This is a genomic window from Hoyosella levis (assembly GCF_026008515.1).
GTDB classification, from domain to species: Bacteria; Actinomycetota; Actinomycetes; order Mycobacteriales; family Mycobacteriaceae; genus Lolliginicoccus; species Lolliginicoccus levis.
Genome location: NZ_BQYM01000007.1, coordinates 115,343 through 172,259 on the forward strand (window position 1 = coordinate 115,343; position 56,917 = coordinate 172,259).

At 68.7% G+C, this 56,917-nt stretch carries 51 protein-coding genes, 1 tRNA gene and 1 riboswitch (1 of these 53 only partly in view); of the genes, 29 read left to right on the plus strand and 23 right to left on the minus strand.

The features are described from left to right. A protein-coding gene (locus tag QC765_RS09235) for a flavin-containing monooxygenase (protein ID WP_278314149.1) crosses the window boundary here: on the plus strand, positions 1-261 show its final stretch. The gene continues 1,215 nt to the left of window position 1, outside the view; the window shows 261 of its 1,476 coding nt (coding positions 1,216-1,476); its start codon lies off the left edge, out of view; it ends in the stop codon at positions 259-261. A gap of 337 nt (positions 262-598) precedes the next feature. Here the strand turns inward: QC765_RS09235 and QC765_RS09240 are convergent, their stop codons facing one another. Then, positions 599-1,000 carry an RNA-binding S4 domain-containing protein gene (locus QC765_RS09240; protein ID WP_278314150.1) on the minus strand — a complete coding sequence of 134 codons (402 nt, stop codon included), beginning with the start codon at positions 998-1,000 and terminating at the stop codon, positions 599-601. A gap of 159 nt (positions 1,001-1,159) precedes the next feature. Between QC765_RS09240 and nrdF the strand changes: the two genes are divergently transcribed. Together nrdF and QC765_RS09250 are read left to right on the plus strand one after the other, a co-directional pair. Next, positions 1,160-2,167 (plus strand): class 1b ribonucleoside-diphosphate reductase subunit beta, encoded by a 1,008-nt coding sequence (gene nrdF / locus QC765_RS09245; RefSeq protein ID WP_278314151.1) that lies wholly within the window; start codon positions 1,160-1,162, stop codon positions 2,165-2,167. Positions 2,168-2,204: 37 nt separating this feature from the next. Beyond that, positions 2,205-3,494, plus strand: a complete 1,290-nt coding sequence (locus tag QC765_RS09250; protein ID WP_278314152.1) for a cation:proton antiporter — start codon at positions 2,205-2,207, stop codon at positions 3,492-3,494. On the opposite strand, the gene QC765_RS09255 is transcribed toward QC765_RS09250, so the two are convergent. Beyond that, on the minus strand, positions 3,491-4,312 hold the full coding sequence (locus QC765_RS09255; RefSeq protein ID WP_278314153.1) for a class I SAM-dependent methyltransferase: 822 nt from the start codon (positions 4,310-4,312) through the stop codon (positions 3,491-3,493). The genes QC765_RS09250 and QC765_RS09255 overlap by 4 nt on opposite strands. A 171-nt stretch (positions 4,313-4,483) precedes the next feature. Beyond that, entirely contained in the window at positions 4,484-4,963 is a 480-nt protein-coding gene (locus tag QC765_RS09260) for an NUDIX hydrolase (protein ID WP_278314154.1), read from the minus strand. A 55-nt stretch (positions 4,964-5,018) separates the two neighbouring features. On the opposite strand from QC765_RS09260, the gene QC765_RS09265 reads away from it, so the two are divergent. Together QC765_RS09265 and QC765_RS09270 are read left to right on the plus strand one after the other, a co-directional pair. Further along, positions 5,019-5,834: a thymidylate synthase gene (locus QC765_RS09265; RefSeq protein WP_278314155.1), complete on the plus strand. Its 816-nt coding sequence runs from the start codon at positions 5,019-5,021 to the stop codon at positions 5,832-5,834. A gap of 10 nt (positions 5,835-5,844) precedes the next feature. Then, a complete protein-coding gene (locus QC765_RS09270; protein WP_278314156.1) occupies positions 5,845-6,342 on the plus strand; it encodes a dihydrofolate reductase in 498 nt (165 codons plus the stop codon). 55 nt (positions 6,343-6,397) lie between these two features. Here QC765_RS09270 and QC765_RS09275 read toward each other — a convergent pair whose 3' ends face one another. Next, positions 6,398-7,402: an ABC transporter substrate-binding protein gene (locus QC765_RS09275; RefSeq protein WP_278314157.1), complete on the minus strand. Its 1,005-nt coding sequence runs from the start codon at positions 7,400-7,402 to the stop codon at positions 6,398-6,400. Between the two features lie 333 nt (positions 7,403-7,735). On the opposite strand from QC765_RS09275, the gene ctaD reads away from it, so the two are divergent. The 4 genes from ctaD (at position 7,736) to QC765_RS09295 (ending at position 11,966) form a co-directional block, all read left to right on the plus strand. Continuing rightward, entirely contained in the window at positions 7,736-9,502 is a 1,767-nt protein-coding gene (ctaD, locus tag QC765_RS09280) for an aa3-type cytochrome oxidase subunit I (protein ID WP_278314158.1), read from the plus strand. A 112-nt stretch (positions 9,503-9,614) separates the two neighbouring features. Beyond that, positions 9,615-10,841 (plus strand): phosphoserine phosphatase SerB, encoded by a 1,227-nt coding sequence (serB, locus tag QC765_RS09285; protein WP_278314159.1) that lies wholly within the window; start codon positions 9,615-9,617, stop codon positions 10,839-10,841. Continuing rightward, on the plus strand, positions 10,838-11,608 hold the full coding sequence (locus tag QC765_RS09290) for a peptidyl-tRNA hydrolase (RefSeq protein ID WP_278314160.1): 771 nt from the start codon (positions 10,838-10,840) through the stop codon (positions 11,606-11,608). Before serB ends, QC765_RS09290 begins: the two co-directional genes overlap by 4 nt. Positions 11,609-11,714: 106 nt before the next feature. Further along, positions 11,715-11,966, plus strand: a complete 252-nt coding sequence (locus QC765_RS09295) for a PLDc N-terminal domain-containing protein (protein WP_149361158.1) — start codon at positions 11,715-11,717, stop codon at positions 11,964-11,966. A gap of 195 nt (positions 11,967-12,161) precedes the next feature. Here QC765_RS09295 and QC765_RS09300 read toward each other — a convergent pair whose 3' ends face one another. The 3 genes from QC765_RS09300 to QC765_RS09310 all read right to left on the minus strand — a co-directional run bounded on the left by QC765_RS09300 (position 12,162) and on the right by QC765_RS09310 (position 16,169). Beyond that, complete coding sequence (locus tag QC765_RS09300; protein ID WP_278314161.1) at positions 12,162-14,222, minus strand: ATP-dependent DNA helicase; 2,061 nt, start codon at positions 14,220-14,222, stop codon at positions 12,162-12,164. 67 nt (positions 14,223-14,289) lie between these two features. After that, positions 14,290-14,910 carry a nicotinamidase gene (locus QC765_RS09305; RefSeq protein WP_278314162.1) on the minus strand — a complete coding sequence of 207 codons (621 nt, stop codon included), beginning with the start codon at positions 14,908-14,910 and terminating at the stop codon, positions 14,290-14,292. Continuing rightward, complete coding sequence (locus QC765_RS09310; protein ID WP_373876723.1) at positions 14,907-16,169, minus strand: nicotinate phosphoribosyltransferase; 1,263 nt, start codon at positions 16,167-16,169, stop codon at positions 14,907-14,909. Before QC765_RS09310 ends, QC765_RS09305 begins: the two co-directional genes overlap by 4 nt. Positions 16,170-16,418: 249 nt before the next feature. Here QC765_RS09310 and clpS point away from each other — a divergent pair, with 249 nt between their 5' ends. The 8 genes from clpS to QC765_RS09350 all read left to right on the plus strand — a co-directional run bounded on the left by clpS (position 16,419) and on the right by QC765_RS09350 (position 22,656). Next, a complete protein-coding gene (gene clpS / locus QC765_RS09315) occupies positions 16,419-16,715 on the plus strand; it encodes an ATP-dependent Clp protease adapter ClpS (protein WP_278314252.1) in 297 nt (98 codons plus the stop codon). Between the two features lie 54 nt (positions 16,716-16,769). Then, positions 16,770-17,360 carry an oxidative stress transcriptional regulator AosR gene (gene aosR, locus QC765_RS09320; protein WP_278314163.1) on the plus strand — a complete coding sequence of 197 codons (591 nt, stop codon included), beginning with the start codon at positions 16,770-16,772 and terminating at the stop codon, positions 17,358-17,360. Then, entirely contained in the window at positions 17,361-18,467 is a 1,107-nt protein-coding gene (locus tag QC765_RS09325; RefSeq protein ID WP_278314164.1) for a P1 family peptidase, read from the plus strand. Then, positions 18,451-19,095 carry a rhomboid family intramembrane serine protease gene (locus tag QC765_RS09330; protein WP_278314165.1) on the plus strand — a complete coding sequence of 215 codons (645 nt, stop codon included), beginning with the start codon at positions 18,451-18,453 and terminating at the stop codon, positions 19,093-19,095. The genes QC765_RS09325 and QC765_RS09330 overlap by 17 nt, the downstream gene beginning before the upstream one ends. A 41-nt stretch (positions 19,096-19,136) precedes the next feature. Continuing rightward, a complete protein-coding gene (murI, locus tag QC765_RS09335) occupies positions 19,137-19,943 on the plus strand; it encodes a glutamate racemase (protein ID WP_278314253.1) in 807 nt (268 codons plus the stop codon). Between the two features lie 412 nt (positions 19,944-20,355). After that, positions 20,356-21,147, plus strand: a complete 792-nt coding sequence (locus QC765_RS09340; protein ID WP_278314166.1) for a cyclic nucleotide-degrading phosphodiesterase — start codon at positions 20,356-20,358, stop codon at positions 21,145-21,147. A 61-nt stretch (positions 21,148-21,208) separates the two neighbouring features. Further along, positions 21,209-22,000: a ribonuclease PH gene (gene rph / locus QC765_RS09345; protein ID WP_278314167.1), complete on the plus strand. Its 792-nt coding sequence runs from the start codon at positions 21,209-21,211 to the stop codon at positions 21,998-22,000. Continuing rightward, positions 21,997-22,656, plus strand: a complete 660-nt coding sequence (locus QC765_RS09350) for a non-canonical purine NTP pyrophosphatase (RefSeq protein ID WP_278314168.1) — start codon at positions 21,997-21,999, stop codon at positions 22,654-22,656. Before rph ends, QC765_RS09350 begins: the two co-directional genes overlap by 4 nt. A gap of 37 nt (positions 22,657-22,693) precedes the next feature. Here the strand turns inward: QC765_RS09350 and QC765_RS09355 are convergent, their stop codons facing one another. The 5 genes from QC765_RS09355 to QC765_RS09375 form a co-directional block, all read right to left on the minus strand. Next, complete coding sequence (locus QC765_RS09355; protein WP_278314169.1) at positions 22,694-23,494, minus strand: LpqN/LpqT family lipoprotein; 801 nt, start codon at positions 23,492-23,494, stop codon at positions 22,694-22,696. A 55-nt stretch (positions 23,495-23,549) separates the two neighbouring features. Continuing rightward, a complete protein-coding gene (locus QC765_RS09360; RefSeq protein ID WP_278314170.1) occupies positions 23,550-23,891 on the minus strand; it encodes a DUF3817 domain-containing protein in 342 nt (113 codons plus the stop codon). Further along, positions 23,888-24,280: a transcriptional regulator gene (locus tag QC765_RS09365; protein ID WP_278314171.1), complete on the minus strand. Its 393-nt coding sequence runs from the start codon at positions 24,278-24,280 to the stop codon at positions 23,888-23,890. Before QC765_RS09365 ends, QC765_RS09360 begins: the two co-directional genes overlap by 4 nt. Positions 24,281-24,457: 177 nt before the next feature. Continuing rightward, positions 24,458-25,351, minus strand: a complete 894-nt coding sequence (locus QC765_RS09370; RefSeq protein WP_278314172.1) for an arginase family protein — start codon at positions 25,349-25,351, stop codon at positions 24,458-24,460. A gap of 94 nt (positions 25,352-25,445) precedes the next feature. Continuing rightward, positions 25,446-25,865 carry a hypothetical protein gene (locus QC765_RS09375; RefSeq protein WP_278314173.1) on the minus strand — a complete coding sequence of 140 codons (420 nt, stop codon included), beginning with the start codon at positions 25,863-25,865 and terminating at the stop codon, positions 25,446-25,448. A gap of 29 nt (positions 25,866-25,894) precedes the next feature. After that, positions 25,895-26,008, minus strand: a riboswitch (SAM riboswitch). A 140-nt stretch (positions 26,009-26,148) separates the two neighbouring features. Here QC765_RS09375 and QC765_RS09380 point away from each other — a divergent pair. Further along, positions 26,149-26,757 (plus strand): SanA/YdcF family protein, encoded by a 609-nt coding sequence (locus QC765_RS09380; RefSeq protein ID WP_278314174.1) that lies wholly within the window; start codon positions 26,149-26,151, stop codon positions 26,755-26,757. Positions 26,758-26,983: 226 nt separating this feature from the next. Here QC765_RS09380 and QC765_RS09385 read toward each other — a convergent pair. Further along, positions 26,984-27,065 (minus strand) — tRNA-Leu (locus tag QC765_RS09385). Positions 27,066-27,426: 361 nt separating this feature from the next. Here QC765_RS09385 and QC765_RS09390 point away from each other — a divergent pair. Together QC765_RS09390 and QC765_RS09395 are read left to right on the plus strand one after the other, a co-directional pair. Further along, positions 27,427-36,633: a type I polyketide synthase gene (locus QC765_RS09390; protein WP_278314175.1), complete on the plus strand. Its 9,207-nt coding sequence runs from the start codon at positions 27,427-27,429 to the stop codon at positions 36,631-36,633. Beyond that, positions 36,630-37,103, plus strand: a complete 474-nt coding sequence (locus tag QC765_RS09395; RefSeq protein WP_278314176.1) for a holo-ACP synthase — start codon at positions 36,630-36,632, stop codon at positions 37,101-37,103. The genes QC765_RS09390 and QC765_RS09395 overlap by 4 nt, the downstream gene beginning before the upstream one ends. Before the next feature lie 207 nt (positions 37,104-37,310). Here QC765_RS09395 and QC765_RS09400 read toward each other — a convergent pair whose 3' ends face one another. Next, positions 37,311-38,060, minus strand: a complete 750-nt coding sequence (locus tag QC765_RS09400) for a TetR/AcrR family transcriptional regulator (RefSeq protein WP_278314177.1) — start codon at positions 38,058-38,060, stop codon at positions 37,311-37,313. 22 nt (positions 38,061-38,082) lie between these two features. Then, the gene (gene bcp, locus QC765_RS09405; RefSeq protein ID WP_278314178.1) at positions 38,083-38,556 is read right to left on the minus strand and encodes a thioredoxin-dependent thiol peroxidase; all 474 of its coding nucleotides are present in this window, start codon (positions 38,554-38,556) and stop codon (positions 38,083-38,085) included. A gap of 136 nt (positions 38,557-38,692) precedes the next feature. Here bcp and QC765_RS09410 point away from each other — a divergent pair, with 136 nt between their 5' ends. Further along, entirely contained in the window at positions 38,693-38,914 is a 222-nt protein-coding gene (locus QC765_RS09410; RefSeq protein ID WP_278314179.1) for a DUF3618 domain-containing protein, read from the plus strand. Positions 38,915-39,024: 110 nt separating this feature from the next. On the opposite strand, the gene QC765_RS09415 is transcribed toward QC765_RS09410, so the two are convergent. Continuing rightward, positions 39,025-39,645, minus strand: a complete 621-nt coding sequence (locus QC765_RS09415; RefSeq protein ID WP_278314180.1) for a TetR family transcriptional regulator — start codon at positions 39,643-39,645, stop codon at positions 39,025-39,027. Positions 39,646-39,946: 301 nt separating this feature from the next. Here QC765_RS09415 and QC765_RS09420 point away from each other — a divergent pair, with 301 nt between their 5' ends. Together QC765_RS09420 and QC765_RS09425 are read left to right on the plus strand one after the other, a co-directional pair. Further along, positions 39,947-40,993, plus strand: coding sequence for a ferredoxin reductase (locus QC765_RS09420; RefSeq protein ID WP_278314254.1), 1,047 nt, complete (start codon positions 39,947-39,949; stop codon positions 40,991-40,993). Positions 40,994-41,141: 148 nt separating this feature from the next. Continuing rightward, entirely contained in the window at positions 41,142-42,392 is a 1,251-nt protein-coding gene (locus QC765_RS09425; protein WP_278314181.1) for a fatty acid desaturase family protein, read from the plus strand. Positions 42,393-42,468: 76 nt separating this feature from the next. On the opposite strand, the gene QC765_RS09430 is transcribed toward QC765_RS09425, so the two are convergent. After that, positions 42,469-43,386, minus strand: coding sequence for an ABC transporter substrate-binding protein (locus QC765_RS09430; protein WP_278314182.1), 918 nt, complete (start codon positions 43,384-43,386; stop codon positions 42,469-42,471). A 447-nt stretch (positions 43,387-43,833) separates the two neighbouring features. Here QC765_RS09430 and QC765_RS09435 point away from each other — a divergent pair, with 447 nt between their 5' ends. Continuing rightward, the gene (locus QC765_RS09435) at positions 43,834-45,018 is read left to right on the plus strand and encodes a fatty acid desaturase family protein (protein ID WP_373876724.1); all 1,185 of its coding nucleotides are present in this window, start codon (positions 43,834-43,836) and stop codon (positions 45,016-45,018) included. A gap of 58 nt (positions 45,019-45,076) precedes the next feature. Further along, entirely contained in the window at positions 45,077-45,325 is a 249-nt protein-coding gene (locus QC765_RS09440) for a hypothetical protein (protein WP_278314184.1), read from the plus strand. 164 nt (positions 45,326-45,489) lie between these two features. Here QC765_RS09440 and QC765_RS09445 read toward each other — a convergent pair whose 3' ends face one another. Together QC765_RS09445 and QC765_RS09450 are read right to left on the minus strand one after the other, a co-directional pair. Further along, positions 45,490-46,326 (minus strand): type IV toxin-antitoxin system AbiEi family antitoxin, encoded by an 837-nt coding sequence (locus QC765_RS09445; RefSeq protein WP_278314185.1) that lies wholly within the window; start codon positions 46,324-46,326, stop codon positions 45,490-45,492. A gap of 126 nt (positions 46,327-46,452) precedes the next feature. Then, the gene (locus QC765_RS09450) at positions 46,453-47,916 is read right to left on the minus strand and encodes an NAD-dependent succinate-semialdehyde dehydrogenase (protein WP_278314186.1); all 1,464 of its coding nucleotides are present in this window, start codon (positions 47,914-47,916) and stop codon (positions 46,453-46,455) included. 43 nt (positions 47,917-47,959) lie between these two features. Between QC765_RS09450 and QC765_RS09455 the strand changes: the two genes are divergently transcribed. The 3 genes from QC765_RS09455 (at position 47,960) to QC765_RS09465 (ending at position 51,533) form a co-directional block, all read left to right on the plus strand. After that, positions 47,960-49,258 (plus strand): aspartate aminotransferase family protein, encoded by a 1,299-nt coding sequence (locus tag QC765_RS09455; RefSeq protein WP_373876717.1) that lies wholly within the window; start codon positions 47,960-47,962, stop codon positions 49,256-49,258. 139 nt (positions 49,259-49,397) lie between these two features. Next, a complete protein-coding gene (locus QC765_RS09460; RefSeq protein ID WP_278314188.1) occupies positions 49,398-50,672 on the plus strand; it encodes a glutaminase in 1,275 nt (424 codons plus the stop codon). A 69-nt stretch (positions 50,673-50,741) separates the two neighbouring features. After that, positions 50,742-51,533: an adenylate/guanylate cyclase domain-containing protein gene (locus QC765_RS09465; protein WP_278314189.1), complete on the plus strand. Its 792-nt coding sequence runs from the start codon at positions 50,742-50,744 to the stop codon at positions 51,531-51,533. A 216-nt stretch (positions 51,534-51,749) separates the two neighbouring features. Here QC765_RS09465 and QC765_RS09470 read toward each other — a convergent pair whose 3' ends face one another. From QC765_RS09470 to QC765_RS09485, 4 genes are all read right to left on the minus strand, one after another. After that, the gene (locus tag QC765_RS09470; protein WP_278314190.1) at positions 51,750-52,544 is read right to left on the minus strand and encodes a VOC family protein; all 795 of its coding nucleotides are present in this window, start codon (positions 52,542-52,544) and stop codon (positions 51,750-51,752) included. Positions 52,545-52,740: 196 nt separating this feature from the next. After that, positions 52,741-53,358 carry a TetR/AcrR family transcriptional regulator gene (locus QC765_RS09475; RefSeq protein WP_278314191.1) on the minus strand — a complete coding sequence of 206 codons (618 nt, stop codon included), beginning with the start codon at positions 53,356-53,358 and terminating at the stop codon, positions 52,741-52,743. Positions 53,359-53,395: 37 nt separating this feature from the next. Continuing rightward, positions 53,396-54,133 carry an ABC transporter permease gene (locus QC765_RS09480; RefSeq protein ID WP_278314192.1) on the minus strand — a complete coding sequence of 246 codons (738 nt, stop codon included), beginning with the start codon at positions 54,131-54,133 and terminating at the stop codon, positions 53,396-53,398. Between the two features lie 53 nt (positions 54,134-54,186). Then, on the minus strand, positions 54,187-54,900 hold the full coding sequence (locus QC765_RS09485; RefSeq protein ID WP_373876718.1) for an ABC transporter ATP-binding protein: 714 nt from the start codon (positions 54,898-54,900) through the stop codon (positions 54,187-54,189). A gap of 173 nt (positions 54,901-55,073) precedes the next feature. Between QC765_RS09485 and QC765_RS09490 the strand changes: the two genes are divergently transcribed. Continuing rightward, positions 55,074-56,903 (plus strand): acyl-CoA dehydrogenase, encoded by a 1,830-nt coding sequence (locus QC765_RS09490; RefSeq protein WP_278314194.1) that lies wholly within the window; start codon positions 55,074-55,076, stop codon positions 56,901-56,903. The last annotated feature ends 14 nt before the right edge of the window (positions 56,904-56,917 follow it).

Sequence of the window (56,917 nt, forward strand, 5' to 3'; positions counted from 1 at the left end):
GTGCACCTGCGACGCGTCTTCGAGGAGATCGAGCGCCGTGCGGCGCGCACCGTCGAGGTCACCGAGCAGGCCAACGCCGAGTTCCTGGACAACATGACCGACCGGCTGGGTCGATCGGTGTTCCAGCTGGGCTCCTGCGAGGGAAGCCGCAGCTACTACTTCGACCCGCACGGCGAGGCAACATTGCTGCGCCCGAGCTCGGTGATCGGCGCGCGGCGCGACGCCCGGACCTTCCCGATCGACGACTACGTGTTCGACTGATCGAGCGCCGCGAACAGCGCGGATGGAGCGCGGTCGGGGCGGGAGGCGAGACCGTCGAGATCACGTTCGCTCCGCCGGTCCCGGGCAGCAGCACGGTGAATGAGGTCTGGGTGAGCACGAACCCGAGCCAGGCCTCGGAGCCGACGGCGCGGCCGGTGCCCCCGGCGGCTGTGGCAGCAAACGCGATAGAAACCGCGGAGATCCGAGGGCGGCTTCTATCGCGTTTACCGGTTTCCGGTGCTTTTGCGGTGGCGCGGCCTCCAGCGCGGTCGCCAGCGCGGCCTCCAGCGCGGTCGCCAGCGCGGCCTCCAGCGGGGTCACCCGCCGACCCGCTGGGTCACCCCTCGTCCAGCTCGTCTCCTGGCATCGCGCGCAGCCGGTCGAGCTGGCGGCGTTCCCGCTTTGTGGGCCTGCCCGCGCCACGATCCCGCCGCGGCACCGAGGCGAGGACTTCCCGCGGCGGGGGAGCGGGACTGCGATCGAGGTAGGCGCGCTGCGCGACCGGTGCGCCCACTCGCTTGGCGAGCGGCGCCACCACTTCGAGGACGCGCAGCGTCCCGTGGTGCCACACGCGCACCTCGTCGCCTGGTCCGATGAGCTGCGCTGCCTTCGCCGATGCTCCGTTGACCCGGACGTGGCCGCCGCGGCAGGATGTCGCGGCCTGGGAGCGGGTCTTGGTGATCCGTACTGCCCATAGCCATGCGTCCACGCGGACGCGGCTGCTTCCGTGCTCGCTCATGCCACCAGGATAGGGGCGCGGGCATGCGTGGCACGATTGAGCAGAGCCCGGCACAGGGGTACTCTTCGCGGGTAGCCTCGATGGTCCGGGCGCCCGCTCCTCGTGGGCACCGTGACGCCAGTTGGTTCGAGGTTCAAGACTTATTGGGAGTAGGGGATCATGACGGCTCTTTCTGATGCACACAGCCCCGCTGGTGGTGCTCCGATCAAGCTCGTGAGCCGGGTCTCGGCCATCAACTGGAACCGCGTGCCCGATGAGAAGGACGCCGAGGTGTGGGATCGCCTCACCGGCAACTTCTGGCTGCCGGAGAAGGTGCCGGTGTCCAATGACATCCCGTCCTGGGGCACGCTCACCGATTTCGAGAAGCAACTGACGATGCGGGTGTTCACCGGCCTGACGCTGCTCGACACCATCCAGGGCACCGTCGGCGCGGTGTCGTTGATCCCCGACGCGTTGACGCCGCACGAGGAAGCAGTGCTGACGAACGTGGCGTTCATGGAATCCGTCCATGCGAAGAGCTACTCGCAGATCTTCTCCACCCTGTGCTCCACCCGCGACATCGATGATGCGTTCCGCTGGTCGGAGGAGAACACGAACCTGCAGCGCAAGGCCCAGATCGTCATGGACTACTACCGTGGCGATGATCCGCTGAAGCGCAAGGTCGCGTCCACGCTGCTCGAGTCGTTCCTCTTCTACTCCGGCTTCTACCTGCCCATGTACTGGTCGTCGCGGGCGAAGCTCACCAACACCGCGGACATGATCCGGCTGATCATCCGTGATGAGGCCGTGCATGGCTACTACATCGGCTACAAGTACCAGCGTGGCCTCGAGCTCGTGAGCGCCGAGCGGCGGCAGGAGCTCAAGGACTACACCTTCGAGCTGCTGTTCGAGCTGTATGACAACGAGGTCGAGTACACCCAGGATCTCTACGACGGTGTTGGCCTCACCGAGGACGTCAAGAAGTTCCTGCGCTACAACGCCAACAAGGCGCTGATGAACCTCGGCTACGAGCCGCTGTTCCCGAAGGACGAGACGGATGTGAACCCGGCGATCCTCTCGGCATTGTCGCCGAACGCCGACGAGAACCACGACTTCTTCTCCGGCTCCGGCAGTTCCTACGTCATTGGCAAGGCTGTCAATACCGAGGACGACGACTGGGACTTCTAGCCCGCGGCTCCATGCGTGCGCCGGTTAGGATCCGACGGTGAGCGCGATCCTGCTGATCGCCGCGCTGATAGTCCTGTTCGGCCTGGTCTCGGGACGGCTGCGCGGTAGTCCCGTGACCGCGCCGATCTTCTTCGTCACCGCGGGCCTCGCGATGGGCGCCACGGGCGTCGGAGCCATCGACGAGGCCGCGGATCACGAGGCCATCCGCGTGCTCGCCGAGGCCACTCTCGTCCTGGTGCTGTTCACCGATGCCGCGCGCATCAACCTCGCGGTGCTGCGCCGCGAGTATTCCTTGCCACTGCGGCTACTGGGCATCGGGCTGCCCCTCATGATCCTGCTGGGCACCGGCGCGGGCATGCTGCTGTTCGACGAGTTCACGATGTGGCAGGCAGCGCTCCTCGCGGCTGTTCTCGCGCCCACCGACGCCGCCCTCGGCGTGGCAGTCGTCAGTGACGAGCGAGTCCCCGTGCGCATCCGCCAGACCCTCAATGTCGAGAGCGGGCTCAACGACGGGATCGTGCTGCCGGTGGTGCTGGTGCTCGTGGCGCTCGCGGGCCAAAGCACACCGGGCACCACCACCGATTGGGCACAGTTCGCGGCTGCCCAGGTCGGCTGGGGCGTGCTCGCGGGAATCGGGATCGGTGCGGGCGGTGGCTGGTTTCTGCAGCGCGCGTCGGCCGCTGGCTGGGTCACCTCCACCTACCAGCGGCTCGCCGTGGTGGGGCTGGCCGCGGCCACCTATGCCGGTGCCGAATCGCTGGGCGGCAATGGGTTCATCGCTGCGTTCATGGCTGGCCTCGCGTTCGGCACGGTCGCGCGCCGCGAGACCCGCCACGTGGATGACTTCGCGTCACGCGAGGGCGAGCTCCTCACGATCATTACCTTCACGGTGTTCGCTGCCGTCGTCGCGGGGGACCAGCTCGCCGATGTCGATTGGCGGGCATTCGCGCTCGCCACGGCCAGCCTGCTCCTCCTCCGGCCCCTCGCGGTGGCGATAGCCACGGCCGGAACGGGGCTGCGCCTCGAATCGGTGTTGTTCCTGGGGTGGTTTGGCCCGCGCGGGCTCGCGTCGATACTGTTCGCGCTGCTCGTGGTGGAGCAGGCCGGTGTCGCGAACTCGGCCACGATCCTGCTCATCGCTACGACCACGGTGATGCTGAGCGTGCTTGCCCATGGCCTATCGGCCGCGCCGTGGGCCCGGGCGTTCGGTGCCCGGTCTAGCCAGCTCGATGCCGGCGCGCCCGAGCACCAGGTCGTGGAGGAGCATCATTTGCCGTCGCGGCACCGGTGGAACATCCATGTCCCGCCCGGGAACCTCCAGCGCTAGCCGCTGAACTCCACGCGAGCGATCGCCGGCCAGGCATTGCGCAGCTTTCCGATCGAGTAGATGAGCTTCATCGTTACTGGGCCGAACACACCATGCCCCGGCACCATGCGCTCGGTGCGGACCTTTTCGACCGCGGGCACCTTGGTGCGCAGCTGGTCCAGATCATGCGGGTCGAGGGAGAAATACATAGCTGGGATCTGGTAGTCCTCGCGCTTCTTCCAGCCCTTGCGCGTCTTGCGGCTGAACCACTCCGGCACGACGTTAAAGATGGCCTCGCTGCCGGGGAAGCGTTCCCCGCAGGCCTGCAGCAGCCCCGTGACCTCGTCCTCGGTGAAGTACTGGAACACACCCTGGGCCAGGATCAGCACGCCATCCTCGGGATTGGTGACGTGCTCCATCCAGGCAAGGTCGAACGCGGAGACCGGTACATTGACGAGCCGGTCATTGGCGGGAATGAGCCGGTCGCGCAGCATCGCTACCGGGGGCACGTCCACCGATACCCACCGCACCGTGCCGTTGTCGATGCGGAAGAAGCCCGTATCGAGTCCATCGCCGAGCGAGACGATCGTGCCCGCGGGATGCCGGGCGAGGAACTCATTGGACACCCGATCGAACGTGAGGGCCCGCATCCAGTTCGGCTGCGCTGTAGCGCCGAACTTCTCCCAGTCGTAGTCCAGGCTGCGAAACACCTGCACCGCCACGGGGTCCTTCAGCTTCGCGCCGGGGCGCTCGGCCTCCAGCGCGCGGTCACGGAGCGTTCCGAGCATCGTCTCGGGCACGGGGTCGAGGAGCTTCTCGAGCTCTTCCGGGGTGATCATATGAGGCTCTCCCTCGTGCGGATCGATGGGCTCGAAACCCCTGCGATCAAGTCTGGCGAATCGGATTCGGCTACGTCAACGCGTACGTACGGATAGTAGGGCAAAGCGGCCGAATTGCCAGGCAAATCAACCACGGCGCACCGGGAATGGGCGCTTCGTGATCGCGTCGCGCTACCGAAGGCCCTGGAACCATGCCTCCGCGCCAGCGGAGAGCGCCAGCGAGATGCGCTCGCGGGAGGTCGCGGCGAGATCGTCGGGCAGCTGATCGGGCGCGAACCAGCCGATGTCGGTGTTCTCCCCATCGGCCGGGTGGGGAGTGCCCGCGGCGTGCCGGGCCGCGAAGCAGATGTCGACGTACTGGGCCTGGTCGCCATTCGGATAGGTGATGACGGGGCTGGTGGTGACGCTAGTGATGCGTTCGAGAACCACCTCGATGCCTGCTTCCTCGGCGACCTCCCGGGCCAGGGCGGGGCCCGGTTCCTCGCCGGGCTCGAGGATGCCGGAGATCACCGCCCACTCACCGCTATCGGCGCGGCGGGCGAGGAGGATCTCGCCATGCTCGTTGCGCACCACGGCACTGACGCCGGTCAGCCAGAGCAGCGAGGTGCCCACATGCTGCCGGAGCTGGAGGATGAACTCAGGGATGGCCACGAGCGCCGAGCCTATCTCCTTTTTTCAAGTACAGAAGTTCCGATACTGTGGTGCCGTGCCTGCGCCAACCGCCATCCCCACGCCCTACGAGGATCTGCTCCGTGATGTCCTCGAGCATGGTGTCGCCAAGAGCGATCGCACCGGAACGGGAACGCGCAGCGTGTTCGGCCGCCAGATCCGCTACGACCTCAAAGCGGGGTTCCCGCTCATCACGACCAAGCGGGTGCACTTCCGCTCCGTCGCCTACGAGCTGCTGTGGTTCCTCCGTGGCGACGGCAACGTCGGCTGGCTGCAGGAGCACGGCGTGAGCATCTGGGACGAATGGGCAAGCGATAACGGCGACCTCGGGCCCGTGTACGGCGTGCAGTGGCGCTCCTGGCCGGCCGCTGATGGGCGGCACATCGACCAGATCGCCCGGGTGATGGACTCGCTGCGGGACAACCCGGACTCGCGGCGCCATATCGTCTCGGCCTGGAACGTCGGCGAGCTCGAGGACATGGCGCTCCCGCCCTGCCACGCGTTCTTCCAGTTCCACGTGGCCGACGGTGCTTTGTCCTGCCAGTTGTACCAGCGCTCGGCGGACATGTTCCTCGGCGTGCCATTCAACATCGCCAGCTATGCGCTGCTCACCGAGATGGTCGCGCACCAGCTCGGGCTCGAGCCCGGCGAGTTCGTCTGGACCGGCGGCGACTGCCACATCTACGACAACCACGTCGAGCAAGTGCGCACCCAGCTCGCGCGGGATCCCTTCCCGTACCCGCGGCTGCGATTCGCCCGCAAGCCCGCCACGCTCTTCGACTACGAGTTCGATGACTTCATCGTGGACGGGTACCAGCACCATCCGGGCATCAAGGCGCCGATCGCGGTCTAGGGGGAGCAGCATGCGATTGATCTGGGCGCAGGCACGCAACGGCGCGATCGGGGCCGGCGGCGCCATCCCCTGGCACGTCCCGGAGGACATGCGGCACTTCCGCGAGCTGACCCAGGGGCATCCTGTCATCATGGGACGCCGCACCTGGGATTCCCTGCCCGAGCGATTCCGGCCGCTGCCCGGCCGAGCGAATGTCGTGCTCACGCGCGACCCCGCATGGGAGGCGGAGGGCGCGCACGCCGTCCGCTCCCTCGAGGAGGCCACGATCAGCTACCCCGATGCGTGGATCATGGGCGGCTCGCAGATCTATGCCCAGGCCCTCGAGCAGGCCAGCACGCTCGGCATCTCTGGCCTGCACGTCACCGAGGTCGATCTCGATGTCGAGGGGGATGCGTTCGCGCCCGCCATCGGGCCGGGATGGCGCGTCACGGCTACCGGCCCCGGCGAGGGGTGGAGCATCTCCCGGACCGGCATCCGGTACCGGTTCCTCGAGTACGCGCGCCACTAGCCTGGCACGGAGCTGGAACAAGGCGCCATAGCGGCGCCCTGCTCCTTGTCCCGCGTCAGTCCTCCCGGTGCGGGTCCACCTCGAAGATCTCCGCGAGATCATCAAGGATCGCGTGCGCTCCCTGCACGCTCACTGGAGTCATCCAGATATCATCGCGCACGCTGACGCGCCGCCCCTCCAGCGTCTCCCATAGCGGGTTGCCGGTGAACGCCTCGGCGGCATCACGCACGGTGCGGGCGTCGGCGTCATCGTCGGGCTCGTAGGTGGACACGATGATCACATCGCCCTCGGCGAGGTGCAGGTTCTCCGGGCTGATGGAGTTCATGATGCTCGTCGGATCGCTCGGGTCGTCGAGCTGTGACTCCGGGCGCGCGATCCCGGCGTCCTGCAGGACGATGCCGCTGAACGACGAGGTGCGGTACAAGCGGGCGGTGGGCTCGCCGGCGAACCGGATGATCGAGACGACCGGGTCGCCGTGCTTGGCGTTGATCGCGTCGCCCACCTTCCGGGCGCGCTCCTCGTACGCGGCGAGCTCGGACTCCGCGAGCTCCTCCTTGCCGAGCGCCTCGCCGAGCAGCCGGATGTTGTCCTTCCACGTCGGGCCGGTGGACTGGGAGAACACCGTGGGAGCGATGCTCGACATCTGCTCGTAGAGTTCTCCGTGGCGGATCTCGGCGGAGATGATGAGGTCGGGCGCGAGAGCAGCGAGCTGCTCGAGGCTAGGGTCCGAGAGCTCCCCGATCGACGTCGCCCCGGCAGCGAACCGCTCGCGATCTTCCCCGAGGTACTCGGGCAGGCCCTCGCCGCGGTAATCGGTGTGGGCGACGAGCTGCGCATCGAGGAGCAGGGTCGCATCGGCGTAGGAGGAGTCCAGCGCGGCGATGCGCGACGGGGGCGCGGGAATGTCGGTCGAGCCACGGAAGTGCTCGACGGTTCGCGGGAAGCCAGCATCGCTGGCGAGGCCTTCCTCGGCGGTGGGGGCGGGGGAGCCGCATCCCGCGAGGACGGTGAGTCCCGCGAGGAGGAGGGCGGACCTGCGGCGTGGCATGCGGATAGTCATGTGGGGATCTTCCTGACGAGTTCGGGAAAGCGGGAAACCGCCGGGGGATACCCAACAGCACTCCGGCCCGCATCGGGGGAGTACGTGTACATCGCTTGGTGGGGGCCGTGTTGGCGCATGCCCGTGCGACCCCGCTGCGCGGGCGCAGTATCCTGATGCGGTTCGCCCCACGGAACTCGCGGCGGGGCACTAGCTCGGCACCATTTACGACAAAGAGTAGGACCGGTGCACACACTCGGATCCGGACGGTCTAGGATTCTCTGGTAGCGACAGCCAATAGTCCCTCGCCCGAACCAGAGCCCCGGGTCGTGGACGCCGCAGTCAGGAGGATCAGTGACCGCCGTTGCGCCCAAGCCAGTCCTAGACAGGCCGTATCCGCCCAGGCAGGGGCCGAAGGGCTCCCTGATCTATGACATCTTCACGACGACCGATCACAAGCTGATCGGCCTGATGTACCTCACCACGTCGTTCTTCTTCTTCCTCGTGGGCGGGGTCATGGCGCTGCTGATGCGCGCCGAGCTCGCTGTTCCAGGACTGCAGTTCCTGTCGAACGAGCAGTTCAACCAGTTGTTCACCATGCACGGCACGGTGATGCTGCTGCTCTACGCGACGCCCATCCTCTTCGGGTTCGCCAACTTCATCCTGCCGCTGCAGATCGGCTCGCCCGACGTGGCGTTCCCGCGGCTCAACGCGTTCGGGTACTGGCTGTACACCTTCGGTGCCCTCATCGTCGTGAGCGGGTTCTTCACCCCCGGTGGCGCCGCTGACTTCGGCTGGACGGCCTACACCCCGCTGTCGAACTCGCTGCACTCGCCTGGTCCTGGCGGTGACCTGTGGATCGCTGGCCTCGCCGTCGGCGGCCTCGGCACCATCCTGGGTGCCGTCAACATGATCACCACGGTCATCTGCCTGCGCGCGCCCGGCATGACGATGTTCCGCATGCCGATCTTCACCTGGAACATCCTCGTCACCAGCGTGCTGATCCTGCTGGCCTTCCCGCTGCTCACCGCGGCCCTCGCCGGCCTGCTCGCCGACCGGCAGCTCGGGGCGAACATCTATGACCCGGCCAATGGTGGTGTGCTCCTCTGGCAGCACTTGTTCTGGTTCTTCGGCCACCCCGAGGTGTACATCATCGCGCTGCCGTTCTTCGGCATCGTCTCCGAGATCTTCCCGGTCTTCTCCCGCAAGCCGATCTTTGGCTACACCGGCCTGATCTACGCCACCCTGGCCATCGCGGCTCTCTCCATCGCTGTGTGGGCGCACCACATGTACGCCACTGGCGCGGTCCTCCTGCCGTTCTTCAGCTTCATGACGTTCCTCATCGCGGTGCCCACCGGCGTGAAGTTCTTCAACTGGATCGGCACGATGTGGAAGGGGCATCTCACTTTCGAGACGCCCATGCTGTTCAGCGTCGGCTTCCTTGTCACCTTCCTCTTCGGTGGCCTCTCCGGTGTGCTGCTCGCCAGCCCGCCCATGGACTTCCACGTCTCTGACAGCTACTTCGTCGTCGCGCACTTCCACTACGTGCTCTTCGGCACCATCGTGTTCGCCACCTACGCCGGCATCTACTTCTGGTTCCCGAAGATGACCGGGCGCATGCTCGACGAGCGCCTCGGCAAGTGGCACTTCTGGTTGACGTTCATCGGCTTCCACGCCACGTTCCTCGTGCAGCACTGGGTGGGCAACGAGGGCATGCCCCGCCGCTACGCCGACTACTTGCCCGGCGATGGCTTCACCACGCTCAACACCATCTCCACCGTGGGCGCGTTCATCCTCGGAGCCTCGACCCTGCCGTTCATCTGGAACGTCTTCAAGAGTGCCCGCTACGGTGATGTCGTCACCGTCGATGACCCGTGGGGCTACGGCAACTCCCTGGAGTGGGCCACCAGTTGCCCGCCGCCGCGCCACAACTTCACCGAGTTGCCGCGCATCCGGTCCGAGCGCCCCGCGTTCGAGCTGCACTACCCGCACATGATCGAGCGGATGCGCGACGAGGCCCACGTCGGCCCCGGCCACGGCCACAAGGCCAACGAGCTCATCGAGGCCGACCGCCACGCCCCGCCGCCCTACCGTCCGAAGAACACATCCGAGGACAAGTAGCACCTCGCACCAGAACGGCCCTGCCTGCACAGCCCGCTGGCAGGGCCGTTGCGGTGGAACACCATTAGGCTTCACGCAAGGGGCGCGCGCAGCGCTGAAAGGGGAGACGACCGTGACCACGCCGGAGACAACAGTCCTGATCACCGTGACGGGTCGGGACAAGCCCGGTGTCACCTCCGTTCTCTTCGGGGCGCTCTCGCGGCACGACACCAACCTCCTCGATGTCGAGCAGGTCGTCATCCGCGGGCGGCTCACCCTCGGCGTCCTCCTGACCACCCCCGGTGACGCTGAATCGCTGCAGGACGAGGTCGAGCAAGCCATGGCGTCGATCGGGTTCGACGTCGACGTCGAGATCGGTGTCGCCCACGCCGAGCGACGTAGCCTCTCCACCCACGCCCTCGTGGTGCTCGGCAGTCCCGTCACCGCCCGCGCCTTCAAGGTCATCGCCCGCGAGCTCGCCAGCATCGGTGTCAACATCGACACCATCCGCGGCGTCGCCGACTACCCCCTCACCGGGCTCGAGCTGCACGTCTCCACCCCCAGCGGCACCGCTGAGGATGACACCATGCTCCGTCACCACCTCGCCGAGCTCTCCGCTGCCGAGGGCGTCGATATCGCCGTCGAGCGCGGTGGCCTCGCTCGGCGCGCCAAGCGGCTCATCGTGTTCGACGTCGACTCCACGCTCATCCAGGGCGAGGTCATCGAGATGCTTGCCGCCCACGCCGGGCGGGAAGCCGAGGTGCGTGCCGTCACCGAGCAAGCGATGCGCGGCGAGATCGACTTCACCGAATCCCTGCACCGGCGCGTCGCCGCCCTCGCCGGGCTCGACGCCAGCGTCATCGAGGCCGTCTCCCAGCAGCTCGAGCTGACTCCAGGTGCCCGCACCACCATCCGCACCCTCCGCCGCCTCGGGTTCCGCTGCGGCGTCGTGTCCGGCGGTTTCCGGCAAGTCATCCAGCCCCTCGCCGACGAGCTCGAGCTCGACTTCGTCGAGGCGAACACCCTTGAGATCATCGATGGTGTCCTCACCGGGCGCGTCGTTGGCCATGTTGTCGACCGTGCCGCCAAGGCCGTGGCGCTGCAGACGTTCGCCGATCAGCGGGGCGTGCCCATCGAGCAGACCGTGGCCGTCGGTGACGGCGCGAACGATATCGACATGATCGAAGCAGCGGGGCTCGGAATCGCGTTCAACGCCAAGCCAGCGCTCCAGCAAGTCGCCGACGCCTCGCTCACCCACCCCTACCTCGATGCGATCCTGTTCATCCTCGGCATCACCCGCGATGAGATCGAGCACGCCGACGCTGCCGAGGGAGTCGGTCGGCGCGTCCCCATCGCATGACCACGCCGGACCACGTCGATGCGGAGTTCATCGAGCGCCACGCAGCGCTCGTCGAGCACTGCCACCCCCGCGCGCGCCATACTTACCAGCCAGACCCCGCGGACCCCGCTGATGTGCGGGCCATGCAGATGGTGCTGCATATCCCTCGGGCCGAGCCGCCCACCCGGCATGACCTGCTCGCCGCTGCCGCAGCATCCGCCGTCGCCGTATGCCTCCACCCCAATGCCGGCCTTGGCGGGCCCTGGCACGATCCGCTGCACTCCTGGATGGGAGCGCGGATCCGCAAGGTCGCCCGGCGAGCCCGCGGGGCCGCATGGCACGCCGCCCAGGACGTGCCCGGCGTCACCTGCACGGCCGGGACCGCGCACGCGCGTGCCTTCGTGCCCGGCCGCATCGGTGACCTCGACCCCCGGATCAAGAAGCTACAGATCAGTGGCACTGACATCCCGCCGGAGCCCGCGGCCCCAAAGCCTTTGGGGCCTGCCCAGCCTGTCCTTGCGATCAACACCGCCCTCGGCATGACTGTCGGCAAGGCCGCGGCGCAGGCCGGGCACGCCAGCATGCTGCTCGCCGCCACTCTCACTGCCGAGCAAGCGTGGGAATGGGCGCGCCAGGACTATGCCTGCACCATCGTCGAGGCTGGCCCCGCGGATTGGTCCGCGCTCCTCGACCAGGCCCGCGACGGTCACGGAATCGTGGTCCGTGACGCTGGCTTCACCGAGATCGCACCAGGATCCGCCACCGTCGTCGCCCACTGGCCCGGATAGGGTCGCCGGGGGTGGAAACCTTGCCTCCCGGTCCTACCTCGGGATGATCGCAGGATCCGCCCCCAGGCTGACGAGACTGCCCGCGCGCGCCGATAATGTCTAGGGCATGACAACAACGCTGATCCTTGCTCAAGCAACCCAGGTCGACTCCGGCTACGCGGTGAGCATCGGGCTGGTGATCCTCCTCGCGGTCGTGGCGATCGCCGCGCTCGTGCTGTTCATCGCCGCCCTCGTCAGCGTGCTGTCCTCCACCGTGCTCAGTGGGGTGGGCAAGATCGTGTGGATCCTGCTGATCTTCGTGTTTCCGCTGCTCGGTCCGCTGCTGTGGTTCTTCCTCGGCCGCAACGTGCGCATCTAGGCCTCGTCGGCGGCGGGCCGGGCGGCTGCTGCTAGCGCTGGCCCGTCGGCCCGGCTGCTGCTGGCCCGTCGTCCGCTGGCCCGCCGGCTGCAAACGCGATAGAAGCTGTGCAAATGCCAGGTCAGTTTCTATCGCGTTTGACAGTTTCCCGTGCTTTTGCGGAACCAGCCGCCGCCAGCCACCAGCCGCCCGCCTCTAGCCGCGCGAGTCGCGGATGCGGGCGAGCGCCCCGAGCGCCACGCTGCGATCCATGGTGGACCAGTAGGGCGGCAGGGTGGAGCGCAGGAAGCCGCCGTAGCGGGCGGTGGCGAAGCGAGGATCGAGGATGGCGATGACGCCCTTGTCGTCGACGGAGCGCAGGAGGCGCCCGGCGCCCTGGGCGAGGAGCAGCGCGGCGTGGGACGCGGCGACGGTCATGAATCCGTTGCCGCCACGGGACTCGATGGCGCGCTGGCGAGCCCGCCGCAGCGGATCATCGGGCCGCGGGAACGGGATGCGATCCATGATGACCAGCGACAAGGACGGGCCGGGCACGTCGACGCCCTGCCAGAGGGAGAGGGTGCCGAAGAGCGAGGTTTCCTCGTTGGCGGCGAACTCGCGGACGAGCTGGCCCGTGGAGTTCTCGCCCTGGCAGAGCACGGGGGTGTCGATTCGCTCGCGGACCTTCTCGGTGGCCTCGCGGGCGGCGCGCATGGACGAGAAGAGGCCGAGGGTGCGTCCGCCGCTCGCGGTGATGAGGTCGACGATCTCGTCGATGTAGGCGGGGGGTAGCCCGTCGCGGCCGGGCGCGGGCAGGTGGCTGGCGACGTAGAGGATGCCGGATCGGCCGTGATCGAACGGGGAACCAGCATCGAGGCTGGACCAGCGCAGTGCCTGGGTGTCGCTGGGTGCTTCTTTCCCGGTGGCTAGTGCCGGGTCGGCGTCGCGGGTGGTCTCGCCGGGGGTGTTGCTGGTGATGGGTAGCCCCCAGGTGCGGGCGAGGGCATCGAACGCGCCGCCAATGGCGAGGGTGGCGGAGGTCAGGATCACGGTGGCGTTCGCGAAGAGGCTGGAGCGCAGCAGCCCGGCGACCGAGAGGGGGGCCACGTGGAGGATGGCGCCCCGGCGGTCATCCGAGGTGATCCACACGACGTCGCGGCGCTTGGCGGCATCGGGCTCGCCGAAGTTCTCGAGGATACGGACGACGGTGTCGTGGATCTCGTCGAGCGCGGAGAGCGCGGCGGCGCGGGCGCCGAGGGCCTCGGGCTCGGCATTGCCGGCCGAGCGGATGGGGCCGATGGCGGTGCGGGCGTTCCAGGCGGCGTCGCGCACGGCGGCGAGCGCGTACTCGGTGCCATGCGGCAGGGTTTCCCAGAGCCCGCCGGGGATGCTGTCGAGGACGTCGCCGAGGTTGTCGGACGCGGAGTGCAGCTGGTCGGAGTCGCGCTCGTCGATGAGCTTGGCGCACTTGCGGACGGCTGCGACGATGGTGCGCGCGGTCAGCTCGGCGGCGGCCGCTCCGGTGACCCTGTCGACGAGCTCGTGGGCCTCATCGATGACGACGACATCGTGGTCGGGGAGGATCTGCGCGTCGGAGAGCGCCCCGATGGCGAGGAGGGCGTGGTTGGTGACCACGACATCGACGTGCGCGGCCTGGGCCCGGGCGCGCTCGGCGAAGCAGTCCTCGCCGATGGGGCAGCGGGCGGCGCCGAGGCATTCGCGGGAGGTGACGCTGACCTGCCGCCATGCCTGGTCCATCACGCCGGGGGTTATCTCCTCGCGGTCGCCGATGTCGGTGGTCTCGGCCCAGTCGTGGATGCGGCGGACGTCGCGGCCGAGGCGGGAGACGGCGAACGCGTCGAACAGTTCATCGGCCTCGTCGTCGGGCTCGTCGGGTGTGTTGTGCAGCTTGTTCAGGCATAGGTAGTTGTTGCGGCCCTTGAGGATCGCGAACTGCGGCGTGCGGCCGAGGTGCGGGGCGAGGGCCTCGACGAGGCGCGGCAGGTCGCGGTCGATGAGCTGCTTCTGCAAGGCGATGGTGGCGGTGGAGACGATGGCGGTCTTGCCGGTGCGCACCGCGTGCTCGATGACGGGGACGAGGTAGGCGAGCGACTTGCCGGTGCCGGTGCCGGCCTGCACGGCGAGATGCTCGCCGATATCGATGGCGTGGGCCACCGCGCTGGACATGCGCACCTGGCCGTCCCGCTCGGTCCCGCCGAGCGCGGTGACGGCATGGTGCAGCAGGGTGGTGGTGGAGGTGGTCGCCGGTTCGGGCACGCCACGAGGGTACCCGTGGCGGGGGCTGGTCCCTAAAGCCCTCGGCAGCACGCCGGGCCGGAAGTGCTCAGCGGGCTACCCCGGCCGCGGCGCCAGGCTGGCCGTCGAGAGCAACGCCCTCGCCACGGAGCTGCTCGAGCGCGGTGTCGATGCTGCTCTGGGCCACTCCGACTGTGTAGTCGAGCAGGACGGTGGTGTCGAAGCCTTCGCGGGCGGCGTCGAGGGCGGTGGCGCGCACGCAGTGGTCGGTGGCGATACCGACGATGTCGACGCTGGTGATGCCGCGAGCGCGGAGCCAGTCGGCGAGGCTGGTGTCGTCGGTGCTGGCGCCCTCGAACCCGGAGTAGGCGGCGGTGTAGGCGCCCTTGGAGAACACTTCCTCGACGTTGTGGAGATCGAGGTCGGGGTGGAACTCGGCGCCGGTCGTTCCGACCTTGCAGTGCACCGGCCAGGAATCGACGAAGTCAGGCTCGCTGGAGAAGTGCGCGCCGGGATCGATGTGGTAGTCGCGGGTGGCAACGATCGCCCCGTACCGGGGCGCGGCGTCGGCGATGAGCGCGGAGATCTCGCCCGCTGTGGCGGAGCCTCCCTCGACGCCCATGGATCCACCCTCGCAGAAGTCGTTCTGGACGTCGACGACGATCAGCGCGCGATGCTCGGGGGCTGTTGCGTCCTGGTGGTTCGTCATCGGTGGTCCTCCTCGGTCAGGAACCGGGTGGGGATGGCAGGCTCGCCACGGGAGAGCGCGAGCCCCTCCCACGGCAGGGACCGCAATCCCTTCCGGGTGTTCTCGCGTGCTCCCTCCAGTGTGACGCGCGCGGCGGTGCGCTCGCCACCCTCGATGAACGCCCGCGTGACGGCCGTCGCATGCGGCAGCGGGGGCGGTGCCATCGCGGCAGGGTGGATGACTTCCTCGACGAGCGTGCCGGTGGGGCGCGCGATGCGCAGTGCTGCCTTCGCGCCGCCGATGGTCTCCTTGTGGCTGCTGCGCTTGGAGACGGGCACGCCATCGACCTCGACGAGCTTGTAGACCATGCCTGCGGTGGGCGCCCCGGATCCGGTGACGAGCGAGGTGCCGACGCCATACGAGTCGACGGGATCAGCGCGCAGGGCGGCGATGGCGTGCTCGTCGAGATCGCCGGAGACGACGATCTTGGTGCTGGTGGCGCCGAGCGAGTCGAGTTGCTCGCGGACCTGCCGGGCGAGGGGGCCGAGATCGCCTGAATCGATGCGCACCGCGGCGAGGCTGGTGCCGGCGATGTCGATGGCGGTGCGGACGCCCTCGGTGATGTCGTAGGTGTCGACGAGCAAGGTCGTGCCCGTGCCGAGGGTGGCCACCTGTGCGCGGAAGGCCGCGGCCTCGTTGGGGCCGTCGGCGGTGGTGTGCACCATGGTGAAGGCGTGCGCGCTCGTGCCGGCGCTGGGCACCCCGTAGCGGCGGGCCGCCTCGAGGTTGGACGTGGCGGTGAACCCGGCGATGTAGGCGGCGCGGGCAGCGGCGACGGCAGCCTCCTCGTGGGTTCGGCGGGAGCCCATCTCGATCAGCGGGCGCCCGTCGGCGGCGGTGACCATGCGGGCCGCTGCGGAGGCGATGGCGCTGTCGTGATTGAGGATCGACAGGGTGATCGTCTCGAGCAGGACGCACTCGGCGAAGGTGCCGGTGACGGAGAGGACGGGGGAGCCGGGGAAGTACAGCTCGCCCTCCGGGAAGCCGGTGATGGTGCCGCGGAACTGGTAGTCGCGCAGCCAATCGACCGTGTCGGCATCGAGGAACCGCGAGACGGACGCGAGGTCGGCGTCGGTGAAGCGGAAGGCCTGCACGGCATCAAGCACGCGCTCGGTCCCGGCGACGACGCCGTAGCGCCGGCCCTCGGGGAGGCGGCGGGCGAAGGCCTCGAACGTGCAGCGGCGGTGGGCGCTGCCATCACGCAGCGCGGCGGCGAGCATGGTGAGCTCGTACTGGTCGGTGCGCAGGGCCGTGGACGCGAGCGGAATGGTCACGTGCTCCACCGTAGTGCGATAGCTCTTCGGGGGCAGCCCAGAAGGCAGCCCAGAAGGCCACCCAGAAGGCAGTCCACAAGGCAGCCCAGGGATCAGCTGGGGGACGGCGCGGGCGAGCTCCGGGGGTGGAATTGTTGGCCGGTCGACTAGTGGCGGCGAAGTGGCTCGTCGTACCCTGGTGCTATGCCTGTTCCGATGGAGACCGAGCCCCAGGCCACCCCGGGCGGGATGGTCGAGGAGAGCACGGACGAGTCGAGCCAGCGTCCGTGGGTAACCATCGTGTGGGACGATCCGGTGAACCTGATGCAGTACGTCACGTATGTGCTGCAAAAGATCTTCGGGTATAGCCGCCAGAAGGCGACCGAGCTGATGATGAAGGTCCACACCGAGGGCAAGGCCGTTGTCTCCTCCGGAACGAGGGAGAAGGTCGAGGCGGATGTGCGCAAGCTGCACGCCGCTGGCCTGTGGGCAACGATGCAGCACGAGTCGTAGCGTCGCGCGGGTTCGCGTGCCGAGCCGTCGAGAATCGAAGGAAGTCGATATCCAGTGCAGTCCTGGTCCCGGAAGAACACGCTGAGCGGGGTCCGCATCCGGTCGCAGGTGGACCCGCACGAGGCGAAGGTACTGCGGTCGGTGATCCATTCCGTGGTGGCGATGCTCGACGAGCGGGAGTCCGACACCCCCCACGATGAGCTCGAGGAGCTGACGGGGATGCGCTCGGGCAACAGCGCGCCGCCCACCAATGCCGTTGTCGCCCGGTTGCTGCCAGATTTCTGCCGCCACGATCCAGACGATCAGGATGAGGATCTTGACGCGGCAGGCGTCGCCGAGCTCAATGGCGCGCTGCGCAGCCTGAACGAGCCAGAGATCATCGACGATAAGAAGGCTGCCGCGAAGGCGCTGCTCGATACGCTGCCCGCGGAGGGGGGCAAGATCTCGCTGAGCATGGCGCAGGCCGAGGGGTGGATCGCGGCGATCAACGATGCCCGCCTCGCGCTCGGCACGGTGCTCGAAGTGCACGATGGCATGGCCGAGGAGTTTGATCCCGAGGATCCGCGCGCCCCCCAGCTTGGCGTGTACCACTGGCTGACCTGGATGCAGGACGCGCTGATCATCGCGCTGGCCGGGCAGCGCTAGATGGCTCGGCGCCCAGCGACGCCGGGGCCGCGCAACAGCATCACCGACGTCGAGGGCGTGCTGGTGGGGCAGTGGACGCGTCTCGGGGCTGCGACGATGGGGTCGGGCTGGGCCACGGGCGCGACGGTGGTCCTCACTCCTGCGGGCGCGACGGCGAGCGTGGACGTTCGCGGCGGCGGACCTGGTACTCGCGAGACTGATCTGCTGGCGCCGCACAACACCGTGCAGCATGTGCATGGCATCGCGCTCGCCGGCGGCAGCGCGTTCGGGCTCGCCGCTGCCGATGGCGTGATGCAGTGGCTCGAGCAACAAGGCCATGGCTTGCGGATGGGCAGCGACGGAGCCGTGGTGCCGATCGTGCCCGCGGCGGTGATCTTCGACCTGCCCGTGGGCGGCTGGGCGAACCGGCCTGGAGCGGCAGCAGGACATGCGGCCGCGGAGAAGGCCGGTCGAGACGTCGAGACAGGCTCGGTGGGCGCGGGCACCGGCGCACGGGCGGGCGCGCTGAAGGGTGGCGTTGGCACCGCGAGCCTGTGCCTCGGCGCGGGTCCGGCGGAGGGGCTCACGGTGGGCGCGCTGGTGGTGGCGAACCCGGTGGGCTCGGTGATCGATCCCGAGACCGGACTGCCTTGGGGGCTGCTTGCCGGTATCGGCGACGAGTTCGCGGCGCCGATCCCCACCGCGGAGCAGATCGCGGCGTTGCGGGAACTCGGTGCCAAGGGCACGGTGCTGAACACCACCATCGGCGTGGTCGCCACCGACGCCACGCTCGACAAGGCTGGCTGCCACCGGCTCGCCGTGGCCGGGCAGGCGGGACTGGCCCGGGCGATCCGGCCCTCGCACTCGCCGCTCGACGGCGACACGATCTTCGCGGTAGCCACCGGCACGGCAGCGCTCCCGCCCGGCGTGACAGCGGCGCTGCCCGCAGGTATACCGGGAGGAACAGCCGTGCTCGCGGAGCTGGCCGCTGCCGCGGCGTCGTGCGTGGAGCGTGCCATCGTGCACGCCGTGCTCGCGGCAGTCCCGGTCGCGGGCATCCCCGCCTACACCACGATGGTGGCGGGAACGGCGACTGATACGGGAGGGGACCATGACCTACAGCCATAGAACGCCCATGACGGGCAGTCCGGCCCCATCCCCGTGGTGGCGCGCGGCCACCATCAGCGGGGGATTCGTAGCGCTGCTGTTCGTCATCGAGCTGATCGATGTACTGGTGAACCAGCGCTTCAACCAGGCCGGGATCCGGCCGCTGGACTCAGACGGGCTCAGTGGCATCCTCGTTGCGCCCCTGATCCACCAGGACTGGGCGCACCTGATCGCCAACTCGGTGCCGCTGCTGGTGCTGGGCTTCCTGGTGTTCCTGGGCGCGCTGCGGAGGGCGATCACCGCCACCGCGATCATCTGGCTCGTTGGCGGGGCGGGGACGTGGCTCATTGGTGGGTCCGGCGTGCATATCGGCGCGTCGATCATCGTGTTCGGTTGGCTCGCCTTCCTCGTCGCGCAGGGCTTCTTCAGCCGCAACGCAGTGCAGATCGCCGTCGGTGTTGCCGTGGTGTTCCTCTACGGCGGCCTGTTCTGGGGCGTGCTGCCAGGGCAGCCGAACGTCTCCTGGCAGGGGCATCTCTTCGGCGCCATCGGCGGGCTCGTTGCCGCCTGGTACGTCACCTCCCACGACCGGGAGAAACGGCGCGCCGCTCGACAACGACCGATGCCCCGCGATGGAATGACCTGGTGAACGCCAACGGATCGCCGAAACCACGTGTAGCCGGATCGCCCATCGTCGAGACGCCGGGCCCCGAGTCCCCGATCGGGATCTTCGATTCGGGCGTCGGCGGGCTCACGGTCGCTCGCGCGATCATCGACCTGCTTCCCGACGAGAACATCATCTACATCGGCGATACCGCCAACGGCCCCTACGGGCCGCTGACCATCCCGGAGGTGCGCGCGCACTCCACGGTCATCGCCGACGACCTCGTGGAGCGCGGCGCGAAAGTGCTCGTCATCGCCTGCAACACCGCCTCGGCCGCCTACCTGCGCGATGCGCGGGAACGCTACTCGATACCCGTGGTGGAGGTGATCCTGCCGGCGGTGCGCCGCGCCGTCAAGGCCACCCACAATGGGCGCATCGGCGTGATCGGCACGCAGGCCACCATCTCGTCGCGCGCCTACGAGGACGGGTTCGCCGCAGCCCGCGACATCGACGTCAGCGCCGTCGCGTGCCCCCGCTTCGTGGACTTCGTCGAGCGCGGCATCACCAGTGGCCGCCAGGTGATGCAGCTCGCCCAGGGCTATCTCGAGCCGCTGCAGCGCGACAGCGTGGATACCGTGATCCTTGGCTGCACCCACTACCCGCTGCTCTCGGGCGTGATCCAGCTCGCGATGGGCGAGGATGTAACGCTCGTATCGAGCGCCGAGGAAACCGCCAAGGATGTGTTCCGCGTGCTCACCGAGCGTGATCTGCTGCGACCGCACACCGGTGCCGCGCCGCGCCGTGAGTTCCTCGCCACCGGCGACCCCGACCGGTTCAGCAGGCTCGCCGCGCGCTTCCTCGGACCCTCGATCCCCGTGGTGCAGCACATCTAGCAGGCGCGGTGCTGGCGCGGCGGCCGGCCCGCCCGGACCGGCCCTGCCTTCGGAAGTGTGCGGTTTTGCACCCCGCCACCGCCCTGCGAGGGGGGCAGAACCGCACACTTCCGGCATCGGCGTCCTGGCGAGACCGCGCGCCCAGCATTACCAGCTCGCCAAGCACCGAGAGACCTGGCGAACCCGCCCGCTTCCAGCCGGAGCCGCGATAATATTGCGCCACAACGATTTCCAGAATTGCTTGCTCCGGCAAAGAAGATGCTCGCGTACGCATATCGCGATTTCGCCGCGTAACGAATCCGTGGGGATTCGGCGATCAACGCGTCACGAGTTGGCGTAGTTCTCGCTTCGGCCTGCAGAAATCGCCAGAGAAGCCAAATGTGAATTGGTGCGGCATGGCAGCATTAGAGGCATGCGCATTACCGTTCTTGGATGCTCCGGGAGCGTCACGGGCCCGAGCTCGCCGGCGTCGGGGTATCTCATCACGGCAGAAGACACCGCGCCACTGGTGCTCGACTTCGGTGGCGGGGTGCTCGGTGCGCTGCAGCGGTATGTCGATCCAGGTGACGCGAACCTGATGCTCTCGCACCTGCATGCCGACCACTGCCTCGACATCCCCGGCCTGCTGGTGTGGCGGCGCTATCACCCCGAGCCGCCGTCCGGGCGGGCGCTCGTCTACGGGCCCACGGACACGGCTGTGCGCATCGGTGCCGCGTCCTCCGAGGTGGGCGGGCATATCGATGATCTGTCGGACGTGCTTGATGTGCGTACGTGGGGCGATGCCGAAGAGGTCAAGTTCGGCAGCCTCACGGTGCTGCCGAGAAGGGTCTACCACCCCCCGGAGTCCTTCGGGTTCCGCATCACCTCGGCGGACGGGGCGGTGCTCGCCGTCAGTGGTGATACCGGGGTGTGCGACCAGGTGCGCGAGCTCGCCGTCGGCGCGGACCTCTTCCTGTGCGAGGCCTCCTGGACGGATTCGCCCGACCGGCCCAAGGGCGTGCACCTCTCGGGCACGGAGGCCGGAAAGCTGGCCCGCGAGGCTGACGTCGGCGCGCTGCTGCTCACGCATATCCCGCCGTGGACCTCCGCCGATGCGGTGCTCGCGGAGGCGAAGGCCGAGTACGACGGACCGATCCACGTCGTCAAGCCCGACGATCAGTTCGATGTGGCGCAGGCCCGTCTCGTCGAGGAATCCCTGACCTGACCCGTTTCGCCCGTAGCGTCGCGCGTGAACTACCGGTGGGGAAGCCGCTAGTCTCGAAGGGGTGAGCAGACGAGCAGATGGCAGAGCAGACGACGAACTACGCCCGATCCGGATTACCCGGGGGTTCACCGACCATCCAGCGGGATCGGTGCTCGTGGAGTTCGGCAAGACCCGCGTCATGTGCACCGCGAGCATCATCGACAGCGTGCCGCGCTGGAAGGACGGCAACGGCGAGGGCTGGCTGACCGCCGAGTACGCGATGCTGCCCGCGGCGACGCACTCGCGCAGTGGCCGCGAATCGGTGCGCGGCAAGGTGGGCGGGCGCACCCAGGAGATCAGCAGGCTCATCGGACGCTCCTTGCGTGCCTGCATCGACCTGAAGGCTATTGGCCCGCGCACCATCACCATTGATTGCGATGTGCTGCAGGCCGACGGCGGCACCCGCACCGCCGCGATCACGGGTGCTTTCGTAGCGCTGCATGATGCGATCACCTACCTGGGCGCGACGGATGCGTTGATCGATCCGAAGCCGCTCTCGTGCTCCATCGCGGCAGTGAGCGTGGGTGTCATCGACGGCCGGGTGCGGCTCGACCTGCCGTACGAGGAGGATTCGCGCGCCGAGGTCGATCTCAACGTGGTCGCTACCGATGCGGGCACATTTGTGGAGATCCAGGGCACCGGCGAGGGCGCCACGTTCCCGCGGTCCACCCTGGACGCGCTGCTCGACCTCGCGCTGAAGGGCTGTGCCGAGCTGGTCGAGATCCAGCGGGAAGCGCTCGCCGCGCCGTACCCGGGCGAGCTGCCGCTCCCGAGCCCGACCGCGCCGAAGAAGAAGGCCTTCGGCCACAAATGAGCAAGGGACGAGGCATCGCCAAGACGTTGCTGGTGGCGAGCCGCAACGCCAAGAAGCTCGCTGAGCTGCAACGCCTGCTCGATGCTGCCGGGATCACAGGTATCGATCTCGTGAGCCTGCGGGACGTGCCGGAGTTCCCGGAAGCACCGGAGACGGGGGAGACCTTCGAGCAGAACGCGCTCGCCAAGGCCCGCGACGCGGTTGCCGCGACGGGCCTGGCGAGCGTGGCGGATGATTCCGGCCTCGAGATCGACGCCCTGCATGGCATGCCGGGGGTGCTGTCGGCACGGTGGAGCGGCACCCATGGGGATGATGCCGCCAATACCGCTCTAGTGGTGGCCCAGTTGCGCGATGTTCCCGATGAGCGGCGTTCCGCGGCGTTCGTCTCGGCCTGCGCGCTGGTGCTGCCCGATGGCACCGAGACCGTGGAGCGAGGGACATGGCGGGGCGCTATCGCGCACGAGGCTCGTGGCGAGGGCGGCTTTGGCTACGATCCCGTGTTCGTCCCGCTGGTGGGCGAGGACCCGGTTCATCCCGTGCTGGCGGATCGCACCGCGGCCGAGCTGTCACCGCAGGAGAAGGATGCGGTGTCTCATCGCGGCCGAGCACTGGCGCGGCTGCTGCCCTCGATCGCGGCCTGGGCCGCTTCCACCTGAACGACCAGTCGATCGGGCCGTGGACGGGCGGCGCTGGCTACTCGCCCTCGTCCACGGTCTCGGCCGCCGGGTCGTCTTGTGGGTCACTTGGTGGATCGCCTTCGAGCGTTCCCTCGCCGGGCTCCTCGAGCACGCGCGGCTCGATGCGCAGCGAGCCGTCGATCTCCTGCACGGTAGGCGCGATGGCCTCGGCATCGCGGGACAAGGAGCTCACCCGCAGCTGCACCACATAGGTGGTGCCATCGATCTCGGGGACAACGGTGCGTTCGACCACCGCCATGTAGCCATGCTCCTCATCGCGGAACTCGCCCGATACCGCATAGGACGGGAAATCGCCCACCATCGTGTCCGCGTCATCGAGGGCGATCTCGAAATCAGGGAGATTGCGCAGCGCGCCATCCGCATGCTCAAGAATGTCCTCGGCGGGAACCACCCGATCAAGGCGCTGGACGGTCAGCACGGCGGTGGGCAGCGGGCCCGGATCCGATTCGAAGAACCACTTGGTGCCAAGCGCCACGAAATGCGCTTGCGGGTACGTGGCGGGGTCGGCAGGTTCCCAGCCCTCGGGGACCTCGAACGCCACGATCGGCCCGGTCTCGCTGCCCGGAGGCAGGGGAGTGCGGCCAATGCCTTGCTCACCGAGATACTCGTTGATCGTGGTGGCGCGCTCCGGCTCCTCCGGCGCCACCGGCATGGGCGCTGTGGGGGTCGCAGGAGGGAGCGACACGGCCACCGTGGTCGGTGTGGCATCGCTAGGGGCAGTGTCCTCGCTCGCGCACCCTGCCACGGCCAGTGCGCCCGCTACCACGATCGCTGTCCCCGAGCGACGGATCATCATGCTCTCTTGAATATCCCGCCGCCACCGCGATGTCAAAGCCACCATCCGCGACGAGTCACAATCGTTGCCCCGCCCGGGTCTTGCGCGTCACCTTGTGCTCGACGATGAACGACAGGAACGGGATCGTGCCCGCGAGCAGCACACCCAGCGTCGGCACCGGGCGCCAGCGCGCCTTCACCGCCAGATCCAGCGTCACCAGCAGGAACACGAAATACACCCAGCCATGCACCACCGGGATGATCGCCGCCCACCCTGGCATGTCCAGCTTCAGGATGTACTTCGCGATCATCTCCACCGTCAGCACCAGCAACCAGATGCCCGTGGTGATCGCCAGCACGCGGTAACGGGTCAACGCCGGGCCGATGCGATTCGGCAACGTGCTTGTCGGAGCAGTCACTCCGCGTTCCTTTCGTCAGAATTCCGGGGCTTGTCCTCGGCAAGCTCGGCAAGGAGGCGGTTGTACTCCCGCAACTGCGGGTCCTCCTCCTCGGCCCGGGCAGCGCTCCGCGGGCGCTGCGGCAGAAGGTCCTCCGGGATCTCCCGCGGCTCGTCAGTGCGCGGATCGACCTCGCCGCGCTCGAGCCGGACGAACCGAAGATACGCATACACGAAGAATCCCGCGAACAACGGCCACTGCAACGCATACCCCAGGTTCTGCGCCGAGCCAGACATCGAGTCATAGCGCTGCCACTGCCACCATCCCAGCAGCAGGCACGCGGCAGCAGCGATCACCACGAACACGATCAACGCGACGCGACGCGAACGGGAAGGAGAGGTGCCAGCCACACCACTACGGTACCGGCAACAGCGCTGTGGCCACGCTCACGCACGGTCGGTTCGGCGTCGCGCGATCGTGGGCGCGGGCGGGCAGCTCGGCCTCCGCTGTCCCGCAAAAGCCTATGAAACGAAACAAAAACTGCTCGAAACTGGTGCGGATTGTTGCGTTCCATAGGCTTTCGACGGTCAGGTTCTAGCTCGTGCAAACAGCGCGCCCGCCGCGATGGTGAGCCGGTGCAGATCGACGAGCTCGTCGGCCGCAAGGCGGGGGCCGATGTAGCCGCCCGCGAGGACGAACGCGACGGGGACGGATTCCCGCGCGCAGAACTCGAACACGAGGCGCTCGCGCTCGGCGAGGATGTCGCTGGTGATTCCCCGGAGCCCGCCGATGCTGCAGTCCTCGTGCGGATCCATGCCCGCGTTGTACAGCAGCAGGTCGGGCCGGAGCCTCTTCAACTGGTCGAGCGCGTGCTCGACGCGGCCGAGGTAGACGTCGGCGCGGTCGACCATCCACAGGGTGGAGTTGTCGGTGTCGGAGTAGGAATCGAACGAGGACACCGACACGTCCAGCTGCGTGATCCGCGGGTCGGTGCCGATGATGGAGGCCGTTCCGCCGCCGCAATGCGCGTCGAGGTCGAGGATGGCCACGGTCGATGTTTCCGCTTGCAGCGCCGCCGCGGCGGCGACCGCGAGCCCGTTGACGCTGCAGAAACCACTGCCCATATCGCGGCGGGCGTGGTGCAGCCCCGACGATAGCGAGCCCGCCGAGCCTTCCTCGAGCGCGGTCAGCGCGGCCGCGACCACCCCGCCAGTCGATGCGGAAATGGAGGTCCACAGGCCTGGATCCCAGGTGAGTCCCTGCGATTCGGCAACCACGCGGGGCCGTCCGGTGCGGAGCGCGTCGATGTAGTCGGGTTCGTGCGCGCCCTCGAGGTCGGCGGCGGTGATGGGGTCTGGCGTGGCGATCCGCACCCCGTCGATGGGGCGGGATTCGAGGGAATCAGCGATCCATCCGGATTTCGCGACGGTGTCGAAGCTTTCCTCGGAGGCGATATAGCGGGGCGAGTAGAAGACTTTCATGGGGTGCCTTTCGCGTTCTGCGGGCATGGCGAAGGTGCGCTTGGTGGAGGGTTTGCGCCGGTGGCTGGTTTGGGACGGCTAGCCGGTGGAGTTGCTAGCGCCGGTTCATCAGGTAGTCGCAGGGGTTCCAGATGCTGGGGTCGGCGATGTAGAAGTAGGCATGGCCACCTTCGGGGCTGCGGACCTCAAGGATTCCCCAGCGCGTTTTCCACCACGCTTGTCCGTCCGACAGGAACAGCGCGGCCGCGACGGCGTCCGGATTGTGGTTGCGGAAGCGGAAAACCTCATCGTCCTTCGTGACGACAATCTGGTCGTCGTCATCGACGGTGGCCGTCACCTCGACGGGATGCTTGTCCTCGAACGCCTTGCGCGCGTGGATCCAGTGGACGACGTGCCCGCTCTGGTACAAGCGGCAGCCGGGTACGCCGCTGCCGATGCGGACCACGGCGATCTCCTTTTCGTGGGAACCAGGTGTGCCATCGGGTTCAGGCGTGGCGTGAAGATCGTCGGTCATCGAGAACTCCTCGATCCAGGGCCCGCAGGGGCCAGCTCCTGCCGCGCGCCGGTCGACGCGAGGCCGCTTCCTCACCCGAGCCACCCATGAGCATGGGGTTGGCCTGCAGCCCAGTCGGGGCTTTGCGGCTGCATCTCGTGAAGCATTCGTCAGTGTACGGAGGGGGTCTGACAGAAAACGTCGAAGCCCGGGCGGGTGGTCCTGGACTCGACGGGAGGAGCGCTGCCGACACGGTGCCGGACGCGTACCAGCATTCTCGGTCGCAGTGGATAAGCTTGCTGCCGTGCGACGACTCATGCGACGAACGATCCTGCTCGGAATCCTTGGGCTCGTCCTCATCATCGCGGCATCGAGCGCGTGGGTGCAGTGGCAGAGCCGCTCACGCATCGAGACCGGAACCCCGCAGGAATGGGTCATCGTCCTCGGCGACCGCGTGCGCGACGGCGAACCCTCGGACTACCTCCGCGAACGTCTCGACACCGCCATCGGCATCATGCAGGAGGATCGCGCGGCACAGGTGCTCATCTCCGGGCACGCCGCCTCGAAAAAGGGCAACGAGGTCGCCGCCATGCACGACTACCTCACCGAGCAAGGAATCGAAGCGGAGGCGATCACCAAGGACCGGCACGGCGTGACCACCTACAACACGTGCGCCCGCGCCCACGACGTGTTCGGCATCAACAATGCCACCGTCGTCACCCAGGACTTCCACCTGCGGCGAGCCGTGGCGCTCTGCGAGGAACAAGGCATCCACACCGTCGGCGAGGAAGCGACCTCCGACGCCGGTACCTACCTCACTGTTCGCAACTGGTTCCGCGAGATCGTGCTCTCCCGGCCCAAGGCACTTCTTGATAGCACCCTCGATCCTGGGCCGCGGACTCGCGAGCGGTGAGTGGTTGCGGCAGCCTCCGGAACTGCGAGCGAAAGTCAACAGATGTCCGATTCTGGGGCGTGATTTGTTGACTTTCGCTCGCAGATTTTCACTGTCGAGTGGTGGGTCGGCGCGGCGCGCCCACCAGCGGCGCAAAAGCACCGGAAACAGCCAAACGCGATAGAAACCGCCCCTGGATCGAGGCATTTTCTATCGCGTTTGCAGTGAGGGCAGCGAACCCATCTTGTGCGCGAGGGGGGACTTGAACCCCCACGTCCTAGGACACTGGAACCTAAATCCAGCGCGTCTGCCAATTCCGCCACTCGCGCGCGCAGGGCATAGCGTACGGCGTGGCGCGGGCTGTCCGCTACTTGGTGCTGCGCGGCCACGCTGAGCCGCCTAGCGCAGGTAACGATTCGATAACGCGCACCACGCCGTCGAGGACCCCTGCCAGGCCCTTTTAGACGCCCTGAACTGCTCAAACAACCAAACATGAGCGGTTACTCATGATTAACCGTATTGGCTACCGGTCAGTAGCTTTCGCCGCGCCGAAAAAACATGAGGAAAACCTCACGAATGTGTGTCACTCTGAATCCAGGCCGCAACGAGCCGCGCACTCACCACGTGCCGCCGGACACCCACGCTCGGCCCCCTTGACCTTCCCCAGCACACCCCGCACCGGAGCAGCACATGACCTTGAGCGATCACCCCTACGCCCGCGATGCCGCCACGGCCCACCGCCACCCTGGCCGCACGCTGGTCGATGATTTCCGGGCCGGCACCCGCTACGCGATCGCGTTCGGCGGGCAAGGCTCCGACTGGCTGCCCGCCCTCGCCGAGCTCGCCCATGACTCCGGCACCACCGCTGAGCTCGCGGAGCTCGCGCAGCAGGCGAACACGCTGATCGCGCCGCTCGCCGATGACCTGCTGGCCATCCGGCCCGCCTTCGCCCCGATCGCCTGGCTGCCCGCCGCGATGCCCTCGGCAGCACCTAGCCAGAACACTGGCGCGCACATGATCACCGGGCCGGAAGCCAGGGGAGCCGCGCTGTCGCTGCCCGGCATCCTGCTCGTGCAGCTCGCCACGCTGCGCCTCCTCGCCCTAGAGGGCCTCGACACCCGCGCCATCCCGCCCGTTGCCACCGCCGGTCACTCGCAGGGCGCTCTTGCCGCGGAGGCGGTGCGCCACCACGGCGAGCGCGACGCCGAGATCCTCGCCATCGCCCAGCTCATCGGCGCCGCAGCCACCCTCGTGGGCCGCCGCCGCGGACTGCGCGCCCACGGCGAGCATCCTGCGATGCTGTCGATCTCGCGCGTTGATCCCGCCACCATCGAGCGCATCGTCGCCGAGCTTGCCGAGGGCCTGCACCCGGCCCAGGCGCCCGTGGTCTCGCTGCGCAACGGTCGCCGCCGCTGCGTCCTCTCCGGCCCGCCCGCGCAGCTCGACCGTGTGCGCCGCCGCCTCGCCGCGATCACCGCCGAGCAGCGCGCCGAGCGTGATGCCCGCACGCGCGGTGGCGCCATCCTCGACCCGGTCCTCGAGCCCGTCCACGCCGAGGTCGCCTTCCACCATCCCGCCATGGCCGAAGCCGTTGACCTCGTGGCCGACTGGGCCGCTGACTGCGACCTCGACGCCGAGCTCGCCCGGACCCTTGCCACCATTGCGCTCGTCGATCCCGTCGACTGGGTGCGCGACATCGAGGCGCTCGGCGAGGCCGGGGCCACCTGGATCCTCGACATCACCCCCGGCGACGGCCTGGCCCGCATGACCAGCTCCATCACCCGCGGCCTCGGCGTCGAGGTCATCGCCGCGAGCACCCGCGGCGGCCACCGCAACCTCTTCACCCCTGGCGCGGCGCCTCGCCCCGCCCCGGCGTGGACGTCCTACGCGCCGAGCCCCATCCGCCTGCCCGATGGCCGCACCGCCGTGGAGACCCGGTTCACCCGCCTCACCGGCCGCTCGCCGATCATCCTCGCCGGCATGACCCCCACCACTGTGGACGCCGCCATCGTTGCCGCGGCCGCGAACGCCGGGCATTGGTCCGAGCTCGCCGGGGGAGGGCAGGTCACCGCAGAGATCCTCCAAGACCGCATCACCGAGCTCGCCGCGGCACTCGAGCCGGGCCGCGCTGCCCAGTTCAACGCCCTCTACCTCGACCCCTACCTGTGGAAGCTGCAAGTCGGCGCGCGCCGCCTCCTGCAGAAGCACCGCGAGGCCGGGGCGCCCATCGACGGCATCACCATCACCGCGGGCATCCCCGAGCTCGACGAGGCCCTCGGCCTGATCCGTGACCTCACCGCGTCCGGCATCACCCACATCGCGTTCAAGCCCGGCACCACCGCGCAGATCCGCGCCGTCATCCGCATCGCCGCCGAGGTCCCCGAGCAGCCGCTGATCGTGCAGATCGAGGGCGGCAAGGCCGGTGGGCACCACTCGTGGGAGGACCTCGACGACCTGCTGATCGACACCTACGCCGAGCTGCGGGCCCGCCCGAACATCGTGATCGCCGTCGGCGGTGGCATCGGCACCCCCGAGCGGGCCGCCGAATACCTCACGGGCACGTGGTCACACGTCCACGGCTTCCCCGTCATGCCGATCGACGCCGTCCTCATCGGCACCGCCGCGATGGCGGCGCGGGAGGCCACCACCTCGCCCGACGTCAAGCGGCTCCTGGTGAACACCGCCGGCACCGAGCAGTGGATCGGCGCTGGCCACTCCACCTATGGCATGGCCTCGGGACGCAGCCAGCTCGGCGCGGACATCCACGAGATCGACAACGCCGCATCACGCTGCGGACGCCTCCTCGACACCGTCGCCGGGGACGCTAGCGCCGTCACCGCGCGCCGCGACGAGATCATCACCGCCCTCGCCGCCACCGCTAAGCCCTACTTCGGCGATCTTGCCACCATGACCTACCAGCAGTGGCTCGAGCGGTACGTGGAGATGACGGTCGGCAACACCGCGACCCGCTGGGACCTCGGCACCGATCTTGGCGCGGCATGCGACGAGTCGTGGCGCTCGGTGTGGACCGACCCCACCTGGAAGGAGCGCTTCGCGGCAATGCTGCGTCGCGCCGAGGCCCGCCTGCACCCGCAGGACCGGGGCAGGTTCGCTTCCCGCCTCGCCGACCCCACCGCCCCCGCTGCACCCTCGACGACCATTCAGCCGTCGCGCCTCGAATGGCCGCACGCCACCATCGCAGCGCTCCTCCAGGCGTATCCCGCTGCCGCGAGCACCGTCCTGCACCCCGGCGACCTGCCGTTCTTCCTGCACCTGTGCCGGCAGCCCGGCAAGCCCGTGCCGTTCGTGCCGGTCATCGACGCGGACGTGCGCCGCTGGTGGCGGTCGGACTCCCTGTGGCAGGCCCACGACCCCCGCTACACCGCCGACCAGGTGTGCATCATCCCCGGCCCGGTCTCGGTCGCGGGCATCACCGCTGCTGATGAGCCGATCGCGGAGATCCTCGGACGCTTCGAGACCGCCACCTTCGCGGCCCTGCGCGCTCCCGCCACGGCAGCTATCTCCCGCCGCCGCGTGCCGCACCCCTCTCCGCTCGGTGTCCTCCTTGCTGCTCCCGATGTCGCGTGGGGGAGCCGTCGCGTCGCGAACCCGCTCCGCCGCCTCGCTCCCACCCACCAGTGGCGACTGCTCGATGACGGCATTGCCACCGAGCCCATCTCTGGCGCCACCGCCCGCCTCGTCGACGATCGCACCGTCGTCCTCGATGTGCCGATGGGGTTGACGGGTCGCGCCCCGGCCGGGCTGGCGCTGCGCTTCACCATTCCCGCGTCCTGCATCGACGGTGGCGTTCCCCTCGTCACCCGCCAGGACACCGTCTCCGGCATGCGTGGCCTGCTGCGCCTCGCCGTGGGCGGCCCCGAGCTGCCACCCGCGCCACGCGGCACCGCCAGCCTCGGCACCAGCCTGCTCCCTGACGCCTTCGCTGATCATGCCTCCGTCACTGCGCTCGACCTCGGCGCCCACCGCGTGCCCACCAGCGCCCCCGATGCGCTCGTTGGCTCCTGCTGGCCGGCCATCTTCGCCGTCCTCGGCACCGCCCGCACGCCAGGCGGCGACCCCCTCATCGAGGGACTGCTCGACCTCGTCCACCTCGACCACCACCTCGAGCTCGTCGCGGATCCACCGGCTGGGTCCTCTTCCATCCAGGTGACTGCCACGCTCCAGTCCGTCACCGACACCACCGTGGGACGCGTCATCGATATCGAGGCGCGCATCGACACCGTGCCCGCGCGCGGCGTTCACCGGGTACCGCTCGCTGTGCTGCGGGAACGCTTCGCCATCCGTCACCGCAACGGCGCCGCGCCGCTCGAGCCAGCTCCTCCTGTCACCGCGGGCGAGCCCACCGCCACGCCCCGCATCGTGCTGCGCCGCGCCACCCTCACCGCGCCCCGCGACATGAGCGCCTTCGCCCGCATCAGCGGCGACCACAACCCGATCCACACCAGCCCCGCGGCCGCCGCGCTCGCCGGGCTCGACGGCCCCATCGTGCACGGCATGTGGCTCTCCGCCGCGGTCCAGCACCTCCTCGGCGCCGAGGATCTCGCCAGCGAGCACCGCGAGACCCCGCGCATCACCCACTGGACCGCGCGCTTCCTCGCCCCCGTCGCCCCCGGCAGCGCCCTGGACGTCACCATCGAGCGCACCGGCACCAGCAACGGCGCCACTCTCGTCGAGGCGACCTGCCGCGTCGACGGAACCCCCGTCCTCGTCGCCACCGCCCGGCTGCGGCCGCCCCGCACCGCCTACGCCTTCCCTGGCCAGGGCATCCAGCACAAGGGCATGGGCATGGCCGCGATGGCCACCTCGCCCGCGGCCCGCGCCGTATGGGAGCGCGCCGACGCCCACACCCGCGAGGCCCTCGGCTTTTCCGTCCTCGCCGTGGTGCGCGACAACCCCACCCGGCTACGTGCCCGCGGCATCGAGCACCACCACCCCGACGGCGTCCTCTACCTCACCCAGTTCACCCAGGTCGCCATGGCCACCCTCGCCGTCGCGCAGGTAGCCACCCTCCGCGAGGCCGGGGTGCTCGTCGACGACGCCCTCTTCTGCGGCCACTCCGTCGGTGAATACACCGCGCTCGCCGCCATCGCCGAGGTGCTGCCGCTCGAAGTGGTCCTCGAAGTGGTGTTCCGGCGCGGCTCCGCGATGCACGCCCTCGTCCCGCGCGACGCCGACGGGCGCAGCGACTACCGCCTTGCCGCGATCCGTCCCGCCCAGGCCGGCATCGCCGATGATGACGTCGCCGCGTTCATCGCCCGCACCGCCACCGAGACCGGCGAGTTCCTGCAGGTCGTCAACTACAACCTGCGGGGCAGCCAGTACGCCATCGCCGGCACGGTCGCCGGGCTCGAGGCGCTCGAGTCACGCATCGACGAGCGTCGTGCCCAGCACGGCGGCAAGCGCGCGTTCATCCTCGTCCCCGGCATCGACGTGCCCTTCCACTCCGATGTGCTGCGCCCCGGCGTGCCCGAGTTCCGGCAGCGCCTCGAGGAGCTCGTGCCGCACGGCATCGACCTCGCCGTGCTCATCGGCCGCTACATCCCGAACCTGGTGCCACGCCTGTTCAGCCTCGACCGTGGCTTCATCGCCGAGATCGCGGACCTCGTCGACAGCGAGCCCCTCGCCCGCGTCCTCGAGAACTACGAGAACGCCCTCGCCGACCCCTCCGCGCTGTGCCGCACCGTCCTCATCGAGCTGCTCGCCTGGCAGTTCGCCAGCCCCGTCCGCTGGATCGAGACCCAGGACCTGCTGTTCAGCGACGAGTTGGGCCTCGAGCGGTTCATCGAGATCGGTGTCGGCACCGCGCCCACCCTCGCGAATCTCGCCACCGGCACACTGCGCGCCAGCGACCAGCATCCGGCGCCGCTGGTGTGGAACTGCGAGCGCGACGCTGCCCTCGTCCTCGCGCAGGACGCCCCCGAAGCACCGGCCGCCGAGGAGCCCGTCGAGGCTGCCAGCGCCGAGGCTCCCCAGCCCGCGGCACAGCCCACCGCCCAGCCCGCCGGCTCGGTTTCCGCTACCCAGGACGCTCCGGACCTGCCCTACACCGCCGGTGACGCTGCCGTCGCCCTGATCGCGCTGTGGACCAAGACCCGGCCCGACCAGATCACCCCCGCCGACACCATCGAGGCGCTCTGCGACGGCGTCTCCTCCCGCCGCAACCAGGTCCTGCTCGACCTCGGCGCGGAGCTCAACCTCGGTGCCATCGACGGCGCGGCCGAGGCCACCATCCCCGCCCTGCGCGGCACTGTCGAGAGGCTCGCCCGCGCCTACAAGCCCCTCGGGCCTGTTCTCGCCGACGCCGTCACCGACAACCTGCGCCGTGCCCTCGGCCCCTCCGGCAAGCGCCCCTCGCACATCGTCGAGCACGTCACCGGGACCTGGCAGCTCGGCCCCGGCTGGGTGCACCACGTCTCCGTCGAGCTCGCCCTCGCCACCCGCGAGGGAAGCAGCGCCCGCGGCGGCGACCTTGCCACCATTGATGCCACCACCGCTGACGCGATGGTGGACGCCGCGATCACCGCGGTAGCCAGCCGCGCCGGGCTCACCGTCGCGAAGCCTGCCTCCGCCAGCAGCTCCGCTGTCGATCCGGCCGCGGCGGCAGCGCTCACCGAGGCACTCACCGGACCCGACGGCGTGCTTGCCACCACCGCCCGGCACCTGCTCGCCCGGCTCGGCCACGACACCTCCACGGCCGAGGCCGCGGACGACGACAGCGCCGCCAACGACCGCGCGATCCTCGGCCTCATGGCCCGCGAGCTCGGCACCGACTGGCCCCGCGTCGTCGCGCCCGCCTTCGACCCGGCTCGCGCCGTGCAGCTCGACGATCGCTGGGCTAGCGCCCGCGAGGACCTCGCCCGCATGTGGCAGCACCAGGACGACCAGCAGTCCAGCGGCCGGTTCGATGGCGCGGGGGAGGCCGTGGCACGGCAAGCCCACTGGTGGGCCACCCAGGCCCGGCAGCAGCAACGCCCCGCCCTCGCCGAGGCGTACCTGCGCATCGCCCACCAGGCAACCATGAGTACCCCCGGAGCGTGGTCCGGCGAGATCGCCGTGGTCACCGGAGCCAGCGCGGGATCGATTGCCGCCGCCGTCACCGCGGAGCTCCTCGCTGGTGGCGCCACCGTCATCGCCACCACCTCCCGCCTCGATGACACCCGGCTGCGCTTCTACCGCGACCTCTACCAGCAGCACGCCCGCCCCGGCGCAACCCTGTGGATCGTGCCCGCCAACCTCGCTTCCTACAGCGACGTCGACGCGCTGATCGACTGGATCGGCACCGAGCAGCGCGCCACCGTCGGCGCGACCACCACCCTGGTCAAGCCAGCCCTGGTGCCCACCCTGCTGTTCCCGTTCGCCGCGCCCCCCGTCCACGGCTCCCTCGCCGACGCCGGGCCGCGCGCCGAGACCCAGGCCCGCGTGCTGCTGTGGTCGGTGGAGCGGCTCATCGCCGGGCTCGGCACCCTCGGCGCCACCACGGATATCGAAGGGCGCCTCCATGTGGTGCTGCCGGGCTCCCCGAACCGCGGCATCTTCGGCGGCGACGGTGCCTACGGCGAGGCCAAGGCCGCCCTCGATGCGATCGTCGCGAAATGGCGCTCCGAGCGGTCCTGGTCGCAGCGCATCACCCTCGTCCACGCGCTGATCGGCTGGGTGCGCGGCACCGGCCTCATGGCGCAGAACGATCCGCTCGTCGACGCCGTCGAGGACGCCGGGGTACGCACCTGGTCCGCTACCGGCATGGCCCGCGCGCTGCTCGACGCCTGCACCGACGAAGCGCGCGAGCAAGCCCGGTCCGCCGTGCTCGCCCGCGACCTCACTGGCGGTCTCGCCGACGCTGACCTCGACCTCGCGGCGCTCGCCCGCGCTGCGGCAGGCTCATCTGTCGAAGGGCCGACAGCGACCGAGGAAGCAGCTGCTCACCTCATCGCCGCGCTGCCGCCCGCACCCAGCGCCACCGCCATCCAGCGACCCACCTGGGGCACCGTCGGCCTCGACCCCGCCGACATGATCGTCATCGTCGGCACCGGCGAGCTCGGCCCCTACGGTTCCTCCCGCACCCGTCACCAGATGGAGGTCACCGGCGAGCTCTCCGCCGCCGGAGTCGTCGAGCTCGCCTGGAGCACCGGACTGATCACCTGGGAGAACGACCCCCAGCCCGGCTGGACCGACACCACCACCGGCGACCACGTCCCCGAGGAGGACATCGCCGACCGCTACCACGACACCATCCTCGCCCGCTGCGGCATCCGGGCCTACGAGGACGACGGCGCCCTCCAGGACGGCAGCATCCCGCTGCTCGTCTCCGTCTACCTCGACGAGGACCTGCCGTTCACCGTGGGCGCCCGCGCCCAGGCCGAGGCCTTCCGCGACGCCGACCCCGCCCACACCACCATCGATGAGCTGCCCAGCGGCGAATGGCGCGTCACCCGCAAGGCCGGAACCGAGATCCGCGTGCCCCGCCGAGCACGACTCACCCGCAGCGTCGGCGCGCAGATCCCCACCGGCTTCGACCCGACCCGCTGGGGGATCCCCGCTGACATGGTCGCCGCCCTCGACCGCGTCGCCGTATGGAACCTCATCACCACGGTCGATGCGTTCCTCGGCTCCGGGTTCACCCCAGCCGAGCTGCTCCGCTGGGTGCATCCCGCTGACGTCGCCAACACCCAGGGCGTCGGCATCGGCGGGATGCAATCCATGCGATCGCTCTACGTCGATGCGCTGCTCGGCGAGCCCCGGCCGAACGACATCCTCCAGGAAGCGCTGCCCAACGTCATCGCCGCGCACGTCGTCCAGTCCTACATCGGCAGCTACGGCGACATGCTGCACCCCGTCGCGGCCTGCGCCACCGCCGCCGTCTCCGTCTCCGAGGCCGCCGACAAGATCCGCCTCGGCCGCGCCAGCATCGTTGTTGCCGGCGGCTTCGACGACCTCGGTCCGGAAGGCATCACCGGCTTCGGCGACATGAACGCCACCGCCCGCACCAGCGACATGCTCGCCAAGGGCATCGAGCCGGGACGCTTCTCCCGCGCCAACGACCGCCGTCGCGGCGGATTCGTCGAGGCACACGGCGGCGGCACCCTCATCCTCGCCCGCGGGGACATCGCCGCCGAGCTCGGACTGCCTGTGCACGGGGTCATCGCCTGGGCCGGAACGTTCGCCGATGGCATCCACACCTCCATCCCCGCGCCCGGCATCGGAGCCACCAGCGCGGCTCGCGGCCGCACCCGATCCGAGCTGCACCGCGCCCTCGCCAAGCATGGCCTCGCGCCCGACGACATCGCGGTGATCTCCAAGCACGACACTTCCACCCACGCCAACGACCCCAACGAGTCCGAGCTGCACGAGACCATCGCCACCGCGCTCGGCCGCGACCCCGGCAACCCCATGTTCGTCATCTCGCAGAAGACGCTGACGGGCCATGCCAAGGGTGGTGCCGCCGCGTTCCAGATGATCGGGCTCTGCCAGGTCCTCCGCGACGGAGCGATACCGCCCAACCGCAGCCTCGATTGCGTCGACGATGTCCTCGCCGAGCATGGCCGGCTCGTCTGGCCACGACAGCCCCTTCGCCTCGGCACCACCATGCCGCTGCGTGCCGGGCTCATCACCAGCCTCGGCTTCGGGCACGTCTCCGCGCTCGTCGCCATCGCCCACCCCGAGGCCTTCCTCCAAGCCCTCGGAGCGGGCGCCAGCGACTACCTCGGCCGCGCCACGCAACGCCAGCTCGACGGGCAGCGCAGGCTCCTCGCCGCCCAGTGCGGGCAAGCCACCCTCTACACCCGCCCCGCTGACCGGCGCATCCCCGGCGACTCCCGCGCCCACGAGACCGCGATGCTGCTCGACCCCGCCGCCCGGATCGGCGGTGATTCGCGATGAGCACCACCGCAGTGCGCGGCATCGGTTTCGACCTCGTCCACGTGCCGAGCTTCGCCGAGCAGCTCGCCCGCCCCGGGACGACCATGCTGCGCAACTTCACCCCCGCAGAACGACGGCACGCCGCGACTGGTTCCTCCCCGTCACCAGTGGAAACTTTTCCCGCCTCGAGCGGGAGAAGTTTCCACCAGCAGGAGGCGGCGGGGAGCCCGCCCAGCCAAGCCCGGCATCTCGCCGCGCGGTGGGCTGCGAAGGAGGCGCTGATCAAGGCGTGGTCGGGGTCCCGGTTTGGTCGGCCCCGCCTGCTCGCCTCCGTGGACTACCTGGACATCGAGGTCATCACCGACCACGACGGCCGCCCGCGCATCGTTCTGCACGGCCCTATCGCCGAGCACCTGCGGGACGCTGCCATCCACGTCTCGCTCACTCACGACGGCGACACCGCCGGCGCGTTCGTCATCATCGAGGGCTAGCTAGGGCTGCTCGGACCGCTAGTGGAAACTTCTCCCGCTGTGACGAGGAAGAGTTTCCACTAGCGGTGCCACGGCAGGCTGCGTGGTCGACCTCACCCGGTTGTGTGCGGTTTTGCACCCTCGAAGGCCGGGCGGAGGGTGCATTTGGTAACACTTCCGAGGGGGTGGCCCGAGAGCAGCCAACGCCAGCCGGAACCCACCCGCCAACTAGCGCCGGGAGCGGTGGCGGATCTCGCGCTCGGTGGCCTTGAGGTAGGCGTTGAGCATGCGCTTGAGCTCGATGATCGCCTCGGGGTGGGACTGCCCGTCACGGACGGCGAAGTTGAGCATGGAGTAGACCATGTGCACGCAGACCTCGGCGACCTTCTGGATGTACTCGGGGCTGGCAGTGGGCACCAGCGGCGCGATCACCTTGGCGGCCTGCTGGGCGAGGGTGCGCTCGTAGATGACGGCGGTGGTGCGGGTGGCCGGGGTGGATTGCACGGCGTGCCACACGGCGCGACGGGAGGGGTCGTGCAGCCAGAGGTTGGCGAGGTGGTCGAGGAACCGGTCGAGGAGCTGCTGCCATTGCAGCGCGGGCACTTCCTCCCCGAACGCGGCGAGCTCGCGCTGGACGGCGACGAGGTCGTGGCGGTCGAGCTCGCAGACGATGACGTACTTGTTGGCGAAGAACTGGTAGAGGGTGCCGATGGGCACGGCGGCGCGCTGCGCCACCTCCTCGCAGGTGAAGGACTCGAACCCGACTTCGACGAGTAGGTCGCGGGCGGCAGCGAGAATAGCCTCGAACTTGCGGCGGCTGCGTTCCTGGGCGGGGCGGCGCCGGGGGAGCAGCTCCTCGGGCGCGCCGGTGGGCTCGGGGATCGTCGCGATCGCCCGAGCGCCGCCGGTGTGCTTGCTCGCTGCTGCCTCCACGCCCCGAAGGATATAGGGGTTGGCGATCTCGCGCGGCAGCGTCATGGGTGCAGGCCCTCGCAGGGGGTCAAACTCCGAGGTCGCGGCGGAGCTTGGCGACATGCCCAGTAGCACGCACGTTGTACTGCGCCGCGGCAATAGTGCCGTTCTCATCGACGAGGAAGGTGGAGCGGATGACACCCTGGACGGTCTTGCCGTACATCTTCTTCTCGCCGAAGGCGCCCCATGCGGTGAGCGTTTCCTTTGTGGGGTCGGAGAGCAGCGGGAAGGTGAGCTCCTCCTCGTCGCGGAACTTGGCGAGCTTGGCGGGCTTGTCGGGGGAGACGCCGATGACGTCGATGCCCTCGCCCTCGAGCTCGGCGAGGTTGTCGCGGAAGTCGCAGGCCTGCTTGGTACAGCCGGGGGTGCTGGCGGCGGGGTAGAAGTACACGATGACCTTGCGGCCCGCGTAGTTGCTGAGGGATACGACGTTGCCGTCGGCGTCGGGCAGTTCGAGGCGGGGGGCGGTGTCGCCCACGTTCAGCTGGGTGTTCTCGCTCATGTGTTGCAACACTAGGCGACATGCGAGGCTGGCGTCATGCGGGGCTGCCTGGCTGTTTTTCGGCGGTGCGTCCGCCATGATCGGCACACGTGTTCTAACGTAGGTGCCGACAGACTTTCCAGCTGATGGAGGACACGTGTCCAGAAACCCCGAAAGCATTGAGCGTGACATTGAACGTGCTCGGGAGCAGCTTGCGAGCACGCTTGACGAGTTGGCCGTGCGGGCTGATCCGCGCCGTGCCGTGGACTCGGTGAAGGCGCGCGTTGTGGCGAAGTCGGAGGAGCCAGAGGTGCGGATGGCGGTCGCCGGTGTGGGCGTGCTGTTCGTGCTGATCGTGCTGTGGCGGATCTTCCGCTGATACGTGTGTGCACCAAGCGGGCAGCCGGATGGTTGCCCGCTTGTCGTCTTTCCGGGGGTTGATGCGGTGGCCCGGCCGGGTGTGTCGCGCGGGCTGGAAGCAGCGCGGGGCTAGCGGGAGCGCCAGTGCTGGACGCCGAGGGCGATGAGGCGGAGCTGCTTCTCGCCGCGGTCGAGGATGTCCCGTTCCTCGGCGGGGTTGCGGCGGTCGGCGCGCAGCAGGTGGTCGATGAAGTCGAGGATGGTGGCGGTGATGAGGTCAGCGACCCATTCGATGTCGTCGAAGTCCCATTCGCGCATGGCGGGGGCCCGGCTGAGGTCGGCGGCGAGCTCGCGGCCGAAGATGCGGATCTCGGTGGCGATGGCTCGCCGGATCTCGGGCGCTCCGCCGTAGCGTTCCTGCGTGAGGAACCGGAACTCCCGCTCGTGGTCGCGTACCTGGCGGACCACGATGGTCAGTGATGCCTCGATGGCGAGCGCGTCGGTGTGGCGGCGGGCGTCGCGGAGGATCTGGCGCAGTGCCTTGGCGCTCATCTCGACGAGATTGACGCCGAGGTGCTCCATGGAGTCGAAGTGCCGGTAGAAGGCGGTGGGGACGATGCCGACGGCACGGGTGACCTCCCGCAAGGACACGCTCGAGAAGCTACGGTCATCGAGTAGTTCCAATGTCCCGTCGAGGAGTGCCTGGCGGGTCCGTTCCTTGCGTTCGGTTCTGCTTCCGGGCCCTGTCACGACGATAAGTCTAGGGCGCGCGGCGGCGGTGCACGCATGAGCACTGTCATGGGGATCACGCGGGTTGCTGTTGACAGTGGGGGAGAGGCACCCCCAGAATATTGGGTGTACAGACGTTCACTGAAAGTTCGGGCTTGGGTTCGTTGAAGGACCGGGCCTAAGGTTCAGCAACGATGAGGAGTTCCCAGTGACCACATCGATTACGCCGCGGGCCCTTCCCACCCGACCTAACCCGCCGCGCTTTGGCAAGAAGCCCACCCTTCCCAAGGGTCGCCCGTCGCTCGTCAAGCTCTTCGAGGCCCTGGCCACCCCCCATGCGGTGGACCGCTACCTCGAGCTCGTCAACCCCATGGTGACGGTGCGCGACCTGCGCGCCAAGATCACCAAGGTCGAGCGCCACACCAAGGACACCGTCACCCTCGAGCTGCGACCCACGCGCCAGTGGAAGGGCTTCGAGGCCGGTCAGTTCGTGCAGATCGGCGTCGTCGTCAACGGCGTCCGCCACACCCGCTGCTTCTCGCCGGCGAGCTCCGTGCATCGCCGCGACGGCCGCATCGAGCTGACCATCAAGGCGCATGCCGATGGCTTCGTCTCCCGCTACCTGCGCGAGAACGCCGAGCCCGGCATGATCGTCGACCTCGCCCAGGCCAACGGCGTGTTCAAGCTGCCCGCCAAGCGTCCCGAGAAGATCCTGCTGCTCAGCGGTGGCAGTGGCATCACGCCGGTGCTGTCGATGCTGCGCACCCTCGTCGACGAGGGGCACCAGGGCGACATCACCTTCCTGCACTACACCGACACCATCAACGACGTTCCCCATGCCGACGCGCTGCGGGAGATCGCGGCCCGGCACGACAACGTCACCCTGCTCATCGCGTCCACCCTCCCCGGTGGTGGTGGTGACCTGCAGGGGTTCTTCGGGACCGAGCATGTGGACATCGCTGCTCCCTGGTTCGCCGAGGCCGAGTCCTTCCTGTGCGGCCCGCCGCCGATGATGAACGCCATCCGCAAGTACTACGACGAGCGTGGCCTCGGCGAGAAGCTGCACACCGAGGAGTTCCAGGTGGCCGGCAGTGTCGCCGCCGACACCGAGGACGCCACCGGCACCATCGCCTTCTCCAGCAGCGATGTGCAGCGGGAGAACTCCGGCACCTCCCTCCTCGAGGAGGCCGAGTCCGCCGGGCTGAGCCCCGACTACGGCTGCCGGATGGGCATCTGCTTCACCTGCACCGCCGTCAAGAAGACCGGCTGCACCAAGAGCCTGCTCACCGGCGAGATCAACGACCTCCCGGACGAGCCGATCCAGCTGTGCGTCTCGCAGGCTGTCGGCGACGTCGACATCGACATCTAGGCAACGCGGGGCCGGGTCCGCCAGCCGGACCAGCGGCCCCCGGAACGACTAGCGAAATCCCAGGACAACACCCGTGACGGTGCACCCTTGCCCAAAACCGGCACTGTCACCAGCCCTCAGAACGAGAAACTTCCAGAGGAGATACATCATGGCTGTCATCAACCTCCCCGTCGCCCCACCCGCCCTGCCCGGCCGCGAGCTGCGCCGCAAGGCCACCTCGACACTCGCCAAGGCACCCATCGCCGGACGCGCGTTCCGCTCGCCCGCCGAGCCGGTCGCCGAGCAGCCGGTGCGCCTGACGCCCGAGCAGGTCGAGGAGTTCGGCCGCCAGCTCGAGGCACTGCGTGCCAGGATCGTCGCCGACCTCGGTGACAAGGACCGCGACTACATCTACAACCTCATCAAGGTCCAGCGTGGCCTCGAGGTCGCTGGCCGTGGCCTGATGTACTTCCTGCCCGCATGGCCGCTCGCCGTTGCCTCCCTCGGTGTCGCGAAGATCCTCGACAACATGGAGATCGGCCACAACGTCATGCACGGCCAGTACGACTGGATGAAGGAGCGCGGCCTCAACTCCCGCGTCTTCGAGTGGGACAACGTGTGCCCTGCCGACCAGTGGCGCCACTCGCACAACTACATGCACCACACCTTCACCAACATCCTCGACATGGACCGTGACATCGGCTACGGCATCCTGCGGATGGACAAGGACCAGAAGTGGCACCCCTACTTCCTGGGCAACCCGGTCTACGCCTTCCTGCTGATGACCTTCTTCGAGTGGGGCGTGATGCTCCACGACCTCCACGCGGAGGAGTTCGTCAAGGGCCAGCGCGACATGGGCGAGGTCAAGAAGCTCGCCAAGGGCTGGCTCGGCAAGGCAGGGCCGCAGGCGCTCAAGGACTATGTGATCTTCCCGGCGCTGACCGGGCCACTGTTCCCGACCACGCTCGTGGGCAACGCCGCGGCGAACCTGATCCGCAACGTCTGGGCCTACAGCATCATCTTCTGCGGCCACTTCCCCTCCGGCGTGCAGGTGTTCACCAAGGAGGAGACCGCGAACGAGACGAAGGCGGAGTGGTACCTGCGCCAGATGCTCGGCTCGGCCAACATCACCGGCGGCAAGCTGTTCCACATCATGTCGGGCAACCTGTCGCACCAGATCGAGCACCACCTCTTCCCGGACATCCCGGCGTTCCGCTACCCCGAGATGGCGCCCGAGGTGGAGCGCATCGCCACCCAGTTCGGCCTCCCCTACAACAAGGGCGGCTTCACCAAGCAGATCGGCTCCGTGTGGGGCAAGATCTTCAAGCTCGCCCTGCCGAACTCGCTGGTCAGCCACGAGGAGCCCGCTGGCGTGATCATCGAGCGCAAGGCCGAGGAGGCAAAGCAGCCCGCAGCGTGATCCGCGCGGACGCATGAGACAAGGCCCGGGCAGGGCAATCCCCGCCCGGGCCTTGCTGCGTGCTGGAAGACCCTGCTTACCGTGTCAGGACAGGCACATCCTCATGGTCGGTGAGCCACACGTGCGCGAGTTCCTCGAGCGTGCCCTCGTGGTGCAGCTTCTTCAGCGCCAGCGAGGCGCATTCCGTGAAATCACTGTCCTTCTCCAGAACCAGCCCGAGGAACTCGGTGACCTCATTGGGGGCGGGGAACCGGCCCACGACCACACCATTGGCGAGCTGGTCGTTCGCGATGCGCACTGCCGTCGGCAGGTCCGCCACGAGAGCATCGATCTCGCCGACAGCGAGCGCTTCCGCCGCAACAGCAACGCTGGGGTAGCCCACGGGCTCGGTGCCGGGCTCGATGGAATGCGTCGCCGAGTACATGCTCGTGGAGCTCGAGTCCGCACCGATCGTCACGTCCTGCAGATCATCCAGCGTGGTTGCGTCCGCGGCGGGAGTGCCCTCGAGCGCGACGATGGCCTGGGCCACGGCGTAGTAGGGGTCGGAGAAGTCGATGTTCTCGCGGCGCTCGCCCATGATGCTGAACTGGTTGATCGCGAAATCGAAAGGCTTCGGACCAGCCTCGAGCGCCTCGTCGAATGGAACGCGCACAAACTCCGTCGCCTCCGGGGAGTACCCCAGCGTATCGGCGACGGAACGCGCGATGGCACCCTCGAAGCCTTGCCCGCTAGCGGGATCGTTGTTGATGATCCACGGCGCGAAGGCCGGGTCATCCACCGCGATGGTCAGCGCCTCGGGAGCCACGGTCCGTCCTCCTCCGGGGCCGCAGCGAGCCGGGATCGAGCCCGCATCCTCGCGCGGCAGGCGCAGCGAGCCCTGTGGCGTCTGGGCATACTCTTCCTCCTGCTGCGGGGCGCTGGACCCGCAGGAGGCGGCAACAAGAGCAAGGGCAGCGAGCGGTGCGGCAGCTAGGCGGCGCGGGTATGTCGGCATCGATCACGCTTCCTCGACGGGTGCGTCCATGATGGACCCATTATGCGGCAAGCCAACTCGGCCGCGGGCCAACCAGCGACGAACTGGCAGGACCATCGTGGCGCAACGGGGCGAAGGGGCCCTCTTTCCCAGGGCCAGGCCTGTCGATGGGAGGGCGGCGATGCCTCTGCCCGGCTTGTGCAGGATGCACTGTTCGCGCAGGCGGGCAGCCTAGTCGGAACCGCTTTGATCACACATTGTTATATAGAGTGACCTTGTTCATAGCCCCCTGCTGATTCCATGAGAAGTCGGATAGTGTCTACCGGGCTGATCAATGATGATCACCGCGTACGAAATGCGCGCAAGCAGGCGAGGGGAGGGCATGACATGGTGGCTTTGCCGCTGCTGGGAACGACCAGGGCAGTGCGGGGCATTCCTGCCCGTGGCCTCGCTGTCGCCCAGACCCTCGTGGAAGCGGTGCCCGTCCCCGCCCCCCGCGTGCTCCGCAAGCCCCCAGCGCGCGACCCGCGCCCCGCCCGCGACACCGTCCGGCTCACTCTCGAGCAGGTCGAGGAGCTCGGCCGCGCCCTCGACGAGATCCGCGCCCGGCATCTCGCCGACATCGGCGAGCGCGACCGTCGCTACATCTACAACCTCATCAAGGCGCAGCGCGCCCTCGAGATCACCGGCCGCGGCCTGTTCTACCTCGGCTTCATCCCGCCCATCTGGGTCGCCGCCGTCGCCGCGCTCTCCCTGTCGAAGATCATCGACAACCTCGAGATCGGCCACAACGTCATGCACGGCCAGTACGACTTCATGCACGAGCGCGGATTCAACTCCCGCGTCTTCGAATGGGACATGGCCGTGCAATCCGACCTGTGGCGCTACTCGCACAACTACCGGCACCACACCTTCACCAACGTCATCGACCAGGACCGCGACATCGGATTCGGTGTCATGCGCATGGACGAGGACCGCCCCTGGCACCCCTTCTTCCTCCTGAACCCCCTGCTCGGCGTGCTCATCGTCACCTGGTTCGAATGGCTCACGGCATTGCACGTCCTCGAGCTCGACCATTCCGTGCTCGGCGACGAGACCGACACCAAGGCCAGCAAGGTCGTCGCCCACCTGTGGGAGAAGATCCTGCCCCAGGCGATGAAGGACTACGTGTTCTTCCCCGCTCTCACCGGGCCGCTGTTCCCCCTCACCCTCGCCGGCAACGCCACCGCGAGCATCATCCGCAACCTCTGGGTCGGCAACCTCGTGTTCTGCGGCCACTTCCCGGCCGGCGCCCAGACCTTCACCGAGGAAGAGATCGCTGGGGAAACGCGCGGCGAGTGGTACCTGCGCCAGCTGCTCGGCTCCGCCAACTTCACCGGCTCGAAGGCCCTGCACATCCTCTCCGGTAGCACCGGCCACCAGGTGGAGCACCACCTCTTTCCTGATATCCCCTCCTGCCGGCTGCCCGAGATCGCCCTCGAGGTACAGGCCCTCTGCGAGAAGTACAACCTGCCGTACAACACCGGCTCCCTGCCCGCCCAGGTGCTGTCCGCCTGGATCCGGATCTGCAAGCTCTCCCTGCCCAAATCCATCGTCGGCACGGAGAAGTTCCGCACTGTTATCGTGGAACGCGAGACCACAGCACCGGCCTGACCCGCCAAGCCGGATGAGCGTGGCGCCCGGGCCGAACCCCCAGCCGGAAGAAGGAACCATGGTCGGCAAGCTGGAACAGCGCAAGGACATTGCCCAGCAACTCGTCGAATCCGCCGCAACGCATGTCGGCCGCATCACCGTCATCATCACCGGTGCGGTCGCTGGTGTGGCACGCGAGATCGGTGACTGGATCACCGACGGCTTCGAGATGGCCGAGGCGGCGAAAAAGGCCGGCGAGGACGGGCCCCGGCGCATCGAGCAGCCCGCGCCGCGCGAGATTCTCGACGCGGACCTCGACGAGGAGTAGCCGGTCTCGCCTGGCGCGGGTGTGCGCAGGCGCGCATCGGCGAGTGTGCGCAGGCGCCCGCGAGTGTGCGATCTGCGACAGGTTTTGTGCTCCGAGCTGTCGTTTTTCGCACTCTGAGCGGCGGGCGGCAGGCTGCGGCCTCGCGTGCCGGCAGGCTGCGGCCCTCAGCAAGCGCCAGCCGAGCGCAGCGCTTCCCGCACCTCCTCGACGACGAGGTCCGGCCGCCGCATCATCGGACCAGTGACCCGCACGACCCGCCAGCCCGCGCGCAGGAGGCGGTTGCCCCGCTCGGCATCACGACGGGCCTGCTCGGGATCGGTGAAGTGATGCGATCCCTCGTACTCCACCGCGACTTTCCACCGCGGCCACGCGAGGTCTGTGCGTCCGATGAACCGGCCCCGCGCGTCGCGCACCTCGAACTGGGTGACCGGCCGCGGCAGGCCCGCGCGCAGCAGAAGCAGTCGCAGCTCGGTCTCGCGCGGTGATTCAGCTCCAGGGTCCACGAGCCCCGCTAGGGCCCGCAATCGCGCGGCCCCGGGTGTTCCGCGCAGCGTGCTCGCGAGGTCGAGCAGGTTCGCCGGTGCGAAGTCGGTGGCGCGGCAGAGCGCATCGATGTGCTGGATCGCGCTATCGGTCTCGTGGCGCCGCGCGAGGTCGAACGCGGTCCGGGCAGGACTGGTCACCCGCATCCCGAGCCGCTCGGTGATGTGCCGGGGGTGGATGCGGTCGCGGTGCGCCACGAGACCTTGCACTCGCACGATCCTGTCCACCGCCACCTCGGCGGGCGCATCGCTCGGAAGCCAGCGGGTGCCATGCGCGGCAGCGGCGGAGAGGCCGGATAGCACGCAGGCGCCGTCCGCCCACAGCCATGCCGCGCGGGCCTTCGCCAGCGGCGTGACGGGCGTGGCGGGGTCGAGATACACGCCGGGGAGCAGCCGGGTGTAGTGGCGCTGCGCGGTGCGTGGCGGGATGCCTCGGTGGGCGGGCTTGAACGGTTGCACGTGACATTGGACGCGCGCGTGCCCCGTTTGGATCCGTTCCGGGCGAGATTCCCCGCGAGAGTGCGAAAAACGACAGTTCTCCTGCGTGGAGCTGTCGTTTTTCGCACTCGCGCAAAGGCCAGAGAGCTACATCTTGACGCCGATGTACTTGGTCTCGAGGAACTCGTCGATGCCGATGAGCCCGCCCTCGCGGCCGAGGCCGGATTCCTTGACACCACCGAAGGGCGCGGCGGGGTTGGAGACCACGCCCTGGTTGAGGCCGACCATGCCGGACTCGAGTGCCTCGCTCACGCGCAGCCCGCGGCGAAGGCTCTCGGTGTAGACGTAGGCGACAAGCCCGAAGGGGGTGTCGTTGGCGCGGCTGATGACCTCGTCCTCGGTATCGAAGATGCTGATCGCGGCGACGGGGCCGAAGATCTCGGTGTGGGTCATCTCGGCATCGTCGGGCACGCCGGTGAGGACGGTGGCGGGGTAGAAGTAGCCCTCGCGGTTGAGGCGCTCCCCGCCGAGGAGGACGTCGGCACCGCGGCGGGTGGCATCGTCGACGAGGGTCTCGACCTTCTGGATCGCGGCCTGGTCGATGAGGGGGCCGACGATGAGGCCGCTCTCCACGCCACGGGCGGGCGTGTACTTGCTGAGCTCCTCGACGAGCTTGTGCGTGAACTCGTTGGCGATGTCGCGGTGGACGTAGATGCGGTTGGCCGCGGTGCACGCCTGCCCGATGTTGCGCATCTTGGCGAGGATGGCGCCCGTGACCGCCTCGTCGAGGTTGGCGTCGTCGAACACGATGAAGGGCGCGTTGCCGCCGAGCTCCATCGAGGTGCGCATGACGGTCTTGGCGCATTGGCCGAGGAGGATCTTTCCGACCTCGGTCGAGCCGGTAAACGAAAGCTTGCGGCTGCGGGGGTCGTGGATCAGCGGCGGCATGACCTTGGAGGGTTCGGTGGTGAGGATGACGTTGACGCTGCCGGCGGGTGCTCCTGCGCGCTGGAGGATCTCGGCGAGGGCGAGCATCGAGAGGGGAGTGGCCTCGGCGGGCTTGATGATGCTGGTGCAGCCGGCGGCGAGAGCTGGGCCGATCTTGCGGGTGCCCATGGCCATGGGGAAGTTCCACGGAGTGATGAGCAGCGAGGGCCCGACGGGCTCGTGGCGCACGATGAAGCGCGCACCGCCGGCGGGGGCGTCCATGTAGCCGCCGTTGATGCGGACGGCTTCCTCGGAGAACCAGCGGAAGAACTCGGCGGCGTAGGCGATCTCGCCCTTGGCCTCGGCGAGGGGCTTGCCCATCTCGAGGGTCATGATCAGCGCGAGGCGCTCCTGCTCGGCCATGAGGATGTCGTAGGCGCGGCGGAGGATCTCGCTGCGCTCCCGCGGTGGCATGGCGGCGAGTCCTGGCTGCGCCTTGTCTGCTGCCTCGAGGGCGGCCATGGCCTCATCGGGGCTGGCGTCGGCGACCTCGCACAGGGTGGCGCCGGTCGAGGGATCGGTCACCGCCATGGTGCGGGCGGTCTCGACGAATTCTCCGCCGATGAAGAGTCCGGTGGGGACGGAAGCGATCGCGTCGCGCTCGTCCTGGGGCGTGGGGGCCATCGCATCTCCTTGCGGGCATTGCCTACAGTTCCGCAGTCATGGTATGCCTATTGTCAACAATCCGACAATAGGATGTCCCCTTCAAGGATGGAGCCTGACAGTGACCCGGCTATCGCCCCTTCTCAAGCAAGCCACCCCCGTCACCGTCGAGCGAGGCGAGGGCAGCTACCTCTACGGCACCGATGGTCGCCGCTACCTCGACTTCACCGCCGGCATCGGCGTCACGAGCACCGGTCACTGCCACCCCCGCGTCGTGGAGGCCGCCCAGAAGCAGGTCGCCTCCCTCATCCACGGCCAATACACCACCGTCATGCACAAGCCGATGATCGAGCTCATCGAGAAGCTCGGCGGGGTGCTCCCGCCCAGCCTCGACTCGGTCTTCTTCGCCAACTCCGGCAGCGAGGCCGTCGAGGCCGCCCTCCGCCTCGCCCGCCAGGCCACCGGACGCCCCAACGTCATCGTCTTCCACGGCGGCTTCCACGGCCGCACCGTCGCCGCGGCATCCATGACCACCTCCGGCACCCGCTTCAGCGCAGGCTTCAGCCCGCTGATGGCAGGCGTGCACGTCGCGCCGTTCCCCACCGCCTACCGCTGGGGCTGGACCGAGGAGGAGGCCACCGCCTTCGCCCTGCGCGAGCTCGACTTCCTCTTCGCCACCATCAGCGCCCCCAACGAGACCGCCGCGTTCATCATCGAGCCAGTCCTCGGCGAAGGCGGCTACATCCCCGCCAACACCACCTTCATGCAGGGCCTGCGCGAGCGCGCCGACAAGCACGGCATCCTGCTCGTCATCGATGAGATCCAGACCGGCTTCGGCCGCACCGGCAAGTACTTCGGCCACCAGCACTTCGACGTCAAGCCGGACATCATCACCCTCGCCAAGGGCATCGCCAGCGGCTTCCCCATCTCCGGCATCGCCGCGTCCGAGGAGCTCATGTCCAAGGCCTGGCCCGGGTCGCAGGGCGGCACCTATGGCGGCAACGCCGTCGCCTGCGCCGCTGCCTGCGCCACCCTCGACGTCATCCGCGACGAGGGCCTTGTGGAGAACGCCGCCGCCCGCGGCACCCAGTTGCTCGACGGCGTCACCAGCCTCAAGACTCCCGCCGTGGGACAGACGCGCGGGCTCGGGCTGCTCGTCGGCAACGAGTTCGTCGACGCCGACGGCAACCCCGATGGCGCCACGGCCGCCGCCGCGCAGAAGCTCGCCGCCAGCAAGGGCCTGCTCCTGCTGATGTGCGGCGCCTATATGAACACCGTGCGCATGATCCCGCCGCTCGTCGTCACCGAGGAGCAGGTCGATGATGCCCTCGGCACCTGGAAGGAAGTCCTCGCCGAGATCTAGGCCGCGTCTCCCGCGAGGCCGACTCCCTCAGGAGGCCGCGCGATCATGAAGCCCCAGCCACCTCCCACGTGGCTGGGGCTTCACGATCGCGGCTCCGGACCACGCGGCCAGGCAACCCTGGTCCCGTACAGTGCGGGTCATGCGCTCTCCGATCCCGGACTACATGCTGGAAGTCCTCGTAGATTGCCGCACCGCCGATGGGGGCAGCGTCGCCGACTACATCCCTGAGCTGGCCCGCGCTGATCCCGATCGGCTCGCGCTGGCCATCGCGACCCCCGAGGGAGCGCTATACAGCGCTGGCGATGACGAGGTGGAGTTCTCGATCCAGTCGATCTCCAAGCCGTTCGCCTACGCCCTCGCGTTGCACGACAACACCCTGGAGGAGGTGCTCGCGAAGATCGGGGTGGAGCCGTCGGGCGATGCGTTCAACGAGATCTCGCTGGAGGACAAGACGGGTCGGCCGCGCAATCCGATGATCAACGCGGGCGCCATCGCCACGCACTCGCTCATCCATGGCGCCAACTGGGAGGAGCGGACCGAGCGCTTCCGGCGCCGGATGAGCATCCTCGCGAACCGGGAACTGTGGTTCGACGATGCGGTGTTCGAGTCGGAGATGGGCACCGCGCACCGCAATCTTGCCATCGGCTACATGCTGCGCACCGTCGGCATCCTCGAGGGCGATCCCATCGACATCGTGCGCGGCTATATCCGGCAATGCTCGCTGGAAGTCACCACTCGCGATCTCGCGACAATGGCCGCGACGCTGGCCAATGGGGGCGTGCAGCCACAGACGGGGCAGCGAGTGTTCGGCGATCTCACCGCGCGCCAGGTGCTCAGCGTGATGATGACCTGCGGCATGTATGACGCGGCGGGGGACTGGGTGTCGACGGTGGGCATTCCCGCGAAATCTGGTGTTGCCGGGGGAGTGATCGGCGTCCTGCCCGGGCAGGTGGGCATCGCGGCCTTCTCTCCGAGGCTGGACGAGCACGGCAACAGCACCCGAGGCGTGAAGGTGTTCGAGCGGCTGAGCACGGACATGGGCATGCACCTGATGGAGGTGCCTCCGGTAGGGCAGGCGGTGCTGCGTGGCGTATCGGACCGTGATGGCGTGGCGGTGTTCCGGTTGCAGGGCTCGATCCGGTTCTCCGGCGCGGAGGCGGTGCTGCGTGAGATCGAGTCCCACGAGGTCCTCGATGACGGTGTGGTGCTAGACCTGAGCAGGGTGAGCGGGGTGAGTGACGTGGCGCGACGAATGATGCTCGAGGCGGTGCGCCGCTTGGTGCTCCACGATGGCAAGACCGTGATGCTGGTCGACCCGGACGCAATGCTGGGGGAGCCCGACGCGGGCGAGGGCGTGCGCCCCGATGTCCACCGCGAGCTCGATGAGGCACTCGCGGCCCTGCAGGCCCGGTAGGCGGGGCCATCAGCGGCCCGCGACTCGATACGATGGGGCCGTCGTGCGCGGACCTAGGAGCGGTGGAACATGAGCAGTGACACGCTGGTGATGATCGCTGCCGCGGAGGCCGTGATCATCCTCGTGCTGGCATGGCTGCTCGCGCGTAGCAATCGCCAGGTGGCGAGCCTGCGGGAGGAGTTGCGTGCCCGCGCGGCAAAGCGGCTTCTCGCAGGCAGCCGGGATGCCCTAAAGACCGTGTGGAACACAGCGAGCCTCGTGCGCGCCAAGGGCATCGGCGCGGCCGTGCGATCCTCGGTGGAGGACCTCGCGGGGTGGGCGCAGGTGGAGCGGCCCGACCTGGCTCGCATGGCTGTGGACGGGCGCGTCGTGATCCTGTTCTCCGACATCGAGGGTTCCACCACATTGAACGAGCACCTCGGCGATCAAGCGTGGGTGCGCCTGCTGGCCAAGCATGACCGGGTGGTGCGGCTGGCGGTGGCGCGCCATCACGGCCATGTCGTCAAGAGCCAGGGCGACGGCTTCATGGTCGCGTTCCAGTCCCCGGACGATGCGGTGCTGTGCGCGGTAGCCATCCAGGACCAGTTCGCGCGGGCGAGCTGGGCCTCGCGCAGCGGGGTGCGGGTGCGGATCGGGATCCATTCCGGGCGCTCGGTGCGGCGCGGCGATGACCTGTTCGGCCGCAACGTGGCGATGGCGGCGCGGGTGGAGAGCCAAGCCGAGGGCGGGGAGACCCTGATCTCGGAATCTGTGCGCAAGCGCCTCGATCCCGGGTTGCCCATCTTGATCGAGGGGCACCGCGAGGCCGAGCTCAAGGGATTCGAGGGAACCCACGTGCTGCACCTGGTGAGCTCCAGCTGATCGCCGGGGCGCGGGTGTTTAGGCCCCTCCCGGCCGCGCCAACCGGCCGCCCCTCCCGGCCGCGCCAACCGGCCGCGAGTGTGCGATGTGCGACAGCTTTTCCTCGATGACCTGTCGTTTTTCGCACACTCGCGGGGGCCGGGCGCACACCCGCGGGGGCCGCGTGCCCACACTCGCGGGGGCCGAAGGCGCGGGGGCTACTTGCGCCGTACCGGATTACGCGGGCATCTCCCCGACGGTGGTGGACATGTCGATGAGGCCCAGTGTCTCGCCCTGCGGAGACTGCACGACGCTCATCCGTCCGTAGGGGCTGTCCGACGGTGGCATGAGAATGGTGCCGCCGTGGCTGGTGGCGGCGTCGGTGGCGGCGTCGCAATTCTCGACGGCGAAGTACGCGTTCCACATCGGCGGGACCTCGGCGGGAGCCATGTCGTTGAGCATCATCCCCGCCACGCCCTCGCCACCGAGCTCGGCAACGAAGTACGTCATGCCTTCCTCGGAGAGCTGCTTGTAGCTGTAGCCGAAGAGCTTCGCGTAGAAGTCCTTGGCACCGTCGATGTCGCGGGTGTGCAGCTCGTTCCAGCACATGCCGCCGGGCTCGTTGACCACGGCGGCGCCGGTGTGATCGATGGGCTGCCACAAGCCGAAAAAGGCGCCGGTCGGGTCGACGATGATGGCCATGCGGCCCTCGGTCATCACGTCCATCGGTGCTACGGGCACCTGCGCCCCGTTCGCGGCCGCGGCTTCGGCAGTCGCGTCCGCATCCTCGGTGGCCAGGTAGGTCGTCCACGCCGAGGGCATGTCCTCCATGCCTTGCGGCTTCGGCATGATGCCCGCGGCGACGTGCCCGTTCTTGCGCGCGATGAGGTAGCCGCCCGTCTCGGTCGCGGTCTCCTCGAACTCCCAGCCCATCACTGCCCCGTAGAACTCCCTGGCGCGCGCGACATCATCGACCGCGCAGTCTGCCCAGCAGGGGGTTCCAGCGGGCCAAGCGGTATCCCGGATCGTCATGATTCCTCCTCGTGAAGTGTGCCTTCGGGAGAGGGTGCGGCGGGAAGCTCTCCCTGTGATGCACGCTACGCACGGAGTCCGACAACAACGCCGGGATGGGTTACGGCTGCGCGACGGCTTGGCGAAGAATCGACCCCTGTCCTGCCACACCGACTGCTGCTCGACAGCCGCGAGCGAGCACCCCGCCGCGGCCGCATCACGCCGGTTCGAGCGGTCCGGTGAGGTAGCGCTGCAGGGTGGGCGCGATGAGCCGCACTACTTCGGCGGCGGGGGCGTCGGCGATGGGCTCGATGCGCACCAGGTAGCGGGTGACGGCGAGGCCGAGCAGTTGCGAGAGGGCGAGGTTGGCGCGGAGCCGCCGCTCCTGCTCGTCACCGTCGAGGGCGGTGATGAGGACGGGGATCAGCTGGTGGTTGATGAACTCGCGGATCGCGGTGGTCATGCCGTCCTGGGCGAGAACAGCCCGCAGGGTGTGCGCGAGGCCGGTGCCGGCAGGGGAGTCCCAGACGGCGACGAATGCTTCGGCGAAGCGGTGCCCGAGCTCTGATCGCGGGCCATTAATGATGCCCTTCACGACATCGACGGGATTGATGGGGGCGCGCATCGCCGCGATGAACAGTTGCTGCTTGGTGCCGAAATGGTGATGGATGAGCGCGGGGTCGACCTGGGCGCGAGCGGCGATGCGGCGGATGCTCGCTTTGTCGAAACCGTCCTCGGCGAAGAGTTCCCGGGCGGCGTCGAGGATGCTCTCGCGGGTCTCGGCGGGATCGCCCGGTCGGCGTCCGCGCTGGCTGGCTGGCGGTTGCTCGGGCATGGGGTCCTTCCTGGTGATGGGGTGCGGCGGCGCAAGGTCATGGGGTGCGGCGGCGCAGGGTGGCAGCGGCGAGCACGAGGGCCAGCGCGGCCACTCCCGCGACGATGCCGATATCGCCCCAGATCTCGGCGGTGGCGGGGGAGGGCGCAGCGATCTCCTGGAGCGCTCTGACGCCATAGGTGAGAGGCAGGATGTCGCTGATGTGCTGGAGGACGATGTTCATCTCTGGACGGGGCACGAACAGTCCGCACAGCAGGATCTGGGGGAACGCGATCAGCGGCATGAACTGCACTGACTGGAACTCGGTGCGGGCGAAGGCGCTGGTGAACAGGCCGATGGAGACGCCGAGGAGCGCGTTGACGACGGCAACCAGCGCGACGAGAGCGGTGCCGGCCGTGGGGCGCACATCGAACGCGAAGTACGCGATCGTGATCGTGACAGCGGCCTGCGCGGCGGCGGCGAGGCCGAACGCGAGGCCGTAGCCGAAGAGCAGGTCGAGCTTGTGCAGCGGGGACGCCATGAGCCGCTCGAGGGTGCCGGAGGTGCGTTCGCGGAGCATGGCGATGCTGGTGATGAGGAACATGACGGTGAACGGCAGGATGCCGAGCATGATCGTGGCGATGCCCTGGAACAGCATCGCGTTGTCCTCGTACATGAAGTACAGGATGGTCAGCAGGAAGCTGGGCAGCAGCAGGATCATCGCGATGGTGCGATGGTCGCGGCCGAGCTGGCGCAGGACCCTGCGGGTGGTGGCGAGCAGGATTCGGATGTTCATGGTGGCCTCCGGGCGTGAGGGCGGTGGCGTGCCCCAGGGGGTCGGCTAGGCGGTCAGCCGCGGTGGGCTAGGGCGAGGAAGGCATCCTCGAGGTCGTCCTGGCTGGTGGTGCGGCGAATGGCGGCGGGGGTGTCGTCCGCGATGAGGCGACCGTCGCGGAGGAAGAGCAGCCGGTCGCAGCGGCGTGCCTCGTCCATGACGTGGCTGGCGACGACGATGGTGGTCCCCGCCTCGGCGAGCTGGTGGAACATGGTCCAGAGGTCCTCGCGGAGCACGGGGTCGAGGCCGACTGTGGGCTCGTCGAGCACAAGCAGGCGCGGGGTGCCGACGAGCGCGCAGGCGAGGGTGACGCGGGTGCGCTGGCCGCCGGAGAGGTCACGGACGATCCTGTCGCCCGGCAGGTGATCGAGGTGGACGGCAGCGATGGCGCGCGCTACGTCGTTGTTGCTGCATCCGTAGAGGGCGGCGAAGTACTCGACATTCTCGGCGATGGTGAGGTCGTCGTAGACGCTGGCGTCCTGGGTGACGTAGCGGACCGTGCCGCGCAGGGAAGGGGCGCCCGCGGGCTCGCCAAGCACGGTGATGGTGCCGGACTTGATGATCTGCACGCCGACGAGGGCGCGGATGAGGGTGGTCTTGCCGCTGCCGCTGGGGCCAAGCAGCCCGGCGACGGTGCCCTCGGGGATGGCGAAGCCGAGCGAGTGGAGAACGGGGTGCTTTCCGCGGTGGACGGTGAGGCCGTCGACCGTGATGGCGGGGGAGGTCATGGCACGCATCCTTAACTCAACGGTGTTGAAATAAGAATAGCGCCGCGTGCGCGGCACTGGCAATGCCTGACGCGTCTACGGTTGCGTAACCACGCCCTCGTCCTCAAAAGTGTGATCCGTGCTACCCGATCCCGGTGGCGCGGACGACGAGCTTCGAGACGAAGGAACCACTGGTGGGCCATTACCGCAGCAACGTGCGCGACCTCGAGTTCAATCTGTTCGAATCACTGCGGCTCGGCGACGTGCTCGCCACCGGCGGCTTCGGTGATCTCGACGGCGACACCGTCCGCGAGATCCTCACCGAGGCCGCGCGGCTCGCCGAGGGGCCCATCGCCGACCCCTTCGCTGACGCCGACCGCAACCCGCCCGTCTTCGACGCGGCCACCCACAGCGTCGAGCTTCCCGCGAGCCTGGTCAAGGTCGTCAAGACGTGGCACGAGGCCGAGTACTTCCGCATCGGCCTCGATCCCGCCATCGGCGGCGAGCCAGCACCCTCCATGCTTGGCTGGGCCATCAAGGAGCTCGTCCTCGGCGCCCAGCCCACCGCCTACATGTACCTCGCCGGGCCCAAGGCTGCTGACATCATCTACGGCATCGGCAATGAGCAGCAGCAGCACTGGGCGCGGCTCATCGTCGAGCGCAACTGGGGCGCCACCATGGTGCTGACCGAGCCCGATGCCGGCTCCGACGTTGGCTCGGGACGCACCAAGGCCACCGAGCAGCCCGACGGAACCTGGCACATCGACGGGGTCAAGCGGTTCATCACGTCCGCCGATTCCGGCGACCTCTTCGAGAACATCATGCATATGGTGCTTGCCCGCCCCGAGGGTGCTGGCCCCGGTACCAAGGGCCTCTCGCTGTTCCTCGTGCCCAAGCATCACTTCGACCCCGAGACGGGCGAGCCTGGCGAGCGAAACGGCGTCTTTGTCACCGGCGTCGAGCACAAGATGGGCATCAAGGCCTCCGCCACGTGCGAGCTGACGTTCGGCCAGCATGGCACGCCCGCTGTCGGCTGGCTCGTCGGCGACGTGCATGACGGCATCGCCCAGATGTTCCGTGTCATCGAGGAAGCCCGCATGATGGTCGGCACCAAGGCCATCGCCACGCTCTCCACCGGCTACCTCAATGCCCTCGACTACGCCAAGCAGCGCGAGCAGGGTTCCGACATGACGCAGATGACCAACAAGGACGCCCCGCGCGTCACCATCACCCACCATCCTGATGTGCGCCGCTCGCTGATGCTGCAGAAGTGCTACGCCGAGGGCCTGCGCGCCGTGTACCTCTACACCGCCGCCCACCAGGACCCCGCCGTCGCCGCCATCGTCTCCGGCGCGGACGAGCAGATGGCAGCCCGGGTCAACGACTTCCTCCTGCCCATCGTCAAGGGCGTCGGTTCCGAGCGGGCCTACCAGCTGCTCTCCGAATCACTGCAAGTCCTCGGCGGCTCGGGCTTCCTCCAGGACTACCCGATCGAGCAGTACATCCGCGATGCCAAGATCGACTCGCTGTACGAGGGCACCACGGCCATCCAGTCGCAGGACTTCTTCTTCCGCAAGATCGCCCGCGACCAGGGAGTCGCCGTCGGCCACATCGCCGGGCAGATCACCGAGTTCCTCGACAACCCCGACGCCGACGAGCGCCTCGCTGCCGGGCGCGGCCACCTGCGCGCCGCGCTCGAGGACGTGCAGGCCATGCTCGGCGTCATGTTCGGGCACCTCATGGGAGCCAAGGACGAGCCTGGCAACCTCTACACGATCGGGCTCGGCTCGGTGCGGCTGCTCATGGCCATCGGCGACCTCGTCATCGGATGGCAACTGCTCCGCCACGCCGAGATCGCCCACGCCGCGATCGACGCCGGAGCCAGCGACACCGCCTTCTACGAGGGCAAGATCGGCAGCGCGCGGTTCTTCGCCGCCAACGTCCTTCCGATGATCTCGGCCACCCGCGCAGTGCTCGCTAGCCTCGACAACTCGATCATGAGGCTCGACGAGGCCGCGTTCTAGCCGTCTTGCGGGCG

What these genes read in the sequence shown, in the direction of transcription:
- QC765_RS09240 (WP_278314150.1), bottom strand. Translation starts at nt 1,000, where the DNA reads ATGAGCGAGCACGGAAGCAGCCGCGTCCGCGTGGACGCATGGCTATGG.
- nrdF (WP_278314151.1), top strand. Translation starts at nt 1,160, where the DNA reads ATGACGGCTCTTTCTGATGCACACAGCCCCGCTGGTGGTGCTCCGATC.
- QC765_RS09255 (WP_278314153.1), bottom strand. Translation starts at nt 4,312, where the DNA reads ATGATCACCCCGGAAGAGCTCGAGAAGCTCCTCGACCCCGTGCCCGAG.
- QC765_RS09270 (WP_278314156.1), top strand. Translation starts at nt 5,845, where the DNA reads ATGCGATTGATCTGGGCGCAGGCACGCAACGGCGCGATCGGGGCCGGC.
- QC765_RS09275 (WP_278314157.1), bottom strand. Translation starts at nt 7,402, where the DNA reads ATGACTATCCGCATGCCACGCCGCAGGTCCGCCCTCCTCCTCGCGGGA.
- QC765_RS09290 (WP_278314160.1), top strand. Translation starts at nt 10,838, where the DNA reads ATGACCACGCCGGACCACGTCGATGCGGAGTTCATCGAGCGCCACGCA.
- QC765_RS09295 (WP_149361158.1), top strand. Translation starts at nt 11,715, where the DNA reads ATGACAACAACGCTGATCCTTGCTCAAGCAACCCAGGTCGACTCCGGC.
- QC765_RS09305 (WP_278314162.1), bottom strand. Translation starts at nt 14,910, where the DNA reads ATGACGAACCACCAGGACGCAACAGCCCCCGAGCATCGCGCGCTGATC.
- QC765_RS09310 (WP_373876723.1), bottom strand. Translation starts at nt 16,169, where the DNA reads ATGCTCGCCGCCGCGCTGCGTGATGGCAGCGCCCACCGCCGCTGCACG.
- clpS (WP_278314252.1), top strand. Translation starts at nt 16,419, where the DNA reads ATGGAGACCGAGCCCCAGGCCACCCCGGGCGGGATGGTCGAGGAGAGC.
- QC765_RS09325 (WP_278314164.1), top strand. Translation starts at nt 17,361, where the DNA reads ATGGCTCGGCGCCCAGCGACGCCGGGGCCGCGCAACAGCATCACCGAC.
- QC765_RS09330 (WP_278314165.1), top strand. Translation starts at nt 18,451, where the DNA reads ATGACCTACAGCCATAGAACGCCCATGACGGGCAGTCCGGCCCCATCC.
- QC765_RS09340 (WP_278314166.1), top strand. Translation starts at nt 20,356, where the DNA reads ATGCGCATTACCGTTCTTGGATGCTCCGGGAGCGTCACGGGCCCGAGC.
- QC765_RS09350 (WP_278314168.1), top strand. Translation starts at nt 21,997, where the DNA reads ATGAGCAAGGGACGAGGCATCGCCAAGACGTTGCTGGTGGCGAGCCGC.
- QC765_RS09355 (WP_278314169.1), bottom strand. Translation starts at nt 23,494, where the DNA reads ATGATGATCCGTCGCTCGGGGACAGCGATCGTGGTAGCGGGCGCACTG.
- QC765_RS09370 (WP_278314172.1), bottom strand. Translation starts at nt 25,351, where the DNA reads ATGAAAGTCTTCTACTCGCCCCGCTATATCGCCTCCGAGGAAAGCTTC.
- QC765_RS09375 (WP_278314173.1), bottom strand. Translation starts at nt 25,865, where the DNA reads ATGACCGACGATCTTCACGCCACGCCTGAACCCGATGGCACACCTGGT.
- QC765_RS09390 (WP_278314175.1), top strand. Translation starts at nt 27,427, where the DNA reads ATGACCTTGAGCGATCACCCCTACGCCCGCGATGCCGCCACGGCCCAC.
- QC765_RS09395 (WP_278314176.1), top strand. Translation starts at nt 36,630, where the DNA reads ATGAGCACCACCGCAGTGCGCGGCATCGGTTTCGACCTCGTCCACGTG.
- QC765_RS09400 (WP_278314177.1), bottom strand. Translation starts at nt 38,060, where the DNA reads ATGACGCTGCCGCGCGAGATCGCCAACCCCTATATCCTTCGGGGCGTG.
- bcp (WP_278314178.1), bottom strand. Translation starts at nt 38,556, where the DNA reads ATGAGCGAGAACACCCAGCTGAACGTGGGCGACACCGCCCCCCGCCTC.
- QC765_RS09425 (WP_278314181.1), top strand. Translation starts at nt 41,142, where the DNA reads ATGGCTGTCATCAACCTCCCCGTCGCCCCACCCGCCCTGCCCGGCCGC.
- QC765_RS09430 (WP_278314182.1), bottom strand. Translation starts at nt 43,386, where the DNA reads ATGCCGACATACCCGCGCCGCCTAGCTGCCGCACCGCTCGCTGCCCTT.
- QC765_RS09440 (WP_278314184.1), top strand. Translation starts at nt 45,077, where the DNA reads ATGGTCGGCAAGCTGGAACAGCGCAAGGACATTGCCCAGCAACTCGTC.
- QC765_RS09450 (WP_278314186.1), bottom strand. Translation starts at nt 47,916, where the DNA reads ATGGCCCCCACGCCCCAGGACGAGCGCGACGCGATCGCTTCCGTCCCC.
- QC765_RS09455 (WP_373876717.1), top strand. Translation starts at nt 47,960, where the DNA reads ATGCCTATTGTCAACAATCCGACAATAGGATGTCCCCTTCAAGGATGG.
- QC765_RS09460 (WP_278314188.1), top strand. Translation starts at nt 49,398, where the DNA reads ATGCGCTCTCCGATCCCGGACTACATGCTGGAAGTCCTCGTAGATTGC.
- QC765_RS09465 (WP_278314189.1), top strand. Translation starts at nt 50,742, where the DNA reads ATGAGCAGTGACACGCTGGTGATGATCGCTGCCGCGGAGGCCGTGATC.
- QC765_RS09470 (WP_278314190.1), bottom strand. Translation starts at nt 52,544, where the DNA reads ATGACGATCCGGGATACCGCTTGGCCCGCTGGAACCCCCTGCTGGGCA.
- QC765_RS09475 (WP_278314191.1), bottom strand. Translation starts at nt 53,358, where the DNA reads ATGCCCGAGCAACCGCCAGCCAGCCAGCGCGGACGCCGACCGGGCGAT.
- QC765_RS09480 (WP_278314192.1), bottom strand. Translation starts at nt 54,133, where the DNA reads ATGAACATCCGAATCCTGCTCGCCACCACCCGCAGGGTCCTGCGCCAG.
- QC765_RS09485 (WP_373876718.1), bottom strand. Translation starts at nt 54,900, where the DNA reads ATGACCTCCCCCGCCATCACGGTCGACGGCCTCACCGTCCACCGCGGA.